A 57671-nucleotide genomic window follows, 5' to 3' on the forward strand; every position below is an offset into this window, starting at 1 on the left:
TGACATGCACGGACTACGTGCGCCGCGCACGTAGGTTTCACACTCCTCCCGTGGTCGCCTCGCGCTTCCGGCGGCGCCCTCGCTCCCGGGCTTCCTCGGCGGCACGTTTGGGCGATGAACCGCTCTCCTTCTGCTGCTTGGCTTGTGGCGCTGGCCGTGCTCACCGCGCTCGTCGCCTGTCGAGGGTCGGCTCCGACCCCGGCCGATCCCGCGGCCATTCCGACGCCGGGGGCGGTCGTGGCGGGCGTTCGGCCCCCCGCTCGTATTCATCCCCGTCCAACCGGCGCTCTTCTCGACTCCTGGCGGGCAGCCGAACGCGTGGGCCGACTACGACGACGACGGCGATCTCGATCTCTACGTCGGCTTCCGCGGCGGCGTGCGGGCGCGGCTGTATCGCAACGACGGCGGTGGCTTCGTCGATGTCGCCGCGTCGCTCGGCATCGACGACTCGCTGGAGGTGCGCGCTGCCGCGTGGGGGGACTACGATGCGGATGGACGGCTCGACCTCTACGTCGGCTTCACCCCGCAGGCCCCCGTGCCTAACAAGTTGTACCGGAATCCCGGAAACGGCGGGCGCTTCGTCGACGTGGCGGCGGCCGTCGGCGTGGCCGATCGTGGGACGACGCGCCAACCGTCGTTCATCGATTTCGACAACGACGGTGACGTCGACCTCAGCGTCGCCTTTCGCGATCGCCCCAACGCGCTCTATCGCAACGACGGGGGACGCTTCACCGACGTGGCGCCGGCCCTGGGGATCGCCGACCCGCGCAAGACGGTGGGGGTCGTCTGGTGGGACTGGGAGCAGGACGGCGACCTCGATGCCTTCGTCGCCAACCAGGACGGCGACGCCAACGCCCTCTATCGCAACGTGGGCGGCCGTTATGTCGACGTGGCCGATTCGTTAGGTGTCTCGGAGCGCGGCCGCCCCGCCGACCGTGGCGGCGTCGGCCCCACGCTCGGCGACTACGACAACGATGGCGACTTCGACCTCTTCGTGGCCAACTACGGCCCCGACGCGCTGTATCGGGATGACGGCGGACGCTTCACCAACGTCGCCGCGCCGATGGGGCTGGCCGGCGACTATCACTCTACCAGTGCGGCGTGGGGCGACGTGGACCACGACGGGCGGCTCGACCTCTTCGTGGTGTCGTACCTCGCGGGGGAGCGCGACACCCCGGATCACTTCTTCCGAAACGTCGGCGACCACTTCGTGAACGAGATGCCGGCGTCGATCGCCGCCGACAACGGCTCGCACGGAGTGGTGTGGGTCGACTTCGATCGCGACGGCGACCTCGACCTCGCCCTCACCAACAACCATGTGAAGGGGGCGCACCCGCTCTTCCGCAACGAACTGTCACCGGCGCTCGCCGCGCGCGCGTTGCAGGTGACGGTGCGCGACGCGCAGGGGCGGGCGACGCGCGCAGGGAGCGAGGTGCGCGTCTTTGCCGCCGGGACCCGTCGCCTCCTGGGGCTGCGGCTGCTCGACACCGGCGGCAGCTACGACGCCCAGGGGGTGACACCGGTGCACGTCGCCCTCCCTTCGCTGTCGCCGGTTGACGTCGAAGTCACCGTGCTGACCCGTGACGGGCGCGTGACGAGACGAGTGGCCGCGGTCGATCCTCGCGCGTATCGTGGCAGGGCGCTCGAAGTACGCGCGCCATGAACGCCACCACACGGGGGAACGATGACGATGCACGACACAAAGTGCCGCATGCCGCAGCCGTCGCGCGCGCGGCGCGCACGAGGGGCCGCCCTGGGCGGCACGTTGCTGCTCGCGGCGATGGCAGCCGCGGCGCCACTCGCGGCCCAGGCACCTAACGATGTGTCGCGACTGGCCTTCATGGCCGGCTGCTGGGAGCTGCGCACCCCCGCCCGCATCACCCACGAACAGTGGATGGCGCCGCTCGGTGGCCTGATGCTGGGGATGAGCCGGACGGTGGTGCGCGACGTGGCGCGCGAGTGGGAGGCGCTCCGCGTGGAGGTGAAGGACGGCGTGGCCACGTATCTCGCCCAGCCCGGCGGGCGCCCCGCCACCCCGTTCGCCGCCACGGCGCTCACCGACAGCTCGGTCACCTTCGCCAACCCGTCGCACGACTTCCCGCAACGGATCCTCTATCGCAAGGTCGGCGCCGACTCGCTCGTGGCACGCATCGAGGGCGACCAGGGAGGGCAGGTGCGCGGCATGAACTTCCCGATGAAACGCGTCGCCTGCGCCGGGGGGTGACCGGCGCGAGGCGGCCTCCCGAGGCTTGTCACCGTCGCACCGCCACGCTGTCCCGTCACCACCCGTCACATACGCCGCGCGTCCCGAGCTCAGACCTTCAGGTAGCTCCACTCCCGCGAGAACGGGATGCGCGACATGAGCACGGCCCGGTCCTTCAGCACGACGAGCCGGTCGCTCGGGTTGATCCCGATCCCGCTCTTCTCGTCATAGAGTCCCGGCTCGACCGAAAAGGTCATCCCTTCCTGCACCACGGTATCGTCGCCTAACGCAAGGAAGGGAGGCTGGTGCCCCACGAAGTTCTGCCCCTGCCCATGTCCGGGGCGGTGGTAGATGTAGTCCTGCATCCCCTGCTTGACCTGGTACTGGTGCACCTTGAACGCGATCTCCGAGCAGATGGCCCCGGGCTTGGTCTCCTCGGTGATGATCTGCACCGTGTCGCGCACCACGTTCCACATGCGGTCGTGTTGCGGCGTCGACGGCAGGAGGATGTAGTTGCGATATCCCTCGCCGCCGTAGCCGCCGAGCAGGATGTCGCAGTTCACGTAGAGCGGTTGCCCGCGCCGCACCGGGGCATGGAAGAACTGGTTGGGGTGCGGATAGGCCGTTGCCACTCCCGTGCGCACGTAGTTCCCCGTGACCTCCATCCCCACGGCGCTGTGCGGTTTCCCGTCACGCTGCACGTCGCGCATCATGAGGTTGATGCCATACGACGACAGCGCCTGGCCGATCTGGTAGTCCGTCGTGCTCGTCCCATGCTCCAGGATGTAGTCGCGGGCAAAGGCGTGCACCTGGTCGAAGTAGCGATACGCGCGCTGCGTGAGGGCGATCTCCTCCGGCGTCTTGATGATCTGCATGTCCAGGCAGAGGTCGCCGACGTCCACGTTGCGCGCCTTGGGCAACACCCGGTCGAACGTGCGCTGCGCCGACGGGGTGAGTTCGCGATCGAGCCCGATCACCCGCTCGCCCAATCCGCGCGCCGCGAGCTTGCCTAACACCCACTCCCACAGGTCGACGCGCTTGCCGCGCGCCAGCTCCCCGCGGTTGGGAAAGCCCCCCTCGGCGTGCGGGTAGCAGAAGTAGTAGTCGTTCTCGGTGCACCACCACGAGGTGATGAGGTCGCGGTCGATCGCCGGCGAGAACCAGTAGACGGTGTCTACCTCGTTGGTCGGCATCAGCGCCCACGTGGTGCGCTCGCCGCTCCCGCGAAAGCAGCCCGTGAAGTACACGAGGTTCACGTCGCTCTGCAGGAGGATCGCGTCGACGCCGCGCGCCCGCGCCCGTTCGCGCAGGCGCCGCGACTGCGCCTGGTACCAGGCCAGCGGCAGCCGATCGACGCCGACCGGGGCGGGGGTCGGGTGCAGCGGGTTCTCGACCAGGAGGCGCTCGGAGCCGCGTGGCTGTCCGTCACTAGGTTCGGCGGCGAGCTGCGAGGCGGCGGCGGAGACGGCGGCCAGGGAGGCGCCGATCTGCTGGACGAAGGTGCGACGCGTCGGCATGGGAGCGGAGAGAACGGGAGGCATCACCCAGCGACGGCCGGGGATAGGACGAGGAGTTGGGGTCCACGACGCGGGACCGCACGAAAGGCAGGGGATGCGGTGCGTTGACCTCCGGCGAATCTGTCGCCCGGACGCACCCGGCGACACCTCCCGGGGGTGCGGGGCGTAGGGGTGGGCGGTAGTTTGGGCGCGGCGGCTGCCGGACTCGTGCGCCGCGGTCTGCGCGCCCGGCTCGCGCCTGGGCCGTCCTCGCGCCGCTCGTCGCTCCCACCATCAGTCTCGCTTCGCATGATGCGTGTTCGAATGGCCGCCCGCCTGGCGTTGCGCCTCACGATGACGGTTGCCGCCATCGTGTCGGTGCGGTCCGCGCCGCTTGCCGCGCAGGATCGCGAGCTGCACTGGCGACGCATGCACGTCGAGGCGCACCTCGACCGCGACGGGCGCCTGCTGGTCAAGGAGACGCAAGTCATCGTCTTCACCGGCGACTGGAACGGCGGCGAACGCACCTTTGTCTGGTCCTCGCCGCAGCGCTTCGGCTTCGACCGCATGGTGCGCCTCGATTCGGCCACCGGGCAGGAGATCCCCATGAAGGCAGACGACCTCGAGGTCGTCGATGGCTATGGCTGGGGCGACTCGCGGCACCTGCGCTGGCGAAGCCGGCGTGCCGAGGATCCGCCGTTCAACGGCGATGAGCGGAGCTATCGCATCGAGTTCCGCTACACGAACATCCTGCTGCACGAGGGCGACGACTTCCGGCTCGATCACGACTTCGCCTTCACCGATCACGCCGGGGCAGTCGAGGCGTACACGCTGAAGCTCACCCTCGATCCGGTCTGGAAGGCCCCCGCCGACTTCACCGGAGAGTTTGGGCCGCTGCGCCTGGAGCCGTGGTACGGCTTCGTCGTCAACATCCCGTTGGTCTACGCCGGAGCCGGGCGCCCGGCCGCCGTGGTGTACGGGGCCGACCTCGCGCAGCGCGTCGGCGTCGCGAGCGGCTTCGTCGCCGCCATGCTGGCCCTCATCGCGGTCTTCTTTCGCCGGGAGGCCGGCGTGGGGCGTTTCGCGTCGCCGGTGTCCGACAGCGTCGTGACCGATGCGTGGCTCCACGAGACCGTCTTCCGCCACCGCCCCGAGGTGGTCGGAGCGGCCTGGGACGAGCGCACCGACGCCGCCGAGGTGACGGCGGTGCTCGCGCGGCTCGAGCAAGAGGGGAAGATCAAGAGTCGCGTGGAGTCGTCGAAGGTCTGGGTCTTCACCACCACGACGTTGCACCTGGAGCTCACCGTCGATCGCAGCAAGCTCCGCGACTATGAATGTGCGCTCATCGACGGGCTCTTCTTCGGCCATCGCACCAAGGTCACCTCCGACGAGATTCGCGAGCATTATCGTCGCACCGGCTTCAATCCATCGGGGAAGATCTCGTCGCCCCTCAAGAGCATCGTGGAGCGCCTGGTGCCCGACGATCCGGCGCTGCCAGCGCCATCGGCGATGCCGACCGTCCTGTTGGCGGTCGCCGGCATCGCCAGCTTCATCGCGAGCGCGCGCACCCGCGAGTACGACCTCGTCGTCGGCATCCCCGGCATCGTCGGCGCCATGATCCTCTTCCTCGGCGTCATGCTTCCGGCGGCGCGCGTCTGGCGCGATCGGGTCGAAGGGGCGGCAACGGCGACGCTCTGGTTCTTCGTCCCCTTGGCCCTCATGTCGGCGGCGCTGTTGGGCGTCGTGCTCACCGGCTTCCAACGCGTCGGGCTCCTCTCGCTCGTGGGGATGGCGCTCATCGCGCTGGCCATCACCCGTAGCGTGCTCTCGATGGCCGCCTGGCGCTATGGCCCTAAGCGCCTGCAGCTGCGTCGGGAGATGGCGGCCGCGCGGCGCTACTTCCAGGAGGAGCTCAAGCAGCCCGCCCCACGGCTCCAGGACGAGTGGCTTCCCTGGCTCATCGCCTTCGGCCTCGCCCGGCACATGGACAGGTGGTTCGCGTCGTTTGGCCGAGCCGGCGGCGCGACCGTCGGGCACCACTCGTCGGGAGCCTCCAGCTGGTCCTCGTCAGGCGGGGGGAGCGGTGTGAGCGCGTCCTCGTGGTCGGGGATGGGCGGGGGAGGGGGCTTCTCTGGTGGCGGCTCCAGCGGCATGTGGGTCGCCGCGGCGTCGTCGGTCGCCTCCGGTGTCTCCAAGCCGTCGTCGAGCTCGGGAGGCTCGAGTTCGAGCGGTGGCTCCAGTTCCGGTGGTGGCGGCGGCGGGGGATGGTAGTAGGGCAGGCGCCCCGCTGCGCCGCCGCGCTCCTTTTCGCCGTACTCTCCTTTCTCGCGGCGAGCGTCGTGCTTTCGTTCGGTTTCAACCTGCTCCTGAGGGCCGGCAACGCCGTGGCCGGCTACTGGGGAGTACTGTTCGCACTGGCCAGCGGGATCTACGTGATGATCGAACTGGCCGGCAAGCTGAGCGAACTCGCCAACCTGACCGGGGCGGGACGCCGGTAGGCGACGGAGCGCCCTCCCCGACTCCGTCAAACGTCCGAGTTGCCACGCGCGCTATATCGATAGTATTCGATATATCCCCTCGCCCCGTCCCATGCACATCCTGTTCGGATACCTCAGGCAGTACTGGAAGCTGGTCCTGCTGGCGCTGCTGCTGGCCGCCATCAACCAGGTCTTCTCGCTCCTCGATCCGCTCATCTTCCGCCACATCATCGATTCGTACGCCACCAAGTACGAGTCGTACACGCGCGCCCAGTTCTTCCGCGGCGTGTCGTTGTTGCTCCTGGCGGCGGTCGGCGTGGCCTTCGTTTCGCGCGTGGCCAAGAACTTCCAGGACTATTGCGTCAACGTCATCGTGCAGCGCCTGGGCGCGCAGATGTACTCCGACGGCATCCGCCACTCGCTCGGACTCCCGTACTCCACCTTCGAGGACCAGCGCAGCGGCGAGACGCTGGGCAAGCTGCAGAAGGCGCGCAGCGACACCGAGCGTTTCGTGACGGCGCTGGTGAACGTGGTCTTCACCACCATCGTCGGCGTCGTCTTCGTGATGGTGTACGCCTTCAAGGTGCACTGGAGCATCGCCCCGGCCTTCCTCATCACCGTCCCCCTGCTCGGCACGCTCAGCTCCATCCTCTCCAAGCGCATCAAGACCATCCAGAAGGTGATCGTCGCCGAGACGACGGCGCTGGCCGGCGCACGACCGAGTCGTTGCGCAACATCGAGTTGGTCAAGAGCCTCGGGCTCACCGAGCAGGAGGTGTCACGCCTCAACGGCGTCACGCAGAAGATCCTCAAGCTCGAGCTCAAGAAGGTGCGCTACCTGCGGTCGCTGAGCTTCATCCAGGGGACGTCGGTGAACTTCCTGCGCACCTGCATCCTCTTCCTCATGCTCTACCTGATCTTCGATCGCCAGATCACGGTGGGGCAGTTCTTCTCGCTGCTGATCTATTCGTTCTTCATCTTCGGGCCGCTGCAGGAGCTGGGGAACGTGATCAACATCTACCGCGAGACCGAGGCCTCGATGGCCAACTTCTCGGCGGTGATGGCCATGCCGCTCGACCCCAAGCCGGCCAACCCGGTGGAGATCGACCCGCTGCACGAACTCCGCTTCGAGCACGTCGCCTTCATGCACCAGTCGGCCACGACGCCGGCGCTGCAGGACATCGCCTTCAGCGTGAAGCGCGGCGAGACGATCGCCTTCGTGGGACCGTCGGGGTCCGGCAAGACGACGCTGGTCAAGCTCCTCGTCGGTCTCTATGCCCCGCGCGAGGGGCACATCCTCTACAACGGGCACGACTCCACGCGCATCGACCTCGATCGTTTTCGCGAGCGCATGGGGTTGGTCACGCAGGACACGCAGCTCTTCTCCGGCACGATCCGCGAGAACCTCCTCTTCGTGCGGCCGCAGGCGACCGACGAGGAATGCCTCGACGTGCTGCGCCGAGCCGCGGCGCAGAACCTCCTGGCGCGCGCCGACAAGGGGCTGGATACGCTGATTGGCGAGGGCGGGGTGAAGGTCTCCGGCGGCGAGAAGCAGCGTCTCTCCATCGCCCGCGCCCTCCTGCGCCACCCGCACCTCCTCGTCTTCGACGAAGCCACCTCGGCGCTCGACTCACTCACCGAGGAGGAGATCTCCCAGACCGTGCGCGAGGTGTCGGAGCGCGAGGACGCCGTCACGATCCTCATCGCCCACCGCCTGTCGACCGTGATGCACGCCGACCGCATCTACGTGCTCGAGCGCGGTCGCATCGTGGAGCAGGGGAAGCACGAGGCGTTGGTGGCCGAGCGTGGGCTGTACTACGCGATGTGGCGCCAGCAGGTCGGGGAGTTGCGCGCGGTGGGTGAGGTCAAGGTGCCCGTGGGGGCGGGGCGGTAAGGGGCGCGTTAGGTGGGGCGGTCGGTGGGGCGTCGAGCCCAGACAGCGCCGCCAGCCCCCCGCCGCCATCCGCATCGTCTTCCTTGGCCCCGCCATCACGAAGGGCGCGCAGCTTGGCCTGTTGATCGGCGGTCAGCAGGTTCTTCACGCGGATCACGAAGATCGCCTGCCGCTTCTTGACCTCGTTCTCGATCTTGAGCACCTGGTCGATGCGTGCCAGCGCGCGGGCCTCGTCGACGCGCGTGCTCTCCACGAGTCCTTGCAGCTCGAGGGCCGGCTCCGCCATGTCGACCTGCAGCGGGACGAGCGCCACCTGCGTCGACTTGAGCTCGTCGAGGATCGCCTTGCGCTGCTGCGCCGTGAGGCCGATGGCGCTGGCGTGCTTGAGGACGAGCTGCGGGTCGAAGAAGGCCTTGGCGAAGACTTCATCGGCCTTGGCCTGGGCGCGGGCGACGGGAGCCGCCAGGAGCAACGCCGGCAGCAAGGCCAGCGCATAGGTGTGTCGGGACATCTCAGTTCCTCCGGCGTGAGTCGTGCATCGGCCTGGTCAGCGGCTCGCCGGCAGGGGCCAGCGGGTACCAGTCGACCGAACCGATCGAGGGGATCGTCGGGATCTCGTCGGCGCTCACCGTGGTGGCGACGTCGAGGAAGTAGTCGGTGGGGACGCGCATCGTCCCCGCGACCAGTGCATACTGCGGTGCCGCATCGGCCACCTGCGGGCCCTGCGTCGTCTCCGGCACCAACGCAACCGGCGACACGGCGGGTCGCCGCCACATGGCAAGCGCGATCGCCACCACCGCCACCGCGGCCACCGCGCCTAACGCCATCGCCGGCTGCCGCCAGCGACGCGCCGACCGGGGCGCGCGCCCGGTCACCACGCGCGCAAAGGGCGGGATCGCCCTCCGCTCCTCCCGGGCACGGAGCGCGGCAAAGCGCTCGCGCAATTCCCGGTCGTCCTGCTCCGTCTCGCTCATGACAACTCCTCGTCCAGCAACAGGTGGCGCAGCCGCGCCTTCCCTCGTTCGTAGTGCGTGCGAGCCGTCCCCACCGGTAACCCCAGCACCTCGGCCGACTCCTGGATCGTCAGCCCCTGATAGAACACCAGGTGCAACACCTCCTGCTGCCGAGGCGACAACCGCGGAAGCGCCGCCTGCAACCCGGCCACCCGGTCATCGGCGTCGGCCTCCACCTCGTCCTCCCCCTTGCCGTCCACCGAGGCGTCCTGCCACCACCGCTCCAGCCGCGCCACGCGCAACCAACGCCAGCGCGCCTGCTCCTGCGCCGTGCGCCGCACCACGCCGAAGAACCACGTCGTGAACGACGACCGCCCCTCGAACCGCGCCTTCCCGTCCAGCACCTTGCAGTACGCGGTGTGCAGCACGTCCTCGGCCTCCCCCTGATCGCCCTGGCAGCACCGCACCGCCCAGGCAAAGGCCTGCCGGTGCGACTGGGCCAGCGCGTCTCGCAGATCGATCGAAGTCAGGGGAGCGCTCCGCGCAGGTGACGAACGAGGGTTCGATAGTGGGTGGATCGGCGGCGCCGTCCATAGGACAGCGCTGCAGGACAGCGCTGCAGGACAGCGCTGCAGGACAGCGCTGCAGGACAGCGCTGCAGCTGCCGAACGAGAGGTCCGCGCCGGACGGGACGCAAGGCGCGCGTCGTGCGCCGGCCACCGCCGGCGACCGAGGGGCGGGACCACCCAAGGGGAACGGCCGTGCCCGGCATGGCCTCGTCCTTCTCCCGGCCCTCCCCAGCGCCCCCCGCCGTGGCCCACACGCCACGGTGTTGCTCCCCCCCGACCCAGCCCCCAAGTTGGCGCCACCTCTCGCCCCGGCGTGCATGAGTCACTCCCCCGACGACCTCGACCTCCTGCGCGAACTGCGCAACGACGGCAAGCTCATCCCCTTCGTCGGCTCCGGACTCTCGCGCCCGCTCGGCCTCCCCAGCTGGTCCGAACTCATCGACCTCGTCGCCGAGCAGCTCGAGTACGACCCCGCCGTCTTCAAGGTCAACGGCAACGAGTTGCAGCTGGCCGAGTACTACGTGGCCGCCAAGGGGAGCATCGGCCCCCTGCGCAGCGTCATGGACAAGGCGTTCAATCCTCGCGACGAGGACATCGCCAGGTCGCGCGCCCACATCGCGCTGGTCGACATGCACCTCCCGCTCATCTACACGACCAACTACGACGAGATCATCGAGCGCGCCTTCGAGCTCCGGGGACAGCCCTGCCACGCCATTGCCAACATCGACGACATCGTGCGCGCCCCGCGCAACGTGACCCAGGTCGTCAAGTTCCACGGCACCTTCAGCGACGACGCCTCGCTCGTCCTCACCGAGTCGTCCTACTTCGAACGGTTGGAGTTCGAGTCGCCGCTCGACATCAAGCTGCGCGCCGACACCCTCGGCCACTCGCTCCTCTTCGTCGGCTACTCGCTCAACGACGTCAACATCCGTTACCTGCTGTACAAGCTCCACAAGCTGCGCCAGGCGGTGAAGCGCACCGGGCGCATCATGCCCTCGGCCTTCCTCACCACCTTCGGCACCGGCGAGATCCAGCGCACCCTGCTCGCGCAGTGGGGCGTCTCCATCATCGAGCTGGACCCGGTCGACAAGTCGCGCAGCGTCGACGAGTTCCTGGAGGCCCTCGTATGAAGCTCTACTTCGTGACCTCGAGCGAGAACAAGATCGACGAGGTGGCGGCCTACTTCGCCGGCAAGGGCGAGGCCGACAATGCACGCCTCACCTTCTGCCCCGTGCGCCACGACGTGCAGGAGATCATGCACCCCGAACTGGAGGCGGTCGTCCGCTCCAAGGCGCTCGAGGCCTACAAGTACCTCCGCCAGCCGTGCGTCGTCGAGCATGGGGGGCTCTTCTTCGAGGGGCTGCGCGAGCTCCCCGGGCCGTTAGGCAAGATCATCTGGAACGCGGTCGGCGAACGCATGTGCGCCTTCCTGCGCGAGGGCGACTCGCGGCAAGCCGTCGCCCGCGCCATCCTCGGCTACTGCGACGGCAAGCAGATCACCCTCTATCGCGGCGAGACCAGGGGCGAAGTGGCCCGCGTGGCGCGCGGCGACTACAACCGCCACAACTGGGACCCGATCTTCATCCCCGAAGGGAGCGACATGACCTACGGCGAGATGGGGGCCGAAGGAAAGCAGCTGACGTCGCCCATGCTGCGCGCCTGGGAGTCGTTCCTCACCACCGAGTTCCCCACCGGCGCCACCGCCACCTGGAAACGCGCATGACCGCCATCCGCCGCACCGCCCTGCTCGCCTGCGTCATCACGTTAGGCATCGCCGGCGCACGCCCGGCCGCCGCCCAGTCGGCCGCCGCACAGTCGTCGGCCGACAGCGCCGATGCCCGCGCGATCCGCGCCCAGCGCGAACGCTCAAACGCCGCCATCGCCCGGCACGACACCGCGGGCGTCGCCGCCATCTTCGCCCCGCACGTCGCCGTCCTGACCTCCAACTCGGTCTCCATGGTCGGGCGCGACGTCAACGCCGAGCGCTTCGCCGACCAGTTCCGCACCCGCCCCGACGTGGTCTACCGCCGCACCCCGAGCGAGGTGAAGGTCTTCGCCCGTGGCGCATGGCCAGCGAACAGGGACGCTGGGCCGGCTCCTGGACCGACGTCGACGGCAAGGTGTCGGTGGGCGGCCTCTACTTCGCCAAGTGGCGACAGATCGCCGGAACCTGGCTGGTCGAAAGCGAGACCTTCGTCCCCGAGTACTGCGAGGGTGGGAAGTACTGCCGAACGATCCCGTAGGGGGGAGCCCCTGTGGCACCCGAGCGGCACCCGCGCCCAGCCCCCCGCCCGTTCGGCCAGCCCTCCCCTCCTCCCGAGGCCAGCAAAAGCACGCAATCCCGCCCTCACAGGCGGGATTTTGCGTTGGCACGGCACTCGCCCCCTGTGCCAGGCGTTCGTAGGTCAGTTGACCTAAATCTCCCTCGGTTCTCGCAGGTATGTTGAAGCACATAGAACGTCAGGCCCGGCGTGCCCTCGCGCTCCCGACCGCGCCGCAGAGCGCGCGGCCCAGCGCGACCGCCGAGCACCCCATGCAAACTCCCGCGACCTCCGCACCCGATACGGAGCCCAGCGTGCAGAAGCCCAGAGTCGTCATCATCGGCGGTGGATTCGCCGGCATCGCCGCCGCCCGCGCCCTCAAGGGGAACGAGGTGGACGTGGTCGTCATCGACCGCACGAACCACCACCTCTTCCAGCCCCTGCTCTACCAGGTGGCCACCGCCACGTTGGCCCCGTCCGACATCGCCGTCCCCATCCGCTGGATCCTGCGCAAGTACGACAACGTGCGCGTCCTGATGGGTGAGGTGACCGGGATCGACATCGAGGCACGTCGCGTGACGCTCGACCACGGAACGCGCGCCGAATCGTACGACTACCTGGTCGTCGCTGCCGGCGCGCGCCACGCCTATTTCGGCCACGACGAGTGGGAGGCCAAGGCCCCCGGGCTCAAGTCGCTCGACGACGCCCTGGAGATTCGCCACCGCTTCCTGCAGGCCTTCGAGCAGGCCGAGAAGTGCGAGGACCCCGCCGAGCGTGAGGCGCTGCAGACGATCGTCATCATCGGCGGTGGCCCCACCGGGGTCGAACTCGCCGGGCTCATGGCGACGATCGCCCGCGACGTCATGCACGACGACTTCCGGTGCATCGACACGCGGCAGACGCGCGTGATCCTGCTCGAAGGGGGGAGCCGCATCCTCCCCGCCTTCCCCGAGAATCTCTCGGCCGAGGCGTTGCACGACGTGGCCGAGCTGGGGGTCGACATCCGCCTCAACTCGATCGTGACCCGCATCGAGGACGGCGCGGTGTATGTGGGCGAGGAGCGCATCGCGACGCGCTCCGTCTTCTGGGCCGCCGGCAACGCCGCCTCGCCGTTAGGCAGGCTGCTCGGGGCCCCGCTCGACAAGGTGGGGCGCGTCGAGGTCGAACCCGACCTCTCCATCCCGGGCCACCCCGAGGTCTTCGTCACCGGCGACCTCGCCGCCTTCACGCGCCCCGACGGCCGCCTCGTCCCGGGCGTTGCACCTGCGGCCAACCAGATGGGGGGCTTCGCGGCGAAGAACATCCTCCGTTCCGTGCGCCACCAGGCGCGGGCGCCGTTCCGCTACTTCAACAAGGGCGACCTGGCCACCATCGGCCGCCACCGCGCGGTCGCCGACTTCGGCGCCATCGACTTCACCGGCGTCCCGGCGTGGCTGCTCTGGCTCTTCGTCCACATCATGTACCTCGTCGGCTTCCGCAACCGCGTGACGGTGCTGATCCAGTGGGCGTGGGCGTACTTCGCCTACCAGCGCGGCTCGCGCCTCATCACCGGCGGTGCCTTCCGCGGCAGGCGCGGGGCAGGGGGGGAGAAGGAGCGGTCGGTGAAGGCCGCGTAGCGGGCGGAGTCCTGGTGTAACTTGATCGCTCGTCGCTCCACCTCGATCCTGCGCCCTGCCCATGGCCAAGCTCTCGCCCTACCGCGCCCTCTCCCCCGAGAAGCGCCTCGCACTCGTCACCCACAAGATCGCCTCGAGTCGTGAGGCACGGGCGCTGTATGTCCAGCGCCTGATCGCGCGCAAGGCCGGGGGCTTCCGCGCCGTCACGATCCAGTCGTGGCCCGTGGAGCAGTTGGCGCGCGAAGTCGTGCGCTCGCGCGCCGAGTCGGGCGAGGACGAGCTCGACCTGTTGCACCTGCTGTACGTGCAGCTCGAGCCGGCCATCCAGATCACCTTCCTCGATGCCGCCGGCGTCGCGCACGAGAACGGGAACATCGCCGACGAACTCGAGGTGCCGTACAGCGACGCCGCAGGGGTCGAACGCGGCGTGGCCGCGGTGCGCGCGACGCACGGCGACGACGGGCTCCACTACCTGCGCACCCTGGCGCGTTACAGCCGCCCGGCCTGGCCGGGGATCGAGACGCTGGTCGACGAGGGGTAGTCGGGAGGCGGGGGACGGGAGACGGGAGACGGGAGTGCATCGCGGCGCCGATTGGCGCCGCGATGCGTTACGGAGGGTGTTTGCGGTGGTTTCCTCCGTGCTGCACTTTGGCCGGCAGCGTTCCTTCCAGCATCTCTCCGACTCGCCGCCGTCTCCATGCGTACTCGTGCCATCGCCCTCGTCACCGCGCTGCTCCTCCCTGGCGCCGTGTCGGCCCAGTGGACCAACCGCTACCCGAAGAACGCGGGCTACGGCCACCAGGTCTACCTCGAGGGCTACGAACTCCCCATCATGGCCGCCGGCGCGCTCGACTTCGCCGAGTCGCCGAGTGGGGAGAAGGTGCTGGCGTCGCGCGGATGGCTCTGGCGCCTCGACGCCGCGAGCGGTCGCGCCACGCGCCTGACGAGTGGCGCCGGCGTCGATTCGCGCCCTGCGTGGTCCCCCGATGGCCGGTCGCTCGTCTTCGTGCGCGACGACTCGCGCACCCTGGCGGTGATCCTGCGCGACATGACGAGCGGTCGCGAGACAGAAGTCGACAAGGGGATGGCGATGGACCCCGTCTTCACCTCCGACGGGGCCGCCATCATCTACACCAATCTCACCGCGGGCGGCGACCTCGATCTCTATCGCTACGACATCGCCAGTGCGGCCAGGACGCGCCTGACGACGGACGGTGGCATCGAGCTGCGCCCACAGGTTGCCCCTGACGGCAAGCGCCTCGTCTACACCGCCAAGACGCGTGGTGGCGACCTGGTGCGGCTGCGCACGCTGGGTGACGGCAAGGAGAGCGTGCTGCTCAGCGGGAACATCGTCTCGCAGGCGCGCCCAGCGCTCTCCCCCGACGGGACACTCCTCGCCTACAACTGGCCCTCCACCGACGGATGGGAGTTGCGCCTGCTCTCCACCGAGCGCCCCGGAGTCTCCATCCTCCTCGTCGCGCGCCCCGGTAGCCGCCCCATCGCCCCCGCGTGGAGCGCCGACGGCCGATGGATCTACTACTCCGAGGGCGACGCGCGGCAGGTCCCGCAGCTGTATCGCGTCCCCGCCATCGGCGGGCGTCCCGAGCCGGTCGCCGTGCGCGCCTGGGACTTCGGCGCCCCGATGGGGAAGCTCGTGATCGAGACGCGCTGCCCGGGGTGCGATGCCAATCCCGCCAGCCGCAATGCCGCCCGCCTCGCCGTCACCGACGGCGCCGGCCACCCCCTCATCCCCAACGAGGGGATGTCGCGCTTCGACGGGCAGAACGGGCGCGTCTTCTTCTACACCCCGGGGACGATCACCCTCGACGTCCCCGCTGGCCCGGTCAGCGTGCGCGCCGTGAAGGGGCTCGCATCGCGCGAAGCCGCGACCACCGTCACCGTGCGGGCCGGCGAGGTGGCCACCGCGACGCTCGAACTCACCCCGCTCTGGAACGCCCGCGCCGCCGGCTACTACTCGGCCGACCACCACTTCCACCTCAACTACGGCGGGCAGCTCGCGCTGCAACCCGGCGACCTCCTCCCGCTCATGGCCGGCGAGGACCTCGACGTGGCCACGCCGATGATCGCCAACCTGCACAACCGTTACGAGGACCAGCCGCTCTTTGACTGGCGATCGTTAGGTAGCACGCCGCTCATCCACTGGGCCCAGGAGGTCCGCTCCCACTTCCTCGGCCACGTCGGCCTGCTCGGCACCACCCAGCTGTTCTGGCCGTGGACCTGGGGGCCGGGTTACGAGGTCTACGGGCGCGACGACCGCACCAACGCCGAGCCCATCGCGTTCGGGCGCGCGCAGGGCGGGGCGGGGTACTACGTCCACCCCGTCAGCGGCACGCGCAACCCGTTCAGCGAGAGCGGGATGAACGGCCTCCCCGTCGAACTCGTCGCCGACGGCGTCCACGGCAACATCGACCTCCTCGAGATCGTCTGCCTCTGGAGCAATTCCATCGGGACCACGGAGCTGTGGTATCGCCTGCTCAACGCCGGCTTCCCCGTGGCGCCGAGTGGCGGGACCGATGTGATGACCGACTTCCATCGCACGATGGCCATCGGCACCACGCGCGTGTACGTGCGCCCCGACGTCCCCTTCAACTGGACCAGCTACTTCGCCGCCCTCAAGGCCGGGCGCTCGTTCGTCACCAACGGCCCCATGGTGCAGCTGACGGTCGATGGCATGCACCCCGGCGACGTGGTGGCGGGCGGTCGCGAACTCCCCTTCACGCTCAGCGTCGCCTCGGCCGTCCCGGTCGATAGCGTGGCGATCGTGGTGAACGGGAAGACCGTGTGGAGCGGTGCGGCCCCCGATGCGTCGGGGAAGGCACGCTACACGGGCAAGGTGCGCCTCCCTGCCGGTGGCTGGGTTGCCGCGCGCGTCGTGGGCCCCAACACCGCGGCCTGGCCGGCGATGGCCGAGTACACCTTTGCCCACACGGCGCCGCTGTGGATCGGGAAGAAGGGGAGCACTGAACCCATAGCCCGCAGGGGCGCCGCCGCCGACCTGCTGCGCGCGTTAGGGGTGAACGAGACGCGCCTCGTGGCCGGCTACTCGGGGGCCGAGATCCCCAGGCTCAAGGCGTACTTCGCCGAGGCACGGGCCACGCTGGAAGCGCTGGCGCGCTAGTCGCGCCAGCAGGGCACGGACGGCGCGCTCGTCGCGTCACCCCAGCGACAGGCGCTCCATGTCGGCCCGGGAAAAGACGCGCGTCTCCTCGTAGAACTCGACCACCCCCGACTCCAGGTCGTGCATGGCGCCGATCACCCCGATCTGCTCCTCCTCGATCATCTTCTCGAGGATGTAGGAGCGGTCGACGATGGAGCGGACCGAGCGCACTACGTTGATGTGCGCGACGTTCTCCACGAAGGCCTTGTTCTTCGAGTTGCGCTGGTCGATGTCCTTCACCGTGCGCTCCTGGTACACCGCCGGCTGCAACTTGGCGAGGAGCTCGGTGAGGTTCCCCATCTCCACGTGGTCGCACGCCCCCTTCACCGCGCCGCAGCTGGTGTGCCCCAGCACCACGATCAACTTGCTCCCCGACACCTTGCAGGCGAACTCCATGCTGCCGAGGATGTCGGTGTTGACGATGTTGCCGGCGATGCGGACCGAGAAGATGTCGCCCAACCCCTGGTCGAAGATCAGCTCCGCCGACGTGCGGCTGTCGATGCAGGAGAGGATCGTGGCAAAGGGCCACTGACCGTCGCGGGTGAGGTTGGCCTGCTGCAGCAGGTCGCGGTTGGCCTTCAGGTTGTTGACGAAGCGCTGGTTTCCCTCGCGCAGGAACTCGAGGGCCATCTGCGGCGTCGTGCCGGCCTGGGTCTGCTGGGTATGGACCTTCATGTCGTCGGACGGCCTGGTTCTCGAGGAGGGGGGCGGACTCCCGAATTGTAATGCGTCCGCCTGTGGAGGGGCGGTGCCTCACACCCCGCCACGGCGGCTGCTGCACTCCTTCCCCCAGAACCGCCCCATTCGCCTTCCCGTTCCCACCCGTCGCCGGGCCCCCCTCGCCTCGGCGACGGTCACGTCGGCGGCATGCGCGCCGGCGACGCGTCGTCCGGCTACATCGGCTCGAAGCGCGCCTGGAAGAAGCGCAGGTACTTCGGCTCGTAGACCATCCGCAGCCCCCGCGCCTTCTCCCGCGCATCGAAGATCGTCTTCACGCTCTCGGCCACCACGTCCATGTGCGCCTGGGTATACACCCGGCGCGGGATCGTCAGGCGCGTGAGTTCCAGCTTGGGATAGTGGTGGTCCCCCGTCTTCGGGTCGCGCCCGGCGCTGGCAATCCCGCGCTCCATCGAACGGATCCCCGAGTCGAGATACAGCTCGGCCGCCAGCACCTGTGCCGGGAACTCCACCTGCTTCAGGTGCGGATAGAAGCGGCGGGCGTCGAGGAAGACCGCGTGCCCCCCCACCGGCTGCACGATGGGGATCTCCCAGTCGGTGAGCAGCTCGCCGAGGTAACGCACCTGCCCGATGCGCGAGCGCATGTAGTCGTCCTGCACGCTCTCCTCGATCCCGATCGCCATCGCTTCCATGTCGCGCCCCGCGAGGCCGCCGTAGGTGTGCAGCCCCTCGTACAGCACCACCAGGTTGCGCAGCTCCTCGAACAGGCCGAAGTCGTTCACCGCCAGCCACCCGCCGATGTTGACCAGCGAGTCCTTCTTCGCGCTCATCCACGCCCCGTCGGTGTAGCCGCAGAACTCGCGCAGGATCGCCGCCACGCTCTTGTTCGCGTAGCCCTCCTCGCGCTCCTGGATGAAGAAGGCGTTCTCGACCATGCGTGTGGCGTCGAGGAAGAGCCTGATCCCGTGCTGGTCGCACAGCGCGCGCAGCGCCTTGATGTTGGCCATGCTCACCGGCTGCCCGCCGGCCATGTTCACCGTGCCGGCAACCGAGATGTAGGCAATGTTGCCCGCCCCCTCGCGCGCGATGACGGTGGCCACCTTCTCCAGGTCGACGTTCCCCTTGAACGGGTGCAGCGACGACGGGTCGTGCGCCTCGTCGATGATCACGTCGGTGAAGATCCCGCCGGCCAGCTCCTGGTGCGCCCGCGTGGTCGTGAAGTACATGTTGCCCGGCACCCACTGCCCCGGCTTGATCGCCACCTTGCTGATCAGGTGCTCGGCGCCGCGCCCCTGGTGGGTGGGTACGATGTACTGATAGCCATAGAACCGCTGGATCGCCGCTTCGAGATGGTAGTAGTTGCGGCTGCCGGCGTAGGCCTCGTCGCCCATCATCATCCCCGCCCACTGGCGGTCCGACATCGCGCTCGTCCCGCTGTCGGTGAGGAGGTCGATGTAGACGTCGTCGCTCTTGAGCAGGAAGGTGTTGTAGCCAGCAGCGGCCAGTGCCTGCGTGCGCTGCGCCTGCGACGTCATCGTCAGCGGCTCCACCATCTTGATCTTCCACGGTTCGGCCCAGGAGCGGCGGCCGAACTGCTGGCCCATGGTACGCGGAGTCGGGTGGTCTGGAGGTGTCATGGCGGGAAGTCGGTGGGACCGGGCGGAGAGGAGGAGGACGGGCAACCAAAAGGGCGCCGGCGCCTAACGCGCCCGCGCCCCCACAAGATCGGCGAAAACCTGTTGCGCTCTGTCAGCTATTGCCTCACGCGTCGTCCGCACACCGGTCGAGAAGGTCAGACCAGTGCACTCGCGCACCCAGACTAAACGCTCCTAGCGCATGAAGAGGAGCGAGACCGCCACCAGCGCCACCACCACGGCGGCGATCGCCACCCAGAGCGTCGACGTCGAGGGGGCCGGGGTGGGCGAGGAGGCAGGGGGCGAGGGCTCCACCGGGAGCTGCACCGTCGCCCCCTTCCCCGGCGTCGCCGGCGCCACCGGGGTATTCGCCCGCGCCGAGCGCTCCAGGATCGCCTTGGCGTCCTCGGTCCCCATCTGCTGCCACATGCGCTCGCGCGACGCCGCCTTGCGCGCCGCGATCAGCTCGTCGATGAAGGCCGTCGCCGTCTCGAACCGATCCTCCGGCGCCTTGGCCATCGCCCGGGCCAGGACCACGTCCAGCGTCGACGCCACCTCGGCGCGCAACGCGTGCACGCTGGGCACCGCCTCCGTGAAGTGCGCCGCCACCACCAGGCGCGTCGACTTCCCCACGAACGGCGGGCGCCCGGCCAGCATCTCGAACAGGACGCACCCTAACGAGTAGATGTCCGAGCGCCCGTCCACCTGGCCGGCGCTCGCCTGCTCGGGGCTCATGTACGCCACCGTCCCCACCGCGATCCCCGCGCGGGTGAGCGAGTTCCCCTTGGAACTCGAGTTCACCATCTTCGCGATCCCGAAGTCGGCCACCACCGACGTCCCCGCCGTGAGCAGGATGTTCTCCGGCTTGATGTCGCGGTGCACCACGTTGCGCTTGTGCGCGTAGTCCAGCGCCACCGCCACGTCGCGGGCAATCTGGATCGCTTCGTCCACGGGGAGCGTCCCTTCGCGCGCGAGGCGATCGCGCAGCGACTCTCCTTCCACCGCCGGCATCACGTAGTACAGCAGCTCCTCGGCCTCACCCGAGTCGAGCAACGGGACGATGTGCGGGTGGTTGAGCGTGGCGACGAAGGCGATCTCGCGCACGAAGCGCTCGTGCCCCATCGCTTCGGCCACCTCGGGACGAAAGACCTTCACCGCCACGCGGCGCTGGTACTTGAGGTCCTTCGCCAGGTAGACGGTCGCCGTCCCCCCGGTCCCCAGCTCGCGCTCGACCTCGTAGCGACTCCCCAGCGCCTCGGCGAAACGTTCGATGCGGCTCGTCATGACTCAGCGACGCACCGAGGTCGATTCCAGCAGCGCCTCGCGCACCGCGCGCGCCTTCCCCGCGCGCTCGAGCGCCGCCCACATCCGCGCGACCGTGTCGGCATCCACCAGCCCGGCCGGCGACCCGGCGGCGGGCCCCGACAGCTGCTCCGCCGCCCGGAAGGCATCCACCGCGGCAACTGCTTCGGTCGTGTAGGTGTTGGCGTCGGCGTCACGGGTGAGCGTCGGTTCGCCCGCGCGGTAGTGCCCCAGCGCGTGCAGCATCACCTTGAGCTGCCAGACGTCGTTCCCGCCGAACTGCTGCAGCGTGCGGTAGCCCAGCGTCTGCGAGATCCCGTCATAGATGCGCCGCATCTCGGCCACCGGCTCCGGGTGCTCGCAGACGGAGATGTTGGCCGTCTGCCCGTCGGCGCGGCGCGAGCGCCCGGGGCGCGCGTCGGCGACGATGACCGCGGCCGACTGCTGGCGCCCCTTCCGCGCGTCGCCCCCCTTGGCGTGTCCGGCGGCGATCGCCTCGATCAGGCGGTCGGCCAGGTGCCGTGCGCTCCCTTCGCTCGCCTCGAATGCCCGCGCCACCGCCTCCACGACCTCCGGCCCCACGAGCAGGTTCCCCTGCGTCACGTAGTTAGGGCCCGCGCGATGGCCGGCCCACGAGGAGGTCTTGCTCCCGGTGTGCTGCGCGCTGCGTCCGTCGCGGGCAATCACCCCCACCTGACGGCTCGTGCTCCCCGTGTCGGCCGCCAGGAGACGGGTGAGCGCCTCCTGCGGCGAGGCTCCCTTGCCCAGGGCGTCGAGCAGCTCGGCGCCGTACTCGGTGCGGGTGTTGGCCTGCGTGGCCACCGCGCCCACGCCGGCGCGCACCCACGGGACCCCATTTCCCACGCAGGCCACGCGCGTCGTCACGGCGACCCCCAATTCCCCGGTGCGCGGATCGACCGCGGCGATGGAAAACGTGTGGAAGACCAGCGAGTCGCGCCACTCGGCGGGGAGCTGGGCTCGGGCGGTGGACGGCGCGCACACCGCGACCGCTGCCCCCCAAGCCGCTCCCCGCATCCACCGCATCGTGCGCGCTCCCTGCATGGCCTTCCGTCCCGTGGTCGTGGAGGGTGTGGATCACCGGCGCCGAGCCCTCCATCCCTCGGCACCTGCCTAACGTACATCGTCGCGCCTGCCGGCGCCGCTCACTCGTCGTCTTCCCCGTTCCAGCCGCGCGGGCGCACGTCGGTCCCCAACCCCCCCATGATCGCCACTCCAGTGATCCGCACAACCGGGGAGTCCGGACGCGCGACCCCGGGATTGTCGTCGAACCCCCCCATGATGGCGATTCCTTCGGTCTCCAGCCGCACGCCGGGGGGGACGCGCACGTGCACCCCGCCCATGATGGCGAGGACCTTGATCTCTGTCACGGGGGAAGTAAAGACCGCGTCGCGCAGGTCGATCTCCATCCCCCCCATGATGGCCCAGAGCTGCATGCGGTCGGGGACGATCCACCGTCCCTTGCGCGAGACCCCTCCCATGATCGCCACCAGCGTCCGCCCCCCCACCGAGACCCCAGCCTCCGGGCGTACGCTCGACGAGCGGTTGGGATCGAGCGACGGCAGGTCGCTGGTGATCGCCGTCAGCTCGTACCACTGCGTGGCCCGCAGCGCCGCCTGCACGCGGAACTCGTACTCCTCGATGGTGAGGTGGTCGAGCGCGTAGTGGTCCCCGAGCCGGTGCACCACCTCATCGCGCTCCCGATCGCCGACGTACGCCGGTATCGCGCGAGGATCCAAAGGGGCTGGCGAACGAGAGTCCATGCGTGCCTCGTCACATCGGGGATGTGCCACGTCGAACGAACGACTGATGCCGTCGCGACCGACGGCTGACCGACTATCGCGCATGGTCTTCGCTGGTCGGCGAGGACCTCGCGTGAAAAGCCGGACACGGGGGTTCACGGGGGATACACGGGGGTTCACGGAGGGGACTCATCGCACGCGATCGACGGCGTGCCGTCCTCAGTCCCCCGTGAACCTCCGTGTATCCCCCGTGAACCTCCGTGACTTGCTTGTGCTAACCGGAGGCCGAAACCCGCGACCTGCTTGTGCGAACCGGAGGCCGAAGCCCGTGACCGCAGACGGTCTTACGCCGCCGCCGCTGCCCGAGGTTTCACGTACTGGTCCAGCCCCAGCCCCAGGAAGATCGTGAGGAAGACCGCTACCGCCGACGTATAGAACGGAATCCCCACGCCCAGCCGGTCGAAGGCGAAGCCGGCCCACAGCGGAACGGCAATGCGCGCCACCCCGCCAAAGGTCTGCTGCAGCCCCATGTACAGCCCGCGCTCCGACTGGTTGATCACCCGCGAGAGCAGCGCCGTGACGCACGGGAAGGTGAAGGCCGTCCCCAGCGGGATGAGCGCCACCGCGATGGCCAGGAAGACGATGTTGGACGACAGCGGCATCCCCAGGATGCCTAACGCCAGCAGCGTCACCCCCCAGCGCGACAGCCGCGCTTCGCCCAGCCGGTCCACCGCGCGCCCCAGCAGCAGCACCCGCGTGAAGACCGAGATGGCGCCGACGTACATGAAGAAGTAGCCGATGTTCCCCTCGTCCACCTGGAAGCGCGCCGCCAGGAACAACGGGAGCATCGCCGTCACCCCCTGGAACGAGCCCATGGCGATCGCGTAGATCCAGATCAGCCGCGACGCCGGTTCGCCGGAGTGCGAGAGCACCCGCCAGACCGCCTCGCCCGACGTCTTGCGCTTGGGGGCCCCCGCCGGGTGCTCGTGCACCTCGCGCGACTCCTTCAGGTAGTGGTGCACGAACCACATGTTCACCAGGCACAGCACCGCCGCCACGATCCCCGGCGCCGCGCGCCCCAGCGCCCAGGTCGACTCCCCCGGCACCAGGTCGGCCTTCCCTAACGAGATCGCCGCCGAGCCGAGTACCGGGCCTAACGCGACTCCAAGGTTGGTGGCCGCCGAGAGCCAGCCGAGCGAGCGGGCGCGATCCTCGGGGCCCACCGCGTCGGCCACGTAGGCCTGGATCACTCCCACCGTCCCGCCCCCCGCCCCCTGCAGGATGCGCGACAGAAAGAGGACCAGCAACGACGTGGCGAAGCCGAAGACCAGGTAGGCGAGCGCCGAGGCGCCTAACGCGATGAGCAGGGCGGGGCGCCGCCCGTGCTTGTCGCTGAAGCGCCCCCACGCCGGCGCGCTCAACAGCTGCGCCACCGTGAACGACGCCACCAAGACGGCCTGGATCATCCCGATCCCCAGGTGCACCGGCCCGAGCTGCAGCCCGTTCGCCGCCAGCTCCTTGGCATAGAACGGGATGATCGGGATGATCATCAACAGCCCGATCATGTCGATGAAGGCCGTCGCCATCAGGGCGAACAGCTTGGGCGGGATCTTCCTCACTTCCTGCGCGAGGATGAAGAGGAGGCCGGCCGCGATGGCCCCCCCCACGATGCGCACCGCCGGGTGCTGCAGCGACTGCCCGATCTCGAGTTGGACCAAGCGCTACTCGCTCACCTTGCCCAGCGCGGACGGCGGCGTTGCCCGCCCGACCACGCCGGCCACGGCCACGATGGTGAGGATGTAGGGGATCATTTCCACGAATTGCGATGGGATCAACTGGAGCCCCTGCAACTGGATCTGCAGCGTCTCGGCGGCCGCGAACAACAGGCAGGCCACCGCGACCCGCTTGGGCTCCCACTTGCCGAAGATAACCGCCGCGAGGGCAATGAAGCCGCGCCCCGCCGTCATGGAGTCGGTGAACTGGTGCTGTTCCAGCGCCAGGTATGCCCCCCCCATCGACGCCAGCGCTCCGGCCCCGAGCACCGCAATCCACCGCACCCGGTTCACCCCCACGCCGAGCGAGGCTGCCGCCTCCGGCTTTTCTCCCACCGCCCGCAGGCGAAGCCCGAAGGGAGTCCGATAGAGCAGCCACCAGACGAAGACCAGCGAGAGCACGCCCAGCGGCACCAACGGGTTGGCGAGCGAGGCGAGCACGCCCGTCCCCTGTCCCCCCGGTCCCGTCTGGACGAAATCGAAGCCCGCCACGCGCGGCGAGTTCGACGACGAATCGAAGGCCAGCCGCAGGAAGAACCGTGTGATCCCCACCGCCAGCAGGTTGATCGCGATCCCCACCACCACCTGGTCGGCGCGATAGCGAATGCAGGCCACCGCGTGCAGCAGCGCGGCCAGCACCCCGCCCGCCACGCCGCACAGCAGCCCCACCCACGGCGACCCCGTGTAGTGCGTCCCGATCACCGCCGTGAAGGCGCCCGTGAGCATCCACCCCTCGAGCGTGAGGGCGATGACCCCCGACCGCTCCGACAGCACCCCTCCCGCTGCTGCAAACAGGTAGGGGATGGCGATGCGCAGCGTCTGCACCAGGAAGGCGAGCACGATCACTTGCCACCTCCCCGCACGCTCTTGAGCAGGCGCTGCACCTCAGGGACCGACGTCGCCACCGCGATGATGACCACCGCCGTCAGCACGTCGACCATCTGCTTGGGGACCACCGCGTTCACCGCCAGCCCGCCCTGCGACAGCGTGGCAAAGAGCAGCGCCGCGATCACCACCCCGAAGGGATGGTTGCGCCCCACCAGCGCCACCGCGATCCCCAGGAAGCCAGCGCCGGCCGCGAATCCTTCTTCGTAGTACTGCTTGTACCCGAGCACGTAGTTGGTCCCGCCCAGCCCCGCCATCGCCCCCGCCAGCAGCATCGCCCGCAGCCAGACGCGCCCCACCTTCACCCCGCCATACTCGGCGGCCTCCGGCTGCAGCCCCACCGCGCGCAGGTCGTACCCCGCGCGCGTGCGGAACAGGTACCACGCCGCATACCCGGCCGCCGCCAGCGCGACAATGAGGACGAAATTCGCCGCCGACCCGGCAAAGGCATCGACCACGCTCGACAGCCGCGGCACCGCCCCCGCGTGGATCTCCGGCGTGTGCAGCGATTCGGCAACGTTCAGTTTGGTCGCGATCAGCCAGTTGAGCAGGGCGAGGGTGATGAAGTTCACCATGATCGTGACGATCACCTCGCTCGCCCCGAACCGCGCCTTGAGCACGCCCGGGACCGACGCCACGCTGGCCCCGCCGATCGCCGCACCCGCCAGGCACAACGGAACCGCGAGCACCGCCGGCGTCCCCGCCGGCAGCAGCAACCCCACCACCGCCGCGCAGAACCCGCCCATCGCGAGCTGCCCCTCGGCCCCGATGTTGAACAGCCCGGCCCGCAGTGCGAGCGCCACCGACAGCCCCGTGAAGGTGAGCGTGGTGGCCTTGTAGATCACCTGCCCCAGCCCGTACGCGTTCCCCCACGTCCCTTCTATAAGAAGGACGAAGACATCCGCCGGCGACTGCCCGAAGGAGAGGATGAGGATGTCGCCCACCACCGCGGCGATGAGCAGCGCCGTGAACGGCGGCAGCAGTGCCGAGATGAGGCGGGAGACGGACGCGGGGAGCCTGGAGGTGCGATCGGCTCCGGGGCGGGGAATCGACTCGTTGAGTTGACTCATCGAGCGCCTCCTGCCCTGTGCTCGCCTGTTCGCGTCGCCCCCGTCATGTACTCGCCCACCAGCTCCGGCGTCGCCTCGGCCCGCGACAGCGTGGCGACGATCTTCCCTTCGTACATCACCGCCACCCGATCCGCGAGCGACAGTACTTCTATGAGGTCCGCCGAGACCAGCAGCACACCCTTGCCCGACGCGCGGGCCGCGCGCAGCTGCTCGTGGATGAACTCGATCGCCCCCACGTCCACGCCGCGCGTGGGCTGCGAGGCCAGCAGCACCGAGTACTCGCGCCCGCGCATCTCGCGCGCGATGACGATCTTCTGCTGGTTGCCGCCGGAGAGCGAACGCGCCGGGAGCGCGGCCGACGGGGGGCGGATGTCGAACTCGCGGATCTGCCCCTGCGCGTTCGATTGCACCTGCTCCCCCTGCAGCACGCCGGCGCCTGACGAGAAGCGATGCTGCAGCCCGAGGATCAGGTTGTCGCCGATCGAGTAGTCGAGCACCAGCCCGCGCCGGTGCCGGTCCTCGGGAATGTGCGACAGCCCCAGCTCCGCGCGCTCGCGAACCGACAGCTCCCCCACGTCCTTCCCGTCGATCGTGATCGACCCTGACTCCGCCCTGCGCAATCCGGCAATGGCCTCGATCAACTCCGTCTGCCCATTCCCCTCGACGCCGGCAATCCCGAAGATCTCCCCCGCCTTGACCTCGAAGGAGATGTCATCCACCTCGTTAGGCTTGCGGGACGAGGAGACCACAAGCCGCGAAACAGAAAGCGCCGCAGGCGAAAGCGAAGGCGAAGCCGAGCCCGAGCCGAGTCCCGGCGCCGGAATGCCCGTTATCTCGTCTTCTCGTCTTCCCGTCTTCTCGTCTTCCAACACCACAGTCGCGAGTCTCACATCGCGCCCCACCATCATTTTCGCGATCCCCGCCGGCGTGGTCTCCGCCGTAGCTACCTCCCCCACCGTCGCCCCAGCCCGCATAACGGTGATAGAAGACGACGCTTCCATCACCTCATCGAGCTTGTGCGTGATGAGGACCACCGTTCCGCCCTCACTCGTCAGGCGCCTGAGCACCCGCCACAGCTCCGTGATCTCCGGCGGCGACAGCACCGCCGTGGGTTCGTCGAGGATGAGGATCTTGGCGCCGCGGTAGAGCACCTTGAGGATCTCCACCCGCTGCGCCTCGCCCACGCTCAGGTCCGAGACCAGCCGGGCGGGATCGACCTTGAGCCCCGTGCGCTCGCAGAGGTCGCGCACCGCCGACTCGGCGGCCGCGCGGTCCAGCTGCAACCCCTTGGTCAGTTCCTGCCCCAGGACCAGGTTCTCGGCCACCGTGAGCGTGGGGACGAGCATGAAGTGCTGGTGCACCATGCCCACGCCGGCGGCGATTGCTTCGCGCGTCGACCATCCGGTGACGTCCTTCCCGTTCACCTCCACGCGTCCGCCGTCGGGCGGGTACATCCCGGCCAGGATGCGCATGAGCGTGGACTTTCCGGCGCCGTTCTCGCCGACGAGGGCGTGGATTTCGCCGCGCTTGACCGTGAGCGTGGCGTCGCGGTTGGCGCGGACTTCACCGAAGCGCTTCGAGACGCCGATGGCGCGCAGCGCCACTCCCGTCTCCCGTCTCCCGTCTCCCGTCTCCGGGTTCATCGGACGGACTCCGCCCGCCGTGAGTGGGCGGTCGAGTTGGCGGTCGGGAGCGCGTGTCGTGGCATAAGGGCGGGAAAGGTCGTGGGGGGCGTTGGAGGGGGGAAGGGGGGCGCCCGTCCGGGGCTACTCTCCCTTCAGCTCCCGGGCCGTCGCATCCACCCACCGTACCAGCCGTCCCCGACGCTCAGCGTCCACCGGAAGCAGCCGGAGGCGCGCGATCAGCTTGCGCGGCGTGACCATTCGCTCGGCGAGCAGCACTCGCACAAACGCTCGGTCCTTCTCCCTGAATGCGGCCAGCTTCGAGGCGGCCAGGTCATGCCCCTCCAGGCAACGTCCGGTCTTCTGCCGCGTGTTCGCATTCCGCACCTCCACCGTCCGCCCGTCCCAGCCGCGCGTAAGCACCGCTGCTTCGGTGATGGGGACGCCGTGCACGTAGAACCCGTGCAACCGATGGAAGGGCGAGTCCTCCCCGATAGCGTTAAGCGCCTCGACAAGGTCGGAGCGATGCACCGGCGTCATGTCCGCTTCCGCCGACATTCGGAGTGCCGCTGGTGCGTCGGGAAACTGTCCGAGGATCGCCTGCGAGCCGAACACGTACACCGCCTCGTCGTTGGCGATGTCGCAAGCCGCACGAATCGCGTGCTCCAGCTCCGAACGTCTCATCGATGCCGCGTCGACGACCCGCCGTCAGCAACATTGCGCCGTGGGCGACGAGCGGCGGACGCTTCGCTCGTCTCCCCCCTCGCCGCCTCCGCCAACCCCTCCCGCTCCTCCGCCGACAACACCGCCAGAAACGGCATCGTCTGACGCAGCCGCGTTGCCCGCTCTCCCGCATCCACCAGAAATCGCCGCAGGTTCGGCAGCGACCGCGTTCGCAGGATGCGCTCCCACTCGCGCAGCTCGTGCTGTTCTCCCGCCGATGCGAGCGCCAGGCGCGAGGTGACGTACGCGCGCGCCTGCTCGACGAGCGACGGATCCGTCTTCAGGCGTTCCGCGATCGCCCTCGCCACTGCCAGCGCCCGCGCGTCCAACTCCGCGTGCGTCATCCGACGCTCGGCCACGGCGCGCGCCCGGGTTCCGGGGCGCGACTCGCTGCCACGCACGATGGCCAACGGAGGCGCCCCCAGCAGCGGGATCACATTCGCGAGCGATTGCAGCTCTCCCGGTGACGCCGCCGACAGGTCGGCCAACGTGCGCCCGCGCACCTCGAGATTGAGATCCTGTTCCAGGACGACGTCGTCGAGCGCGTCCTGCAGCGCCAGCGCGACGGAGTCGAGGTCGCGCGCCGTCCCCAGGACGCCGATCACCAGCGCGTCCTCGCGTCGATCTCTCCCGTCTACGACCGGGCCTTCCAGCCAGATCGCCGCCGGCGGCGGCACCAGCCCGCGCGTCGCGTTGCGCAGTCGTTCGACGATACGGTCGTAGCGCGCCCGTTCGGCGACAAACAGCGCGTCAATCGCGCTCGCCAGCGGGTGCGCCCGACGGAGCGTCACCGGGCGTCGCGACCCCGCTCCCACGAACTCGACGATCCCCGTCTCCTCCAGCGTCGCCAGCGCCCGCGCCACCCCCGACAGGTGCAGCCCCGTCGCCTCCGCCAGCCGGCTCGGCGACATCGGCGCCGCCGTCGCCGCGAGCGCGCGCAGCAGCCGCACGTTGGCTTCGGTGCCGAGGATGTCGTTGAGTGGCGCGCGGAGCGCGCTCTGGCGGTTGAGGATCGGGCGCATGGGGAAAGTAGACTATAAGCGTGTTTCTCGATTATAGTCGACTTTCTCGCTTATTCGCAACACTCTCGTCCCAGCGAAAGCTGGGACCCATTTGAGCTGCGTTGCACGCTCCCCCCACCAAACCCGCCGCCCCCCTCCCACTACTTGGTAGACGGCACCACGATCTTCCCCTCAATGATCTCCTGCCGCAGCCCCTCCACCCGCGAGCGCACCGAGTCCGGGATGAGCGCCTTGTTGTTGGCGTCATAGATGTAGTTCACCCCTTTCTCGCGCAGCCCGAGCTGGAAGATCCCTCCCTTGAACGTCCCGCTCTTCACCTGCTCGATCGTCTCGAACACCGCCTGGTCCACCCCCTTCACCATCGAGGTGAGGATGAACCCCGGCGCCTCGCTGTACTGATCGGCGTCGACCCCGATCGCCAGCTTCCCGCGCCGCCGCACGGCTTCGAAGACGCCGAGCCCCGTGGAGCCCGAGGCGTGGAAGATCACGTTCACGCCGGACTGGATCTGCGAGAGCGCCAGCTCCTGCCCGCGCCCCGGGTTGCGGAAGGCTTCGGGGGTAACGCCGGCGTACTGGGCGATCACTTCGCAGTCCGGGCAGACCGCCTTGACCCCCGCCTTGTAGCCCATCTCGAACTTGTGGATGAGGGGGAAGTCCATCCCGCCCACGAAGCCGACCTTCTTGGAGTTCCCCACCAGCGCCGCCAGGGCGCCGACCAGGAACGACCCTTCCTCCTCGCGGAACTTGAGCGCCGCGAGATTGGCCGGCGGCTGCACCGGATTGCCGGCCGAGTCGATCGCGACCGCGTAGTCGACCCCCGCGAAGCGCGTGTTCGGGTACTCCTTCGCCAGCTGCGTGAGGTCGTCGGAGAAGATGAAGCCGACGCCGATCACCAGGTCCATCCCCTCGGCGGCCAGCAGGCGCAGGCCGGCTTCGCGGTCCGAGCCTTCCCCCGGTTCAATGAAGCGCACGCGGGCCCCCAGCTCCTTCTGGGCCCGGGCGGCGCCGAGGTAGGCGCCATCATTGAAGGACTTGTCGCCCCGGCCGCCCAGGTCGAAGACGATGCCGACGTCGAGTCCCTCGCCGGTCGGCCGCTCTTCGGCGCCGGAGGGGCGGACGAAGAGGAGGGCGATGTGGGTGGCGAGGAGGGCGGCGAGGACGAGGACGAGCTTTCGCATGAGGGGCGGAAAGGTCGTCGGGGGGGTGGGTGGGGGGGAAGGGGGGGCGAGGCGGGGGTGGAGAGGCGAGGGGCTCGCACGGGCGCCTGCGCCGGACATGCTTGGCGGAACCGGAATACCCGGTGATCCCGGCGGGGGTAACGCACTCTCCCACCACTCGGCCCTAACTGCGAAGGGTCGATGTGTGTTGGGGATGCAACACCGTGGCTTTGCTCGGCGCCGCAGCGTTATCGTGCGAATTCGATGTGACCGCGTCCTTCATCGCCGGCTTGGCTGGCGATCGAGGACTTCTGAATGCGCGTTCGGCTGCTCGACACTCAGCTGCGACTCCCTTACACCCCTCTACCGCTACGGTCGTTAAGTGGCACGCTCCTATCGCGCGTCTATCAATCTCGACTTCACGAAGCAAGATACGGGGGCGTATCAAGCGCTGATCCGTGCACTCATCCAAGCTGGTTGGGTCTATGTCGAGACCAGCGCCCTTTGTCGTCGAGACGGACGACATCGGTAAGGTCTGGCGCGGAGTCGAGCTCGTCGCGAAGGGATCACAGAACGCGGGCGAGCTTTCAGCGTTCACATTCCATATTCAGAGCTCGAAGGATTTCGCCGGAGTGCCGTACAAGGGAGCCGCGACCCGTGCAAATGCTCTCACCGACATTCTGCAGCGACCGTTTCCCGTCCCTAAGTAGCCTGCCCCTGCAGCCGACACGCGCTGCAGCAGACGGCCGATCAGTATTCACGCTTCCAGATGCTTGACTGCTTTATCTGCGGCGCCTCGTCGCTGAGGCGCGGATGTGGAAGCACCTCAACGCTCGTCACGCCATCGCACATCCTCGGCGCGGCTGTCCGCACGAGCGCAGAAGGAGAAGAAGTCCTCCGGCAAGAAGAGGCGTAGCAGAAGCGTGGACCGACTCGGGCGGGGGGCCCGGGCACTGGAAGGCGCAGATGATTCCGTCGAACGTCGACGATGCTCCCGCCTGCGTCGAACCCGCCGTGCTGCCGCTCCCCAAGTGGCCGCATAACCGATCGCCGAGCTACAGTTGGTGGCGGTTCCGCCGTCGCTCGACTTTGCTCTGCGGAAGTGAAGCTCTGAAGTCTCGATCTCTCGCGCATCTTTGCGCACGCACATAAGCGGATGCTCAGGCCCCCAACCGGCACTCGCAAGCCTGTCGGCGAGTGGCCCCGATCCGCGCCGGAGTCGGCGGACGCGCTAGTCTGTGCAACTGTCAGACCCCCACCTTTCGTTGCGCTTACTCGCCTCGCCCGCAACTACCCCGATTGCCCGTCATGAACCACTCCGAAATCGTCAGTTTTCTCTTCGGTGTCGCCAACCTCATTCGCGACACCTTCAAGCGTGGCAAGTATCAGGACGTGATCCTGCCCCTCACCGTGCTGCGGCGACTGGACTGTGTGTTGGCGGACAAGAAGGAGAAGGTGCTCGCCAAGCAGGCCGAGCTTCGCGCCAGGAAGCTCGAGGATCTCGACGCCCAGCTCCGCAGGGCCTCGGGGTTCGCCTTCTACAACACCTCACGCTACGACTTCGACAAGCTGCTGGGTGACGCGCCGCACCTCGCGGCCAACCTGCGCAACTACATCGCCGGCTTCAGCCCCAACATGCGCGAGGTCATCGAGCGCTTCGACTTCGACAACACCATCTCAAAGCTCGATGAGGCAGGACTGCTCTTCCAGGTTCTGGAGCGCTTCAGGTCGGTGGACTTGCACCCCGATCGTGTGGACAACGCGACGATGGGGACGATCTTCGAGGAGCTGCTCCGCAAATTCAACGAAGCGCTGAACGAGAATCCCGGCGAGCACTTCACGCCGCGCGACGTGATTCACCTGATGGTGGACCTGATGCTCGCTGGCGACGAATCACGCATCCGGGGCAAGGGCGTCGTCCGCACGGTGTACGACCCCTGCTGCGGCTCGGGCGGCATGCTGATGATCACCAAGGATCACATCCGCACGGGGATCATCCAGAACGGGCGGCTCGTACAATCGCCTATTAACCCCGACGCCGAGCTGCACCTGTTCGGGCAGGAAGTGAACCCCGAAACGTGGGCGGTCTCCAAGTCGGACCTTTATATGAAGGATCCGACCGGGCGCGACGCCGATCGCATCGCCTACGGCAGTACGCTTTCCAATGACAAGCACGGCGGCGTTGGCTTCGACTACCTGATCGCCAACCCGCCCTACGGCAAGGACTGGAAGGGCGACGCAGACGCGGTGAAGGCCGAGCACGAACGCGGGGCGGTCGGCCGATTTGGCCCGGGGCTGCCGCGCATCAGCGACGGCCAGCTGCTCTTCCTGCTTCACATGCTGGCGCACACGAAGGACGCCGCCGAAGGGGGCTCGCGCATCGCGATCATCATGAACGGCTCACCGCTGTTCACCGGCGATGCGGGGAGCGGGGAGAGCGAGATCCGGCGCTTCATTCTCGAGAATGACCTCCTCGACTCACTTATCGCTCTTCCGGAACAGCTCTTCTACAACACCGGTATCGCGACCTACATCTGGGTGGTGACCAACCGCAAATCACCAGCGCATCGTGGCACGGTCCAGCTTGTGGACGCCTCCGCCTTCTGGGTCCCGATGCGCAAGAGCCTGGGCGACAAGCGGCGCGAGATCCCGATCGACAATGCGCGGGAGATTCTCGCGCTCGTGAAGAACCGACGCGACGGCGAAACACGCCGCGTGGAGAGGGACGGAGCGACGGAGGACGTGGTGGTGAGCCGCGTCTTTCCCACCTCACACTTCGGCTTTCGCAAGATCACGGTCGAGCGGCCACTCAAGCTCAACTTCCAGGCGAGCCCGGAGCGGCTGGCGCGGCTCGAGCAGGAACGAGGCTTTGTGGCGCTCGCCCAGTCGAAGAAGAAGGGGGCGGCGGGCGCGAAGGAGCAGGCCGAAGGTCGCGCGCTTCAGACCGAGCTTCGCGCGATGCTCGCCACGCTCCCCACGAGGCTCGTAAAGGACCGGGACGAGTTCGGGAAGCCCCTTGACGCGGCCGCGAAGAAGTCCGGGGTGAAGCTCGCCGCCCCGGTGCGCAAGGCGATTCTCTCCGCCCTCTCGGAGCGGGACGAGAAGGCCAGCATCTGCCGCGACGCCGACGGGGCGCCTGAGCCCGATCCGGAACTGCGCGACACCGAGAGCGTGTCGCTCGCGGTGGGGAAGGACCCGGTGGATACCGAGGGTGTCCCCGCCAGCGTGCGCGAGTTCTTCGCTCGCGAGGTGCTCCCCCACGTGCCGGACGCGTGGATCGACACCGCCAGACGCGACCACAAGGACGACCTCGTTGGCCTCGTGGGCTACGAAATCAACTTCAACCGGTACTTCTATCGGTATACGCCGCCGCGTCCGCTGGAGGAGATCGAGCAGGACATCCGGGATATCGAGGGCGACATCGTTCGGATTCTGTCGGAGGTTACTGGCAGGTCCGTCGCTTAACGGATGTCGGCAGTTACGCTCAAGTGACGACGTCTGACGAATTCGCAAACGTACGCACTTGCCTGCAACTGCCGACGTTTGCTAACTTCCGCCATGCCGTCTACCCTCACCTTTGAAGATCTCCACCGGGCCGGCGTTGGAGCGTATTTCCGCCCCAGAGACGTTGAGCCGCTCGGAGTCACGTACTACCAGCTCCGTCAGATGGTGACCGACGGCCAGGTCGAGGCGGTGGGGCACGGGCTGTATCGCCTGGCCGAACCCGACCTGACCGAGATGGAAACGATCGCGATGGTGGCCTCGGCGATTCCGCAGGGCATCGTCTGCCTCCTGTCGGCGCTCCGCGTCCACGACATCGGCACGCAGTCGCCGTGGCAGGTCTGGATGGCGATCGACCGAAAAGCCCGAAAACCTACTCGCCTGCCATCGTCAGTCCGCATTGTACGCTTTTCGGGGGTGATGCTCACCTACGGCGTGGACACCATGTCGATGCTCGGTGCCCCCGTGCGCATCACCTCACCCGCCCGCACGGTCGTGGACTGCTTTCGCTATCGCAACAAGGTCGGACTCGATGTTGCCATGGAGGCACTGCGCGAGGCCGTGCGGACACGCAAGGCGGCAGTGAGCGAGATAGATCGCGCCGCAGAGGTGTGCCGTGTTCGCACGGTGATCGCGCCGTACCTCGCCGCGCTCTCAGTATGACGACGCCGGAACGTGGCAGTAGCGCAGCGTCCATTCGGCATCGCCTGCGCAACGAACTGCGCGCGCGTGGGGAGGATGTGTCGCTGGGGCTGCAGCGGTATGCGTCCGAGCGGTTCCTGTATCGGCTTGGACGTTCCGTGCATCGAGAGCGGTTCGTGCTCAAGGGGGCCACGCTGTTCGCCATCTGGGGGACGACGTACCGCCCGACACGCGATCTGGACTTCACTGCCTACGGAGACTCTGCGGAGAACGCCGTGATCGCTGCGCTTCGAGAGGTGTGCGCCACGCCAGACGACGTGGACGCCCTGCAGTTCGACGTCGATTCGATCACGACGGAGCCGATTCGCGATGGATCGGAGTACCCCGGCACTCGCATCCGAATCAACGCGACGCTCGGCACGTCGCGCATCCCGATCCAACTCGACCTGGGCTTCGGCAACGCCATCGTCCCCGGACCGGAGGAAGTCGAGTACCGCTCGCTGCTCGGCGACCCGCCCCCGCGGATTCTGGCGTACCCGCAGGAGTCGGTGGTCGCCGAGAAGCTGCACGCGATGGTAACGCTCGGCGAGCGGAACAGCCGCTTCAAGGACTTCTACGACATGCACACAATGGCGAGCGCATTTCGCTTCGAACGCTCTACGCTCCTCGCGGCTGTCCGCGCCACGTTCGTACGGCGTGCAACGCCCTTTTCAGACGAGGTACCGGTGGCACTGCGGGACAACTTCTACGCTGATGCCGCGCGCGCGGAGCAGTGGCGGGCCTACGTGACGCGCAGTGGGATGACCGGCGTGTCGCAGGACTTCACGAGCGTCGGAGAGCGCGTCATCGGCTTTCTTCAGCCGTTGTGGGAGAACCTGATCACGGGAACCGACCCGCTTGGCGACTGGTCGCCTGGCGAGGGCTGGCGATGAGAGCGCGTGCCTACAAGCCATATTCGGCCTACAGGGACTCCGAGGTGGAGTGGCTTGGGGAGATTCCGGCGGGGTGGGAGGTGAAGCGGTTGCGCTTCGTGAGCGATTCAAACCCTGTGCCAAGCGAGGTTCGCAGCCTGCCCGGTGATTCCGAGGTTTCGTTCGTGCCGATGGAGGCTGTCGGTAAGAATGGTGGACTCGCATTGGAGACGACGAAACTGCTCGCCGACGTGAAGGCAGGCTACAGCTACTTTCGCGACGGAGACGTGGTAATCGCGAAGATCACGCCGTGCTTCGAGAACGGAAAAGGTGCGCTTGCCGAAGGATTGACGAACGGCATCGCGTTCGGGACGACCGAGCTTCACGTACTACGCGCGCGCCATACCGCCGATCGGCGGTTCGCGTTCTACGTGACGCTGAGCGACGCATTTCGAAGACTCGGCGAAGCCGACATGTACGGCGCGGGAGGCCAGAAGCGTATTTCCGAATCATTCGTGCGCAACTTCCCGATCGCTCTCCCCTCACTCCCCGAACAACGCGCCATCGCGACGTTCCTCGACCGCGAGACCGCGCGCATCGATGCGCTGGTGGCCAAGAAGGAGCGGCTGATCACACTGCTCCAGGAACGGCGCACCGCGCTTATCACCCGTGCGGTCACCAAGGGCCTCGACCCCACCGCGGCGATGAAGGACTCCGGAGTGGAGTGGTTGGGGGAGATTCCGGCGCATTGGGAGGTGCGGCCACTACGCACGACCATCGCGAGTTGTCTGAACGGCGTATGGGGCGACGATCCTGATGGTGTCAGTGATGTCGTTTGCGTCCGTGTTGCGGATTTTGATCGAGTGCGACTCGGAGTAGACATTACTGAGCCCACTGTGCGAGCGATCGAACCGCGCGTCGTAGCCGAGAGGGGCCTCCGTTCGGGTGACCTCTTGCTGGAGAAGTCCGGTGGTGGTGAAAACCAGCCAGTCGGCGCCGTCGTGCTTTACACCCATCCAGTACCAGCGGTCTGCTCGAACTTTGTGGCGCGAGTCGTTGTCTCCGCTACAAGTGATCCGAAGTATCTAGTCTACCTGCACAAGGCGCTGTACTCGATGCGCATCAACACGAAGCATATCAAGCAAAGTACGGGCATTCAGAACCTGGACAGTAGAAGCTACTTCGGCGAAACGGGAGGAATTCCGTTGCTTGCCGAGCAGAAGGAGATCGCGGGTTACCTCGCCGCGGAGACTGCTCGCATCGACGCCCTCAGCGCCCGCATCCGCGCCGCCATCACCCGAGTCCAAGAACTCCGCACCGCCCTCATAGCCGCCGCGGTAACCGGCAAGATCGACGTTCGTGACCACGAGTCGTCCGGCGGACGCCAAACATGAGTCACGCCACGAACAAGTCCTGGGGCGACCCGTCACGCCACTACGCATCGCATGGCACGGTCGAAGACAAGCAAAGTGCTGCCGAAAAGTCGATAGAGGCTGTGGAGAAGAGGTGGGCGCACTTACTCGAAGCCGCCATGCCCGGCGCACGACAACAAGTTGAGCAGGCATTTCGCCAGTGGAACTCGGTACTTCGGGATCAGGTGCGGAGCGAGACGGCCCTTCGACTCTCGGTCGGAAACGAGTCCCAGTCTGTCCCGGTGCGGGTGTCGGACGGCCTACCACGTCCGTTCGCTGAAACGTTGTTGACGTTTCCGAACTACGAGTGGCTCATTCTCAACCGTCCGGACATCGAAGCCACGGCCCGTGGCGCCCTTCTGATCGCGCAAAACCACGAATCGGCCGCGGCGATGGTGCGCGAGCAGGGTGTCGTTGCGTCAGGAGAGGGGCTCGGCGACACCGCCACGACAGCCAGATTGTTGCTGGCGGAGCTCGACCGACTCGAAGCCATCAAGCGGATTGCTGACTGTCGGGAGGACGTGATGGGCGCGTACTTCTTTCGCGTGCCCGAGATTCGTCTCTTCTGGGTGCCGATCGGCATCGTTGCTCGACTACTGGGCGTGCCCATCGAGGCACTCACCGTCGTAGTGCTGACGCACGAACTCGCGCACGCATACAGCCATCTCGGCCGAGATATCGATAGCGAATCGTGGCGTACCTCCAGCTTCGCGAGCGCCGACATGCACATCGTCGAAGGCATCGCTCAGTTCTACACGCAGGTGATCTGCGAGGCCCTCCAGTCACGATTCCTGCTGCGCGGATCGCGTTCGAAGCACTCATCAAGAACCAGTCCGGACCCTACACCGCTTACCGAGAGTGGGTCACGGAGAGCGAGCGGGGGGAGAGGTCGTTCGCGTCGCCATGATCGAGTGCCGCTCGCGTGACATTGTCAGCACCGAGGAGTTTGTGGACGCCATTGATCGCTATCGGCAACAGGTCAAGGGACGTCCAGGATACGCACGGACAGACGGGTCCGCGCCGCGCTCGCAACAGAACTCAGGCACACCTTAGCAATGCCCGACATCTCCGAGCGCTCGTTCGAGGATTCCATCGAGTGCGGCTTGCTCGCGCACGGCCCCGATGCCTGCGCCGGGCCTGCGCCCGTGGTCCGCGAGACCGCGCCGCCGTACGGCGAGACGCCGCCGGGCGGCTATCGCAGACGTTCTCAGGACGACTACGATCGCGTCCTCTGCCTGCTTCCGCGCGATGTCGTGGACTTCGTGGTCGCCACGCAGCCCAAGGAGTGGGAGAAGCTCAAGCAGCACCACGGCGCCGCCGTCAAGGAACAGTTCCTCAAGCGGCTTGCCGCCGAACTCGAGCGGCGCGGCGCGCTCGATGTGCTGCGCAATGGCCTCAAGGACTCGGGGTGCAAGTTCCGCCTCGCGTACTTTCGCCCGGCCAGTGCACTGAACGAAGAGACGCGTCGCCTGCACGCCGCAAATCTGTTCTCCATCGTGCGGCAAGTGCGCTACGGACTCTCGCATGAGAAGAGTCTCGACCTCGTGCTCTTCCTGAACGGAATCCCCATCTTCACGGCCGAGCTCAAGAACCCGCTCTCCGGCCAGACCGTGCAGGAGGCCATTCGTCAGTACCAGCGCGACCGCGACCCGCGTGACCCGCTGCTGGGCTATGGCCGCTGCCTGGCGCACTTCGCCGTGGACCCGGAGTTGGCCTATGTGACGACGCAGCTCGTCGGGCCCAGAACACGCTTCCTCCCCTTCAATCAGGGGAAGTTCGGCGGCGCCGGCAATCCCCCCGTGCCGCCTACACGAAGTGGCTACGCAACGGCGTACCTGTGGGAGGAGACCTGGGCCCGCGACAGCGTGCTCGATCTCATCCGGCAGTTCGTGCACGAGATCGAGGAGGAAGACGACAAGGGGCGCAAGACGGGGAAACGTTTTCTCGTATTCCCGCGCTACCAACAGCTCGATTGCGTGCGCCGCCTCGTGACCGACGCGCGCTCGCGCGGCCCCGGGCAGCGCTATCTCATCCAGCACTCGGCGGGGAGCGGTAAGAGCTTCACCATCGGGTGGCTCGCGCATCAACTCGCCACGCTGCACAACGCGAAGGACGAAAGGGTGTTCGACTCCATCGTGGTCATCACCGACCGCCGCGTGCTCGACCGGCAGCTGCAAACCACGATGCGTCAGCTCGAACAGACGCTCGGCGTGGTGGAGAACATCGACACCACCTCGCGCAAGCTCAAGGAAGCGCTCGAGTCGGGGAAGACAATCATCGTCACCACGCTACAGAAGTTTCCCGTGATCGCGAAGGAGATCGGCGAGCTGTCGGGGAAGCGATTCGCGGTCATCGTGGACGAGGCTCACTCGTCGCAGTCGGGTGAGAGCACCAAGAGTCTCAAAGGCGTGCTGAGCGCGGGCTCGCTGGAGTCGGCCGAGGGCGAGGAGTCGGGAGAAGCCACACCAGAAGAGGAACTCGAGAACACCATCCTCGCCGAGATCGCGGCGCGCGGGCCGGTTCCGAATCTGTCGATGTTTGCATTCACTGCGACGCCAAAGCCCAAGACGCTCGAGCTCTTCGGGACCAAACGCCCCGAAGGGACGTTCGCGCCGTTCCACCTATACAGCATGCGGCAGGCGATCGAGGAGGGGTTCATCCTCGACGTGCTGGCCAACTACAGCACCTACACCGCCTACTGGCGGCTGCTCAAGAAGGTGGAGGATGACCCACGCTACGAGAGGGGGAAGGCCGAATACCTGCTCAAGTCTTTCGTCGAGCTGCATCCGCACGCGATCGCCGAGAAGGTGCGGATCTGCGTGGAGCACTTTGCGGCGAACACACAGACTGCGATTGGTGGCAGGGCGAAGGCGATGATCGTCACGCGGTCACGTCTGCACGCGGTTCGCTACAGGCTGGCTGTGGACAAGTATCTCGCGGAGCGCGGGTACCCTTTCAAGGCGCTGGTGGCGTTCTCCGGGTCGGTGCAGGATCGTGGCAAGACGTACACAGAGTCCGGAATGAACGGCTTGCCCGAGACGCAGACGGCCAAGACGTTCGAATCCGCCGAGTATCGCTTCCTGATCGTGGCCAACAAGTTCCAGACCGGGTTCGACCAGCCGCTGTTGCACACTATGTACGTGGACAAGAAGCTCGGCGGGGTGAACGCGGTGCAGACGCTGTCGCGGCTCAACCGGACGCACCCAGAGAAGAGCGGCACGTCGGTGCTCGACTTCGCGAACGAGGCGGCGGAGATCAAGGGTGCGTTCGAACCGTATTTCGAGACCACGTTGCTGTCGGAGGCGACGGATCCCAACCTGCTGTACGAACTGCAAACGCGGCTTGCGACGTTTCCGGTGTACACCGAGGCAGACGTGACAGGACGTTCGCGGCGGCGTACTTCAACCCGAAGACGACGCAGGACAAGCTGTATGTCCCGCTGGCTCATCCGGTCGAACGCTGCCTTGCGCTTGGCGCGGATGAGCGCCACGAGTTCCGGGGGCAACTCACGGACTTCGTCAGGCTCTACGCCTTCCTGGCGCAGGTGCTCCGTTCGCGGACGGGACCTCGAGAAGCTCTACGTTTTCGCGCGTTACCTGCGACGCTTGCTGCCCGCAGAACGGGAGGAGCTGCCGGTTGAGGTTCAGCAGAACATCGACATGGAGTCGTACCGGATTCAGCAGACCGGCAGCGGAAAGATCGCGCTGGACCGGAAACCCGGCGTGCTGGATCCCTCGGCGACCAAGGGGGCGCACGGCACGACGCCTGATGAGATGGAGACGCTGTCGCGCATCATCGCCGAGCTGAACGAGCGGTTCGGACTTAACCTTGGGCCGGAGCACAAGGTCACCATCACGCAGATGATGGAGCGGCTGGACGACGACCCGGCGCTCGACGCGGCAGCTCGGGTCAACACACGCGAGAACGTGCGGCTCACGTTCGACCAGAAGGTGGAGCAGGTGATCCAGGACATCGTGGACTCGAACTTCGAGCTCTACAAGCGCATCACCGACGATCGTGCTTTTGGCGACGTGCTCAAGAACGTGCTTTTCGACCAATACCTGCGCGCGCATCGGAACGCCGAAGAGCTGATCAAGCGCGGCGAGTCGAAAACGCTGGAGTTCAAGTCCACCCTGCGATGGAACCTCAAAGAGGACAAGCAAGACGACAAGGTGGTGACGCATTCGGTGCTCAAGACAGTCGCAGCCTTCCTGAACACGGAGGGCGGTGACCTGCTGATTGGTGTGGCGGATGATGGGGCGATCGTCGGGATCGAACGCGATCAGTTGGACAACGACGACAAGTTCATGCGGCACCTGGCGCAGGTGGTGCGCAATGGGCTTGGGGACCGTGCCGGGACGCATCGACCCGAAGATGCAGGTTGTGAACGGAAGGTCCGTTTGCGTGGTGAGCTGTCAGCGGAGCCCGGAGCCTGTCTACCTCAAGTGGAAGGGCGTAGAGTCTTCACCAGACGGTGACTTGTTTGTACGCAGCGGGCCGGGAACGGTGAAGCTCCCGGCGGATAGTGCGCGGGAGTACGTGAAGACGCGGTTCGGGACTACTGGGTAGCCTGCAGATGCGGCGCTGAGATGTAATTCGAGGCTTACTGCTGACGAGCGATTCATGGGCGCTCGCCTCGCTCGCAGTCTCCTTCGAGCGCTCGCAGCGGAAGCCAGCGTTCTGCGCGCCCACGCTTAAGGAGGATCCGTTTCGTCCGCGTCAACTTGGCGGCAGGTCTCTTTGGATGCGTTGCTGCGGCATCGGCTTCTCCCCGGGGGACCGTGTTCTTCCACAAAGGCGAGTTGCACGGCGACGACGGCGCCGATTTCGACAACCGGATCGCGCGGCAACCTACCCAACCCACCAACCCCACCCCCCGCTCCGCCTCCCGTATCGCATTCCGATGATCACTCGCCCCCGCTAACTCCGTATTCGCAAACGCAATCCTCCCAAACGCACGATCGCGCAACACATCCCGCGGTGCCGGCTTCCCATCCACGCCAAAGTAGAACCCCGGCTGCGGACTCACGTACGCGTGCCCCCAGCGGTTCAGGATGATCCCCGCCACATCGCGCCGCGGATCGAACCCGCCACGCGCAAACATGTCGCCCAGCGGCGCGCGGAAGGCGCGCTCGTACTGCGCGAACGACGTCCCGAACAGCTGCGCGCGCCCCTGCTTCCCCTGCTCGGCGATCGGGAGCCCTGGCTGCGAATAGAGCACCTTGATGGTCAGCACGGTCGGCGCGTCGGGGTCGATGCCGCGGCCGTCGCCGGCAATGGTCGCCATGCGTCGCACGGAGAGATAGTTGCCGAGCCCCTCGAACCAGCGGCAGCCGGCCATCCCCATCTTGTGCAGAAAGCGCCAGTTGCGCACGGCGACGTTGGCCATCAGCGCCGGCGAGCGATAGAACTGCGCGAAGGCCGCACAAAGCCGGCGTTGCCGTCGGGGAACATCTGGTCGCCCAGTTCAGCATTGCCGTCGCCCGGGAACTCGGTCTCGATGGAATAGGCGCAGTACGCCGACAACGCATCGGGCCCCAGTCCGTACCCCCCTCCCTCCACCGGCGACAGAAAGGTCCGCACCGTCTCGCGACTGATGCGATGCCGCGCCATCAGGTGCTCCTCGAGCGTGATGGTGTCGAGCTGCCTTGAGATGGCATCGCCCTCCACCTGTGGTCGCGGCCCATCGTCAGGCACGGTGCGCCAGCGCATGAGATCGGCCTTCACCCCCTCGCTCAACGGCGCCCCGTCGAGCTGTCGACCCCATGGATCGAGCACCCACACCCCCGGGCGCTGCCCGAACTGCGAGCCGAAGTAGAAGCCGTAGTCCTTGGGATCAGCGTACGGACTCTGGTGCAGCGGCATTTCGCGCTTGGGGCTCTGCCAGCGCTGGTACTCCATCACCGAACGATCCATCCCGATGAGGTCGTACACCTTGTCGATGTAGCCCCCCTTGAGCGGCACCAGGAAGATCGCCGACGCCCTGGTGCGGCGAATGCCATGTGCCGCATTCATCACGTCGTACGTGTTGCCGTTGGAGTGGCGGTACTGCCCCACGCCGCCATAACCATTCCAGTCGTCGGCGGGCGACGTTGCGCCGTCCACGCGGCCGCTCAGCCGATCGCAGGTCAGCAGCGACGCGCCGAGCACCTGCGCCGGCGCAAGAGAATCCCATCGGCTGGGTCACCGTGCGGGTCCCCCTGCAGTCGCGTGCTGTGAACCAGTACGTCGCGCGTGGCCGGGACGGTGGCAATGCCCGGGGGCCCGCGCGGCGCGGTCCAACCAGACGGTCACATCAGTCCCCAGTTGCAGGCGTCCCTTGCTCAGCAGCAGGGCGATCTTCCAGAAGGAGAAGTTGCTGACGACGAGACGGCGCGCCACGCCGAGGGGCGGCCGGTATACTCGGGGATGGGCTCGCGAACACCGGAGCGCTATGCCGCGCGGATTCAGGAACGCGCTGACGTGACGTAGCGCTCGACGCCGTCGAGCACCCGCTGCAGCCCGAAGTCGAACGACTCGTCCATGGTGCGCGGCCGGACCTCGGACGGCGCCGCGATGATCGCGGCGAACGTCGGGAACCGAGGGTCGCCGATCGCGCGTCCCAGGTCGGCGCCCACCGCCGCTGCCCACTCCTGCTCGGAGATGCCGCGCGCCCGCGCGCGAGCGAGCGAGATCGAGGTGTCCGATGCGCCTCGCGTGTAGCCGTCCACCACGCTGATCATCTGCCCGACGTCGGCGGGGCTCAGCCCCGCCCCATACAGCGGCTCGGCGAGCGCCTCGAGCCAGGCGAGCCAGTTGGGTCCGTGCGGTGCCGCGACGAACGGCAGCTCCGCCAGCCACGGTCGCGAGCAGAGCATCGCCCGTTTGGCGTGCGCCCACCGCGCGACGTCGGCGCGCCAGTCGCCGCGTGGCTCCGCCGGTCGCGGCGGCAATCCCAACCCCGCGTCGACGATGGCGTCGTACAGCGCCTCCTTGCTGGGGAAATAGCGGTAGATCGCCATCGTCGTGAAGCCCAGCCGTGCGGACACGGCCTGCATCGTCACCGCGCCGAGCCCCTCCGCGTCTGCGATGTCCATCGCCGCCAACACGACCTCCTGAGGGGAGAACGCCGCCTTCGGCCCACGCGTGGAGCGGTACCGATCCTCCCAGAGCAGTTGGCTGCGCATCCGCAACGCGGGGTCCGCACTCACCGAGGCCTGCATGACGTCCTGGTGTGTCAGCGCGCCCTTCGCGCGCGTACCCGACCGGCCCTTGGCCGAGCCCGTGGCGCGAGACCCGCTTGTCCCCTTCTTGCGACCCGGCATGACACCCCCGGCGAAACGTGCTGGTTGACAAAGTTGAAACTGTATACTATACACTTGTATCTGTGTACGTAATACACTAATGCATGCGCACGCCATCCGACAGCCCTGTCGTCCCCCACGCTCCACGAGGAACGCACCATGACCCGCTCGACCGCCGTCTCCCACGCCGCGCGCACCACTGCCGGCACCCTCGCCCTCCTCCTGTCCGCCACGACCGCCGCAACGGCCCAGGACACCGCGCCGCATTCCCGCGCCTGGGAATTCCGCGTCTCCAGCGGCGCACTCGTGGCCACGGGCGACCAGCGCCAGCAGCTGAAGGACGCACAACTCACCGCCGCCCAGCTGTCGTGGGTCGTGAACCCGCGCCTGGCGATCACCGGCAGCTTCTCCTGGGCGCGGAGCCGCGACCTCGCCACGACCGTCACGCCAAAGCTCGACGTCTTCACCAGTGACATCGGCGCGGAGGTGCGCTCCTCCAAGTGGTTTGCCGGTGGCCCGGTCTCGCTCAGCGCGTTCGCCGGGCTCGGCGGCGGCATGCGAAGCTACAACTATAGAAGTCTCGACGTGCCGGCCACGAACAACTTCGCCGGTTACGGCAGCGTCGGCGGAGAGATCGGGCTGGGGCGCGTCGCGCTGCGACTCGAAGCGCGCGACTACGCTGCGGGCTTCAAGCCACTCGTCGGTGCCGGCCGGTCCGCCGTGCGCGGTGACGTCGTCCTCATGGGCGCGCTGAGCTTCAACAAGCGCCGCGCACCGCAGGAATAGCCGGATGAGCCGTGCCGACTACCCTTGGCCTAACGAATCCCACCGTGTACGCAGACCGCCTGACCATGAAGACGAACAAATCGGATTGGCTGATTCCCTCCGCCCTCATCGCGCTCAGCCTCGTGCCGGCCCTGGCCGGCACGGCACGGCTGGCGCAGCTCGCCGGCGGGGCAGACATCACGCCGGAGAACGCACGATTCTTCGAGGCGCCGCTCCCTGTGGTGCTGCACATCCCGGCGGCCATCGTATTCGCCATCCTCGGCGCATTGCAGTTCTCACCGGGATTGCGGCGCCGTCATCGCGGATGGCATCGGGCGACGGGCCGGATCCTCGTTCCGGCCGCACTCCTCGTGGCGGTGACGGGACTGTGGATGACGCTCTCGTATCCCTGGCCGGAGGGTGACGGACAGCTGGTCTACGCCGAGCGACTCGTCTTCGGCAGCGCGATGCTGCTGTCGGTCGTGTTAGGCGTGGACGCCATCAGGCGCCGGTCGTTCGCCGAGCACGGTGACTGGATGCTCCGCGCGTACGCGATCGGGATGGGCGCGGGGACCCAGGTGCTCACGCACATTCCCTGGTTTGTCCTCGTCGACCTCAAGCCTGCCGGGATTCCGCGCGCCGTAATGATGGGACTCGGCTGGGCGATCAACATTGCCGTGGCGGAGTGGGTCATCCGGCGGCCGACGCATCGTGCGAAGCCCGTGTTCGCCACCGTCTCACGCGCCACCGGCTGACTCAGCCACCCCTTTGCCGTCGTCGGCTCCTTTGCCTGCACCGAAGCTCGAAGGTACACCTCCAATCGACCCCGCTCTCGTTCAGGAGCGGCGACCTCTCGCGAACCGCGGCGACGGAATCGAGAACATGGGATTGGTCAGGAACGACGTCTTCGACCGTGCTGTGGGGGGAGGCCTCGTCGCGTGGTACATGCGAATGCGCAACAAGACGGGCGTCGCACGAATGGTTGCGTACAGATGGACTGACATGAACGGGCAAGATCAAAGGGGTTCGATACAGATCCGCGGGGGCGAGGTCGCGAACCCCCGGCTCGACCTCACGCAAGCGCGCCCTATCGCTTCAGTGCGAAACCTTCGTGTAACTAGGTGACAGTAGGAAGAAGCAGGGTTCCTCGGACACCAAATCGGGGTGTCCTGCCGGAGCGTAGGTGGCGAATGGCCGGCGGCGATTCAGCAACCGGTTCAAGGTCGGGGCGTTGCGGTTGGTGATCGAGCGCAGAGTCTCGCTGGCGCGAGACGGCATAGGTGATGGGTCGAGCATCCCCCCGTCCGTTCCCAAACGCCCCTCGACCACGCATGTTCCGCCCATGTCCGACATCGACGCCTCCGACCTTCAGCCCCGCCTGGCCCAGGCCCTGGCGGGACAGTACGCCCTCCTGCGCCCGCTGGGGCAGGGCGGGATGGGGACGGTCTTCCTGGCCCGCGACCTCACGCTCGATCGCGAGGTCGCCATCAAGGTCATCTCGCCCGAGCTCGCCGCGAGCCCCGAGCTCAAGCAACGCTTCCTGCAGGAAGCGCGCACGGTCGCCAAGCTGCGTCATCCCAACATCGTCGCCGTCTACTCGGCCGGCGAGGGGAACGGGCTGCTCTACTTCGTGATGGAATTCGTCCCCGGCGAGAGCCTGCGCGACCGGCTCACGCGCGAGGTGTCGATCGCGTCGGATCCCGCCTGCTCCATCCTCCACGACCTGGCCCTGGCGCTGGACTACGCGCACCAGGCCGGCGTGGTGCACCGCGACGTGAAGCCGGAGAACATCCTGCTCGACCGCGAGTCGGGGCGGGCGATGCTCACCGACTTCGGCGTCGCGGTCGCCCTTGCGGCTGCCGGCGACAGTCGGCTCACCAACGTGGGAATGGTCCTGGGCTCGCCCCGCTACATGAGCCCGGAGCAGGCGTCGGGCGAACGCGCCCTGGACGGCCGCAGCGACCTGTACTCGTTAGGGCTGGTGGGATACGAGATGCTGGCCGGCGCGCCGGCGCTCGACGCACCGTCGGCGGCATCGATGCTGGTCAAGCAGCTCACCGAACTCCCCCCGCCGCTGATCCAGAAGGCACCGGGGACCGCGCCGGAAGTTGCCGCGGCCATCGACCGCGTCTTGCTCAAGGAGCCGGCCGCGCGCTTCGCGAGAGGGGGCGCCTTTGCCGCCGCACTGGTCGGCGAATCGTTCGACAACGCGACGCCGAGTGGACAGGTCGCGCGCGCGACGCGCTCACGCAGCACGAGCGCCGGCACGGCGAACGAGAGGGTTGCGGGCTCGCGACGTGCGGTCCTCATCGGTGCCGCCCTTGCCGTCGTGGCCGCGGTGGGCGCCGGTGCGATGTTCGTGCGAAACCGCGACACGGGCGGCAACACGCGCGCCTACTTCGTCGCCCCCTTCGAGGTGCAGACGGGCGAACGCTCGCTCGACTGGCTGCACGAGGGGAGCGTGAACATGCTTTCTATGGCGTTAGCCCAGTGGGCGGATCTGAGTGTGGTCGACTACGAACGCTCGCTCGACCTGCTGCGCAACGCGGGGCTCGACGACGAGCGACGCATCGCGCTCGAAGACGCGCGCGCGGTGGCTCGCAAGGCGGGCGCCGGCGTGATCATCATGGGGCAGGTCACCACCACCCCCGATTCGCTCCGCGTCATCGCCCGCACGTACAACGTCGCCTCGGGCAAGCAGCTCGATCAGGCCGAGAGCGCCGTGGCGGCCAGCGCCGATCCGCGGGTTGCCTTTCAGTCGATCGCCAACGAGCTGCTCGACCTGATCGGCGGGACGAAGGTCACGATGGAGCTGACGCGCGCCACCACGTCGTCGGTCGATGCGTATCGCGCGTATCTGGCCGGCGTGCAGGCGCTCAACGGGTGGCGGCTGGGCGAGGCCGATTCGCTGCTCAAGAGCGCAACCACGATCGATTCCACCTTCGCGCTGGCGTACTACAAGCGCGCCCTAACGCTGGGGTGGATCAACGCGCTGGATCGCAGCGAGCACGTGTCGACGTCGCAGAAGGCGGTCGACTACAAGAGCCGCCTGCCGCAACGGTTGCAGGAGATCGTCGTCGCCAACAACGACCTGGCCAAGGCGTTCATGGCCAACGGCCCGGAAGCCGGTGCGCTCTTCCGCGCGGCGCGCGCTCGGCTCGCCCCGCTCGTGCAACGCGATTCGCTCGACGCCGAGGCCTGGTATGGACTGGCCGACGCCCAGTTCCACGAGGCGACGCAGACCGGGATCAACAACGTCGATTCCATCGTCGGGCTGCTCAACCAGTCGCAGCGCGGCTTCAAGCGTGCCATCGCCATCGACTCGACCAACCACCTGGCGTACCAGCACCTGGTGGGCATCTACTCCATGGCGGCCGCGGGCAACGGATTCGTCATCCTCGATGGCGATACGCTGCGCAGCATGGGCTCGCCGGAGGCGATGCGTGCGATCGCGCCGGCCAGGATGGTGGAGCTGCGAAACGCGGCCAAGGCCCGCAATCGCGATGCAGCTGCCGGGTGGCTGGCCGCCGATCCGGATGCCCACCAGGCCTGGCGCTCGCTGAGCGATGCGTACAGCCAGATGGGGATGTGGGACTCGGCGGTCGCGGTCCTCGAGCGCTCGATCGAGCGGCCGACGACGGCGTCTCCGGTCACGCCGTATCGCATCGCGCTCTTCCGCCAGATTGCCGACGATTCCCTGGCGCTCCCCGCCCTGCGCGCCGCGCTGCAGCGCTATCCCGCGGAGTCGCTCAAGGCGCGCGGTGAGTCCGATCGGCTCCCGATGGTGATGTCGGGCTTCTCGGTTGCCGGGGCCAACGGGGCGCTCGGGCTGCTGGACACGCTGGTGCGCGTCTCGACCGACGTGGATTCCATCATGTTCGGGACCACGGCGCCGACCAAGTGGATCGCCGCGACGTACGCGGTGACCATGCGCCTGGGTGCGGGGCTCCCCGCCTCCCCGGCCGATAGGCGCCTGCTGGACCGCAGCCTCGCGGGGATGGACCAGATGACGAGTCGTTATGCGGGGCAGGTGCGCGCGCAGTCGATCGTCCTGCCGTACATGGCCTTCCTGTCCACCGGCGATACCTCCTTCGCCGCGATGGCCCGGCGCTGGGCGACGCCGCCTAACGCGCCGCCCGCCGCCAACGTGCTCCCGGAGCTGACCGCCCTCATCGCCGTCAAGTCGGGCGACACCGCGGGTGCCGCGCGTTTGATGCGCGACTTCCCCAGCGCCGATTCCCTCAAGAACCCCAACGTCCCCATCGGCATGGCCGGGTTGCGCATCTTTGCGCGGGCGCAGCTGGCGGCCGACCTCGGCGACCTGAAACGTGCCGCTGGCACGTACGAGGCCATCGACCCGCGGCGATTCCAGGGCGTCGGCATGGTGGAGCCGGGCTTCGCGACCTATACGCGCAGCTTTTTGGAACGCGGCAAGGTGTACGAGGCGCTCGGCGAACGGCAGAAGGCGATCGCTGCCTACGACGAGTTTGTCAGGCGGTGGGCCAAGGCCGACGCAGCGCTGCAGCCGCAGGTGGCGGAGGCCCGGGCCGCCGCCGCCCGCCTGCGGGATGCGCCGGCGTCGGTGCCGGTGGGGGTGAAGCCTGGGCGGGAGTGAGGGGGCTGCCTTCCGGCTCGGAACGCGCGACGCCGACCGACCTGAGCGCCAGTCGGCTTGACGGTGACACTTTAGTGTAATAGTCTCAATCGTCGCCGCTCACCCCGCACCAGAGCCGAGGGTCCCCATGGCCATTCTTGTCAGCAAGACACGCGCGCAAGGCGCCTCCGTGGTCACGACCCTCCCCGCCGAGGTGGCTCGGCGGCTCTCCGTGACGGCTGGTCAGGAACTCGAGTGGATCGAGGACGGCATGGGGGGATTCCGCGTGGTGCCGCACACCCCTGAAACGGCCGAAGCGCTCGCGGTGCACGAGAAGATCATGGCCGAGTACGACGCGGTCTTCCGCGCGCTCGCCAAGTAGATCCCCTGCGGATGAAGGGGGAACCGCGCTGGCTCACGGAACCCACACTGCTCGCCATTCACGCGCAGCAGATCGAGCGCTTCGGTGGTGCGCACGGCGTGCTCGATCAGAACGTGGTGCTCTCCGCCCTGGCCCGTCCGCGGCAGCGATGGAGCTACGATGCATCGGCCGACCTCGCGGATCTTGCGGCGGCGTACCTCGTCGGCTTTGCGCGCTCGCAGGGATTCAACGACGGCAACAAGCGCACGGGCCTGGCCTGCGCCTTGGTGTTCCTGGCCGTCAACGACGCCATGCTGCACGTGGACGGTGCTGAGCTCTATTCCATCACCATGAAAGTCTCGACCGGTCAGGCGGGCGACCCCGAAGTTGCCGCTTTTCTGCGCGCTCGACTGCCCTGAGCGACGCGCGTGCAAGGGGTGCTCACGGGCGTTCAAGGATCAAGGGGAAAGAGTTCTTGATCCACCCGAGTTTCAAGGACTCTGACCTCTTGATCGCTGCGGAAAGACCCATGCCAGGTGCACCGGGCGCTCACCTGCCCCCTGCGCGCCCTTGGCGGCGCGACCCATCGCGTTAACCACGGGCGTCGCACACAGGGACGCCTGGAGTGCGGGCGGCGTACGCGATGATCCCGCGATCGCACGTCAGCAGCGACGCGCCGAGCATCTGCGCCTGCGCGAGCAGTATCCGATCCGCCGGGTCACCGTGCGGGTCCCCTGGCAGGCGCGTGCTGTGAACCAGCACGTCGCGCGTGACCGGGACGGCGACAATGCCGGGAGCCCGCGCGGCGCGGTCCAACCAGACCGTCACATCGGTCCCCAGTTGCAGTCGTCCCTTGCTCACGAGCGTGGCGATCTCCCAGAAGGAAAAGTCGCTGACGAACAGACGTCGCGATGTCGCCGCGCGGTCGATGAGCGTTCGCGCCGCGGCATCCAGCGATCCCGGCGTTCCATCCAGCGTCCATAGCCAGACGTGTGTGTCGAGCAGGAGTGGCGAGTCACGGTCGGGCGATGAGACGGCGCGCCACGCCGAGGGACGGCCGGTATACTCGGGGATGGGCTCGCGCACACCTGCGCGCTGGCGCTGTTTTGCGGGCGCGGCCGGACGCCGCGCACGGCTGACGGTCTTCATGCTATCGCTTGCGAAGCCGTGCGAGCGGTTCGGTCGGCGATGTGACCCATGTCGGATCATCGGGCGACACGATGTCGCCGTGACGCACCACCGACCCCGCGAGGAATCCCCAAGGCGAGTCACTCGTCTCCCCAACCGCCGAAAGCCGCACCACCGGTCGGCCGTGCTTCGTCACGATCAGCTCCACGCCGGTGCGGGCGACCTCGTCCATCAGTTCGAGGCAGGTTGCCTTGAATTCACTGGCCGAGATCTGTGGAGGTTCGGGTTGGCGCGGCATAGACGCTCCTCGTGAGAAGTGGTCATCGGAAAATGACCATGGTCATAACAGCCAGCTCGCGACTACATGCGCCTCAACAATCTGTTTCCGCCGACGGCGCTGCCGAGGCCGGGGCGAAGCGGGAACTGCTGGGGGAACTGATGGGGTCAGAGCTGTGCTCTGACCCCAGCTCTGACCCCAGCTCTGACCCCAGACCGGTGACTGCTTGGGATCGCGAATCCCGTGGCGGAAGCACATCGCAGGGGCCGCACGCCATCGCCGTTCCCCTCGCGCCGCCGCCGTGCGCCTCCTGCTGGCGCGTGGCGCGAGCGTCAATCTCACGAACAACACCGGCTTCACCCCCGTGCATCACGCCATCGAGGCTGGCGCCGTTGAATCGTTGGCCGTCCTGCTCGACGCACGGGCCGACCTGACGATTGCGGCCAAGGGGGTCACGCCGATGCAGACGGCGCGACGACTCAACAACGCAAGCATCCTGTCGTTGCTGCAGGGAGCGGGCGGGGGGCCGTGAGCGGAAGGCGACTCTGACGACGTGATGGCCTCGTCCGGCGTAGGCCCGATTTCGCACCGCGGGCGTTGCGGAACGCAGAACGTTGAGTAAAAATACTCAATGTCATGAGTAATTCGTCTTCCTCGTATCGCCGCCCGCAGGGCTCGGTCCTGGCCAGCCGGCTGGCCGAGCCGCGGCGCTTCATTCAGGTCGTGGCGGGGCCGCGGCAGGTGGGGAAGTCCACCCTCGTCGAGCAGGTCGCCGCTGAGCTCGCGCCGGCGGTTCGCTACGCCAGCGCGGACGAGCCGACGCTACGGGGGACGGAATGGATCGCCCAGCAGTGGGAGGCTGCTCGGATTGCCGCGCGCGACGGGGGCAAGCAGGGGGCGGTGCTCGCGCTCGATGAGATCCAGAAGATCCCGGGATGGTCGGAAACCGTCAAACGGCTGTGGGACGAGGACACGCGGCAGCGGCGCCCCCTCAAGGTCGTCCTGCTCGGCTCGGCGCCGTTGCTCATCGCGCAGGGGATGACCGAGAGCCTCGCGGGCCGATTCGAACTCTTGCACCTGCCGCACTGGTCCTTCGCGGAGATGCGTGACGCATTCGGCTTCGGACTCGATGAATACCTCTACTTCGGTGGCTATCCGGGAGCGGCGGCGCTCATTCACGAGCCCGAGCGCTGGCGCCGCTACATCGCCGACAGCCTGATCGAGACCTCCGTCTCGCGCGACGTCCTGTTGCTGACGCGTGTGGACAAGCCCGCCTTGCTGCGGCGGCTGTTCGAGCTCGCCTGCCGGTACTCCGGGCAGATCCTGTCGTACACGAAGATGCTCGGCCAGCTGCAAGAGGCGGGGAACACCACCACGCTGGCGCACTACCTCGACCTGCTGGCGGGGGCAGGGCTCGTGTGCGGGTTGCAGAAGTACGCGGGCGATGCGGCCCGCAGTCGCGGCTCGAGCCCCAAGCTGCAGGTGCTCAACACCGCGCTGATGACAACCGTGACCGGACTGTCATTCGACGAGGCACGTGCCGACCGTGAGTTCATGGGGCGACTCACCGAGTCGGCGGTCGGTGCGCACCTGGCCAATGCGGCGGCGGCGCGCGAGTGCGAACTCTTCTACTGGCGCGAGCGCAACCGCGAGGTCGACTTCGTGGTGACAGCGGGGCGTCGCGTTGTCGCCATCGAGGTGAAGAGCGGACGGTCGCGCGAGATGCCGGTGGGGCTGGCGGCATTCACCGAGGCGTTTGGTTCCCGGCGCACACTGCTCGTCGGTGGGGACGGCATCGGCATCGAGGAGTTCCTCGCGCGCCCGGCGATGGAGTGGATCACGGCCTAGGCGCCGTGTGAGACTCGCGAACGAATTCGCGCCTGTCTCCGGGCTGTCCGGCGCACCCTCCCAAGAGAGGCGTGACGTGCGAGCGTCTGACCTGCATCCCGCCATCGCCATCCGATGGTAGGTTATGGACGCGATCTCCCCGCCCGTCCCACTCGCGCCCGACGAGGACCTCCATGCGCAGGTACGCCCTGACCGTCGCCGTCTCGCTCCTCACCCCCTGGCTGGCGGCCCACGCCCAGGGCGCATCGCCAGCGTCCGCGTACCACCGCGACTACGGCTACATCCCGCTGAGTGACGGCACCCGCATCGCCTACGTCGCCTATCGCCCCACGCGGGACGGCAAGTACCCCACGGTCATGCAGTACGACCCCTACGTCGCCGCCGGCTCGGGTCCCAACCCCACCTGGCTCGACAAGGGCTACGCCTACATCGGCGTGAGCGTGCGCGGGACCGGCTGCTCGCAGGGGACCTTCTCCTTCCTCAACGGCGAGTCGCACGGCGCGGATGGCGCCGAGATCGTGAACTGGATCGCGCGGCAACCATGGAGCAACGGGGCGGTCGGGCTCTGGGGATCGTCGTATCCGGCGCACACGGCGTACTTCGTCGCGGCCAAGCGCCCCGCGGCGCTCAAGGCGATGGTCACCTCGAGCATCACCGCCAACGTCTACGAAGACGCGCTCTATCCCGGCGGGATGTTCAACATCGGCTTCACCTCGCGCTGGTTCACGCTGTACCAGCCGGCGCTCTCCACGGCCGGCATGGATGCGCGCATCGGCTGGGGCGACACGGAGTGCGAGCCTAACGCCAAGGCGCACCCGCCGGTCGACTACGTCCGACAGGTGCAGCAGCACCCCCTCGACGACGCCTTCTGGAAGCTGCGCGCCACCGAGACGTACGTCGATCGCGTCAACGTCCCCACCATCGTCGGCATGGGGTGGCAGGACTTCCAGACGCAGATCACCGGCGGCATCACGCTCTTTGCCAAGCTCAAGACGCCCAAGCGGCTCTACGTCCTCCCCGGCGGACACGGCGTCGTGCTGGGACAGAAGGTCTTCCAGGACGACCAGATCCGCTGGTTCGACCGCTGGCTCAAGGGGAGCGACAACGGCGTGGAGAAGGAACAGCCGGTGACGGTCTTCTGGGAAGTCGCGCGCAAGGGCGGGACGGCGTTAGGCGGCGGGCAGTCGACCCCAAACTGGATCACGACGCACAGCGCCTGGCCGGTCCCCGAGGCGAAGATGCAGCCCTTCTACCTCACGGGCGACGCGCAGCTCGTCGCGGACAAGCCGTCGTCCGCCGAGCAGACGGCTCCGCGCACGTACACCTATCCCACCGGCACGGAGCTCATCGGCAGCAACGCGCAGTTCTCCCTCCCGGTGGAACCCGAAGGCGTCCTCGTCTACCGCAGCGCCCCGATGACCGCCGACCTCACGATACTCGGCGCCCCGCAGATCACCTTCCACGTGAGCCTGCAGCACGACGACGCCGACTTCGTGGTCGACCTGCACGACCTCTACCCCAACGGCGACGTGCAGTACCTGCAGCGCGGGCTGCTGCGCGCCTCGATGCGCGCCATCGATCCCGCACGCTCGCGCCCCGACGCGATCCGCCACACGTTCAGCCGGCGCGCACCGCTGGTGCCCGGAAAGGTCTACGAGATCACGCTGTCGCTTCCGCCCATTGGCGCCGTGATCCGCGAGGGACACCGCCTCGAGGTGACGATCATGGCGCCGTCGCCGATCGCGCAGCCGGACTGGGGCTTCCAACCCTCGGGCCAGCCGGGGCGCAACACGGTCTATCACTCGGCGACGCAGCCGTCGGTACTCACGATCCCGGTGATCCCGGGCGCCAAGGCGCAGGGGCCGGCGCCGGTGTGCGGGTCGCTCGACTTTCAACCGTGTCGCGCGGCCAACACGATCGATGCGCTGATGTTCATCGTGCGGCCGAAGATCGTGCCGTGAGCCGTCCGATCACGATGTCGCGGGCCTCGTGCGTTTTCCTGCTCGCCGCCGGTGCACTCATCGCTCCGGCCCGTACCGGCGCACAAGCCCCCGCGTGGACGCCGCCACGGGAGCACCTGACGATGTCGCTCTGGCCCGGCGTCGCCCCCGGTGCACCCCCAAACGCGCCGCCGGAGCGGGACATGACGACGGCAACAGATAACCTGATTGCCGGGCGTCCGCTCATTCGACTCGGCAACGTCTCCACGCCAACGCTCACGGTCTACAGGCCGACAGGTGCAAACAGCGGTGCCGCGGTCGTCGTCTTCCCTGGCGGAGGGTACCAGATCCTCGCCATCGACCTCGAAGGAACCGAGGTGTGTGACTGGCTGAACGGGATCGGCGTGACCTGCGTGCTGGTGAAGTATCGCGTCCCCAACTCCGGTCCCTTCCCGGCATCGCCGGCGGCGCTGCAGGATGCGCAGCGCGCGATGGGGCTGGTGCGCCAGCACGCCAGTGAGTGGGGCATCGATCCCGCGCGCGTGGGTGTGCTCGGCTTCTCCGCTGGCGGGCACCTCTCGGCGGCTCTCAGCACGCACTTCGACACGCGTCTCTACGCCCCCGTGGATGCGGCCGATGACATGAGCTGCCGCCCCGACTTCGCCGTGGTGGTGTACCCGGGCTATCTCGCGCTGCCCGACCAGCAGATGGCACCCAATGCGGAGATCACCCCCACGAAGCAGACGCCCCCAACCTTCATCGTGCAGTCACAGGACGATCCCGTGCACGTGGAGAACGCCACCAACTACTTCCTGCAGCTCAAGCGGGCCGGCGTCGCGACGGAGCTGCACATCTATGCCGAGGGGGGGCACGGCTACGGATTGCGCCGCACCGCCCTGCCGGTGACGCGCTGGCCGGACGCGGTGCAGGGGTGGCTGCAGACGATCCGCGTGCTGGGGGAGCGGTAGGGTCAGAGTTGGGGTCAGAGCTGGGGTCTGGTCAGGGGGCAGTGGGGCAGCCTGGCACGGCAAGCTGGGGTCAGGTTGTGCTCTGACCCCAAGACCCAAGCCGATCGAAGCGTCTTCGCCAGATCTCCGGGGAATGCGACGCGGGCTGACGCATCGCGTCGCAGTGCGACGTGGCGCTATGGTATTGGCCCGTAGCTGAACTCTCGCGCCGGCCCACCAAGAGGAGCGACCCGCATGTTTCCGGTGAAGGAAGTACTCGCTGCCTCCGTCACACTTGTCGTCGCCTGGATCGGCTATCGGCAGTGGATTCGCGGGCGCCGCTCCGGATCCTTCCTGCAGGACCGCGAGGTCGCCTACAAAGCCGTATGGACCGCGCTGGAGGACGCCCATCTACTCGTGCGCGCATTCCGCCCGTCCGCCGAGCTCACCAGCGCCGTGCAAAACGCGAACGCGCTGGTGATACGGCACGCGCTGCATCTTCGCCCACCCGACCGGCCGATTGTCGAGACCTACGTCCGAGCGCTGCGTGAACTCGCCGACGCCGTTGCAACCGCCGACTGGAGTGCGGTGGAGGAAGCGGAGTTCCATCTCACGCTGGAGAGCGCTCCGCTGCCAACGACGATGATGGCGCCCTATCGCAGGTTTACGGATGCGCGGGCAGACGTCATGCACGCCTTTCGAGAGGCACTGGGCTCCACGGCGATTCAGTGAACCGTCGCCCCGGCCCGGCGCAGCTCAGACGGAGTACGACAAGCGGCGCGACCTCGGGCGGCCGCGCGCCTAACGCGTGCCCCCGCTGGCGCTTCACTCCGCGCGCAACGCCTCCGTCGCATCCACTCGTGACGCGCGCCACGCCGGGACGCCGTTGGCAATCGCCGCCACCGCCGCCAGGACGGCGAACGCCGCGCCGAAGCTCGCGGGATCGAACGGGCCCACGAACAACACCGCCGACAAGGCGCGACTCGCCATCGCCGCCAGCACCAGCCCGATCGCCCCACCGATCGCGACCAGCAGCATCCCCTGTCCCATGACCATCCCGATGACCTGCCGCGTTTCCGCGCCTAACGCCCTGCGGATCCCGATCTCCTTTACGCGCCGGCTCACCGAGTAGCCGATCACGCCATAGAGGCCGATCGCCGCCACCAGGAGCGCCAGCCCGCCAAAGCTCCCGATGATCACGGCCCCGGCACGGACGGGGAAGAGGCGCACGTTGGCCAGGTCGCGCAACGTCCCCGCATCCATGAAGGCCAGGTCGGGATCGATGGCGTGGAACTCCGCCACCATCCTGGGGACCTCCGCGCCGGCCGCGCCGCGCGTGCGCACGAGGTAGTTGGCAAAGCCGTCGTAGCCGCCGGACGGGAAGTGGATGTACGGCGTGGCCCCCTCCCCCGGGGTGTTCACCTTGTAGTCGGCGACCACGCCGATCACCTGCCACGGCTCGCCTCCCCACGCTCGACGAAATTCGCGCCCGACCGCGTCCTTGCCGGGCCAGTAGCGATCGGCCATCGACTTGGTGATGACGGCCACGTGACGTTGCTCGCGGACATCTCCCTCTTCGAGCCAGCGCCCCGCCACGAGACGCAATCCCAGTGTGGACGCGTAATGCTCATCCACCTGCGTGCCGTCGATGTCGTACGGTCGGTCGCTCGCCGACGACTGGTGCCCGTCGATGAAGATGGCGTGCCCGTTGTTGTTGAGCGACAGCGGGACGCGCGTCGCCATCGTGACCGCTTCCACCTGCGGCATCGCCAGCAGACGCTCACGCCCCTT

Annotated in this window: 47 protein-coding genes and 2 pseudogenes (1 of these 49 running past the window's edge); 27 read left to right on the forward strand and 22 right to left on the reverse strand. The window is 67.8% G+C overall.

Annotated features, from left to right (window positions below):
* Positions 1 to 142: 142 nt before the first annotated feature.
* Entirely contained in the window at positions 143 to 1663 is a 1521-nt protein-coding gene (locus IPN47_12505; protein MBK9408845.1) for a VCBS repeat-containing protein, read from the forward strand.
* 117 nt (positions 1664 to 1780) lie between these two features.
* Positions 1781 to 2224, forward strand: a complete 444-nt coding sequence (locus tag IPN47_12510) for a hypothetical protein (GenBank protein ID MBK9408846.1) — start codon at positions 1781 to 1783, stop codon at positions 2222 to 2224.
* Between the two features lie 89 nt (positions 2225 to 2313).
* On the opposite strand, the gene IPN47_12515 is transcribed toward IPN47_12510, so the two are convergent.
* Entirely contained in the window at positions 2314 to 3720 is a 1407-nt protein-coding gene (locus IPN47_12515) for an aminopeptidase P family protein (protein MBK9408847.1), read from the reverse strand.
* 288 nt (positions 3721 to 4008) lie between these two features.
* Here IPN47_12515 and IPN47_12520 point away from each other — a divergent pair, with 288 nt between their 5' ends.
* The 3 genes and pseudogenes from IPN47_12520 (at position 4009) to IPN47_12530 (ending at position 8069) form a co-directional block, all read left to right on the forward strand.
* The gene (locus IPN47_12520) at positions 4009 to 5970 is read left to right on the forward strand and encodes a DUF2207 domain-containing protein (GenBank protein ID MBK9408848.1); all 1962 of its coding nucleotides are present in this window, start codon (positions 4009 to 4011) and stop codon (positions 5968 to 5970) included.
* Positions 5971 to 6038: 68 nt separating this feature from the next.
* Positions 6039 to 6197 carry a hypothetical protein gene (locus IPN47_12525; protein MBK9408849.1) on the forward strand — a complete coding sequence of 53 codons (159 nt, stop codon included), beginning with the start codon at positions 6039 to 6041 and terminating at the stop codon, positions 6195 to 6197.
* Between the two features lie 91 nt (positions 6198 to 6288).
* Positions 6289 to 8069: pseudogene (locus IPN47_12530) on the forward strand (ABC transporter ATP-binding protein).
* Here the strand turns inward: IPN47_12530 and IPN47_12535 are convergent.
* Genes IPN47_12535 through IPN47_12545 form a run of 3 tightly spaced genes read right to left on the reverse strand, consistent with a single transcriptional unit; the run spans position 8041 to position 9768 of the window.
* Positions 8041 to 8580 (reverse strand): hypothetical protein, encoded by a 540-nt coding sequence (locus tag IPN47_12535; protein MBK9408850.1) that lies wholly within the window; start codon positions 8578 to 8580, stop codon positions 8041 to 8043. The pseudogene IPN47_12530 and the gene IPN47_12535 overlap by 29 nt on opposite strands.
* A gap of 1 nt (position 8581) precedes the next feature.
* The gene (locus IPN47_12540; GenBank protein ID MBK9408851.1) at positions 8582 to 9043 is read right to left on the reverse strand and encodes a hypothetical protein; all 462 of its coding nucleotides are present in this window, start codon (positions 9041 to 9043) and stop codon (positions 8582 to 8584) included.
* A complete protein-coding gene (locus IPN47_12545) occupies positions 9040 to 9768 on the reverse strand; it encodes a sigma-70 family RNA polymerase sigma factor (protein MBK9408852.1) in 729 nt (242 codons plus the stop codon). Before IPN47_12545 ends, IPN47_12540 begins: the two co-directional genes overlap by 4 nt.
* Positions 9769 to 9908: 140 nt before the next feature.
* On the opposite strand from IPN47_12545, the gene IPN47_12550 reads away from it, so the two are divergent.
* From IPN47_12550 to IPN47_12575, 6 genes are all read left to right on the forward strand, one after another.
* The gene (locus IPN47_12550; GenBank protein MBK9408853.1) at positions 9909 to 10721 is read left to right on the forward strand and encodes an SIR2 family protein; all 813 of its coding nucleotides are present in this window, start codon (positions 9909 to 9911) and stop codon (positions 10719 to 10721) included.
* Complete coding sequence (locus IPN47_12555) at positions 10718 to 11314, forward strand: hypothetical protein (GenBank protein ID MBK9408854.1); 597 nt, start codon at positions 10718 to 10720, stop codon at positions 11312 to 11314. The genes IPN47_12550 and IPN47_12555 overlap by 4 nt, the downstream gene beginning before the upstream one ends.
* A gap of 343 nt (positions 11315 to 11657) precedes the next feature.
* Complete coding sequence (locus tag IPN47_12560) at positions 11658 to 11834, forward strand: hypothetical protein (GenBank protein ID MBK9408855.1); 177 nt, start codon at positions 11658 to 11660, stop codon at positions 11832 to 11834.
* Positions 11835 to 12124: 290 nt separating this feature from the next.
* On the forward strand, positions 12125 to 13468 hold the full coding sequence (locus IPN47_12565) for an NAD(P)/FAD-dependent oxidoreductase (protein MBK9408856.1): 1344 nt from the start codon (positions 12125 to 12127) through the stop codon (positions 13466 to 13468).
* Positions 13469 to 13529: 61 nt separating this feature from the next.
* Positions 13530 to 14009, forward strand: a complete 480-nt coding sequence (locus IPN47_12570) for a hypothetical protein (GenBank protein MBK9408857.1) — start codon at positions 13530 to 13532, stop codon at positions 14007 to 14009.
* Between the two features lie 156 nt (positions 14010 to 14165).
* Positions 14166 to 16607, forward strand: a complete 2442-nt coding sequence (locus IPN47_12575) for a CehA/McbA family metallohydrolase (GenBank protein ID MBK9408858.1) — start codon at positions 14166 to 14168, stop codon at positions 16605 to 16607.
* Between the two features lie 36 nt (positions 16608 to 16643).
* Here the strand turns inward: IPN47_12575 and IPN47_12580 are convergent, their stop codons facing one another.
* The 12 genes from IPN47_12580 to IPN47_12635 form a co-directional block, all read right to left on the reverse strand.
* Positions 16644 to 17321 (reverse strand): carbonic anhydrase, encoded by a 678-nt coding sequence (locus tag IPN47_12580; GenBank protein MBK9408859.1) that lies wholly within the window; start codon positions 17319 to 17321, stop codon positions 16644 to 16646.
* Between the two features lie 218 nt (positions 17322 to 17539).
* Positions 17540 to 18961 carry a tyrosine phenol-lyase gene (locus IPN47_12585; GenBank protein MBK9408860.1) on the reverse strand — a complete coding sequence of 474 codons (1422 nt, stop codon included), beginning with the start codon at positions 18959 to 18961 and terminating at the stop codon, positions 17540 to 17542.
* Between the two features lie 192 nt (positions 18962 to 19153).
* The gene (locus IPN47_12590; protein ID MBK9408861.1) at positions 19154 to 20242 is read right to left on the reverse strand and encodes a serine/threonine protein kinase; all 1089 of its coding nucleotides are present in this window, start codon (positions 20240 to 20242) and stop codon (positions 19154 to 19156) included.
* Positions 20243 to 20245: 3 nt separating this feature from the next.
* Complete coding sequence (locus IPN47_12595) at positions 20246 to 21295, reverse strand: DUF1028 domain-containing protein (protein ID MBK9408862.1); 1050 nt, start codon at positions 21293 to 21295, stop codon at positions 20246 to 20248.
* Positions 21296 to 21423: 128 nt separating this feature from the next.
* Positions 21424 to 22041 carry a DUF1707 and DUF2154 domain-containing protein gene (locus IPN47_12600; protein MBK9408863.1) on the reverse strand — a complete coding sequence of 206 codons (618 nt, stop codon included), beginning with the start codon at positions 22039 to 22041 and terminating at the stop codon, positions 21424 to 21426.
* Between the two features lie 323 nt (positions 22042 to 22364).
* On the reverse strand, positions 22365 to 23738 hold the full coding sequence (locus IPN47_12605) for an MFS transporter (GenBank protein MBK9408864.1): 1374 nt from the start codon (positions 23736 to 23738) through the stop codon (positions 22365 to 22367).
* Positions 23739 to 23741: 3 nt separating this feature from the next.
* Positions 23742 to 24638, reverse strand: coding sequence for an ABC transporter permease (locus IPN47_12610; protein ID MBK9408865.1), 897 nt, complete (start codon positions 24636 to 24638; stop codon positions 23742 to 23744).
* A complete protein-coding gene (locus IPN47_12615) occupies positions 24635 to 25747 on the reverse strand; it encodes an ABC transporter permease (GenBank protein ID MBK9408866.1) in 1113 nt (370 codons plus the stop codon). The genes IPN47_12610 and IPN47_12615 overlap by 4 nt, the downstream gene beginning before the upstream one ends.
* Complete coding sequence (locus tag IPN47_12620; protein ID MBK9408867.1) at positions 25744 to 27390, reverse strand: ABC transporter ATP-binding protein; 1647 nt, start codon at positions 27388 to 27390, stop codon at positions 25744 to 25746. Before IPN47_12620 ends, IPN47_12615 begins: the two co-directional genes overlap by 4 nt.
* Before the next feature lie 123 nt (positions 27391 to 27513).
* Positions 27514 to 28053, reverse strand: coding sequence for a hypothetical protein (locus IPN47_12625; GenBank protein MBK9408868.1), 540 nt, complete (start codon positions 28051 to 28053; stop codon positions 27514 to 27516).
* Positions 28050 to 29114 (reverse strand): helix-turn-helix domain-containing protein, encoded by a 1065-nt coding sequence (locus IPN47_12630; GenBank protein MBK9408869.1) that lies wholly within the window; start codon positions 29112 to 29114, stop codon positions 28050 to 28052. The genes IPN47_12625 and IPN47_12630 overlap by 4 nt, the downstream gene beginning before the upstream one ends.
* Positions 29115 to 29254: 140 nt before the next feature.
* The gene (locus tag IPN47_12635; GenBank protein ID MBK9408870.1) at positions 29255 to 30292 is read right to left on the reverse strand and encodes a BMP family ABC transporter substrate-binding protein; all 1038 of its coding nucleotides are present in this window, start codon (positions 30290 to 30292) and stop codon (positions 29255 to 29257) included.
* A 1287-nt stretch (positions 30293 to 31579) separates the two neighbouring features.
* On the opposite strand from IPN47_12635, the gene IPN47_12640 reads away from it, so the two are divergent.
* The 6 genes and pseudogenes from IPN47_12640 (at position 31580) to IPN47_12665 (ending at position 40804) form a co-directional block, all read left to right on the forward strand.
* Positions 31580 to 33736 (forward strand): SAM-dependent DNA methyltransferase, encoded by a 2157-nt coding sequence (locus tag IPN47_12640; protein ID MBK9408871.1) that lies wholly within the window; start codon positions 31580 to 31582, stop codon positions 33734 to 33736.
* Positions 33737 to 33829: 93 nt separating this feature from the next.
* Entirely contained in the window at positions 33830 to 34435 is a 606-nt protein-coding gene (locus IPN47_12645) for a transcriptional regulator (GenBank protein MBK9408872.1), read from the forward strand.
* On the forward strand, positions 34432 to 35346 hold the full coding sequence (locus IPN47_12650) for a nucleotidyl transferase AbiEii/AbiGii toxin family protein (GenBank protein ID MBK9408873.1): 915 nt from the start codon (positions 34432 to 34434) through the stop codon (positions 35344 to 35346). The genes IPN47_12645 and IPN47_12650 overlap by 4 nt, the downstream gene beginning before the upstream one ends.
* 98 nt (positions 35347 to 35444) lie before the next feature.
* Positions 35445 to 36719 (forward strand): restriction endonuclease subunit S, encoded by a 1275-nt coding sequence (locus tag IPN47_12655; GenBank protein ID MBK9408874.1) that lies wholly within the window; start codon positions 35445 to 35447, stop codon positions 36717 to 36719.
* Positions 36716 to 37663, forward strand: coding sequence for a hypothetical protein (locus IPN47_12660; GenBank protein ID MBK9408875.1), 948 nt, complete (start codon positions 36716 to 36718; stop codon positions 37661 to 37663). The genes IPN47_12655 and IPN47_12660 overlap by 4 nt, the downstream gene beginning before the upstream one ends.
* A 129-nt stretch (positions 37664 to 37792) precedes the next feature.
* Positions 37793 to 40804: pseudogene (locus tag IPN47_12665) on the forward strand (type I restriction endonuclease subunit R).
* A gap of 554 nt (positions 40805 to 41358) precedes the next feature.
* Here the strand turns inward: IPN47_12665 and IPN47_12670 are convergent.
* From IPN47_12670 to IPN47_12680, 3 genes are all read right to left on the reverse strand, one after another.
* Positions 41359 to 42126 carry a hypothetical protein gene (locus IPN47_12670; GenBank protein MBK9408876.1) on the reverse strand — a complete coding sequence of 256 codons (768 nt, stop codon included), beginning with the start codon at positions 42124 to 42126 and terminating at the stop codon, positions 41359 to 41361.
* Entirely contained in the window at positions 42126 to 42842 is a 717-nt protein-coding gene (locus IPN47_12675) for a hypothetical protein (GenBank protein MBK9408877.1), read from the reverse strand. The genes IPN47_12670 and IPN47_12675 overlap by 1 nt, the downstream gene beginning before the upstream one ends.
* Positions 42843 to 43183: 341 nt before the next feature.
* On the reverse strand, positions 43184 to 43939 hold the full coding sequence (locus IPN47_12680; GenBank protein MBK9408878.1) for a TetR/AcrR family transcriptional regulator C-terminal domain-containing protein: 756 nt from the start codon (positions 43937 to 43939) through the stop codon (positions 43184 to 43186).
* 240 nt (positions 43940 to 44179) lie between these two features.
* Between IPN47_12680 and IPN47_12685 the strand changes: the two genes are divergently transcribed.
* From IPN47_12685 to IPN47_12705, 5 genes are all read left to right on the forward strand, one after another.
* Positions 44180 to 44806, forward strand: coding sequence for a hypothetical protein (locus IPN47_12685; GenBank protein ID MBK9408879.1), 627 nt, complete (start codon positions 44180 to 44182; stop codon positions 44804 to 44806).
* A 65-nt stretch (positions 44807 to 44871) separates the two neighbouring features.
* Positions 44872 to 45540: a DUF2306 domain-containing protein gene (locus IPN47_12690; GenBank protein ID MBK9408880.1), complete on the forward strand. Its 669-nt coding sequence runs from the start codon at positions 44872 to 44874 to the stop codon at positions 45538 to 45540.
* A gap of 587 nt (positions 45541 to 46127) precedes the next feature.
* A complete protein-coding gene (locus IPN47_12695) occupies positions 46128 to 49400 on the forward strand; it encodes a protein kinase (protein ID MBK9408881.1) in 3273 nt (1090 codons plus the stop codon).
* Between the two features lie 127 nt (positions 49401 to 49527).
* Entirely contained in the window at positions 49528 to 49761 is a 234-nt protein-coding gene (locus IPN47_12700) for a hypothetical protein (GenBank protein MBK9408882.1), read from the forward strand.
* Positions 49762 to 49772: 11 nt separating this feature from the next.
* On the forward strand, positions 49773 to 50159 hold the full coding sequence (locus tag IPN47_12705) for a type II toxin-antitoxin system death-on-curing family toxin (GenBank protein ID MBK9408883.1): 387 nt from the start codon (positions 49773 to 49775) through the stop codon (positions 50157 to 50159).
* 172 nt (positions 50160 to 50331) lie between these two features.
* On the opposite strand, the gene IPN47_12710 is transcribed toward IPN47_12705, so the two are convergent.
* Positions 50332 to 50889: a type II toxin-antitoxin system VapC family toxin gene (locus IPN47_12710; protein MBK9408884.1), complete on the reverse strand. Its 558-nt coding sequence runs from the start codon at positions 50887 to 50889 to the stop codon at positions 50332 to 50334.
* A gap of 1 nt (position 50890) precedes the next feature.
* Positions 50891 to 51166: a type II toxin-antitoxin system Phd/YefM family antitoxin gene (locus IPN47_12715; protein MBK9408885.1), complete on the reverse strand. Its 276-nt coding sequence runs from the start codon at positions 51164 to 51166 to the stop codon at positions 50891 to 50893.
* Positions 51167 to 51446: 280 nt separating this feature from the next.
* Here IPN47_12715 and IPN47_12720 point away from each other — a divergent pair, with 280 nt between their 5' ends.
* The 5 genes from IPN47_12720 to IPN47_12740 all read left to right on the forward strand — a co-directional run bounded on the left by IPN47_12720 (position 51447) and on the right by IPN47_12740 (position 56612).
* On the forward strand, positions 51447 to 51677 hold the full coding sequence (locus IPN47_12720) for an ankyrin repeat domain-containing protein (protein ID MBK9408886.1): 231 nt from the start codon (positions 51447 to 51449) through the stop codon (positions 51675 to 51677).
* 104 nt (positions 51678 to 51781) lie between these two features.
* A complete protein-coding gene (locus IPN47_12725; GenBank protein MBK9408887.1) occupies positions 51782 to 52993 on the forward strand; it encodes an ATP-binding protein in 1212 nt (403 codons plus the stop codon).
* A 173-nt stretch (positions 52994 to 53166) separates the two neighbouring features.
* Entirely contained in the window at positions 53167 to 54954 is a 1788-nt protein-coding gene (locus IPN47_12730) for a CocE/NonD family hydrolase (GenBank protein MBK9408888.1), read from the forward strand.
* Between the two features lie 14 nt (positions 54955 to 54968).
* A complete protein-coding gene (locus tag IPN47_12735; protein MBK9408889.1) occupies positions 54969 to 55901 on the forward strand; it encodes an alpha/beta hydrolase in 933 nt (310 codons plus the stop codon).
* Between the two features lie 234 nt (positions 55902 to 56135).
* The gene (locus IPN47_12740; GenBank protein ID MBK9408890.1) at positions 56136 to 56612 is read left to right on the forward strand and encodes a hypothetical protein; all 477 of its coding nucleotides are present in this window, start codon (positions 56136 to 56138) and stop codon (positions 56610 to 56612) included.
* 93 nt (positions 56613 to 56705) lie between these two features.
* Here the strand turns inward: IPN47_12740 and IPN47_12745 are convergent, their stop codons facing one another.
* Positions 56706 to 57671: the 3' portion of an ABC transporter permease gene (locus tag IPN47_12745; GenBank protein ID MBK9408891.1), read on the reverse strand. The gene runs 1509 nt beyond the window's last position; the window shows 966 of its 2475 coding nt (coding positions 1510–2475); the start codon falls outside the window, past its right edge; its stop codon occupies positions 56706 to 56708.

The organism is Gemmatimonadota bacterium, from assembly GCA_016719105.1.
In the GTDB taxonomy this organism is placed as follows: Bacteria; Gemmatimonadota; Gemmatimonadetes; order Gemmatimonadales; family Gemmatimonadaceae; genus SCN-70-22.

What these genes read in the sequence shown, in the direction of transcription:
- IPN47_12515 (MBK9408847.1), bottom strand. Translation starts at nt 3,720, where the DNA reads ATGCCGACGCGTCGCACCTTCGTCCAGCAGATCGGCGCCTCCCTGGCC.
- IPN47_12670 (MBK9408876.1), bottom strand. Translation starts at nt 42,126, where the DNA reads ATGGCCAACGTCGCCGTGCGCAACTGGCGCTTTCTGCACAAGATGGGG.
- IPN47_12735 (MBK9408889.1), top strand. Translation starts at nt 54,969, where the DNA reads ATGTCGCGGGCCTCGTGCGTTTTCCTGCTCGCCGCCGGTGCACTCATC.
- IPN47_12660 (MBK9408875.1), top strand. Translation starts at nt 36,716, where the DNA reads ATGAGTCACGCCACGAACAAGTCCTGGGGCGACCCGTCACGCCACTAC.
- IPN47_12705 (MBK9408883.1), top strand. Translation starts at nt 49,773, where the DNA reads ATGAAGGGGGAACCGCGCTGGCTCACGGAACCCACACTGCTCGCCATT.
- IPN47_12595 (MBK9408862.1), bottom strand. Translation starts at nt 21,295, where the DNA reads ATGCGGGGAGCGGCTTGGGGGGCAGCGGTCGCGGTGTGCGCGCCGTCC.
- IPN47_12620 (MBK9408867.1), bottom strand. Translation starts at nt 27,390, where the DNA reads ATGAACCCGGAGACGGGAGACGGGAGACGGGAGACGGGAGTGGCGCTG.
- IPN47_12650 (MBK9408873.1), top strand. Translation starts at nt 34,432, where the DNA reads ATGACGACGCCGGAACGTGGCAGTAGCGCAGCGTCCATTCGGCATCGC.
- IPN47_12540 (MBK9408851.1), bottom strand. Translation starts at nt 9,043, where the DNA reads ATGAGCGAGACGGAGCAGGACGACCGGGAATTGCGCGAGCGCTTTGCC.
- IPN47_12740 (MBK9408890.1), top strand. Translation starts at nt 56,136, where the DNA reads ATGTTTCCGGTGAAGGAAGTACTCGCTGCCTCCGTCACACTTGTCGTC.
- IPN47_12550 (MBK9408853.1), top strand. Translation starts at nt 9,909, where the DNA reads ATGAGTCACTCCCCCGACGACCTCGACCTCCTGCGCGAACTGCGCAAC.
- IPN47_12695 (MBK9408881.1), top strand. Translation starts at nt 46,128, where the DNA reads ATGTCCGACATCGACGCCTCCGACCTTCAGCCCCGCCTGGCCCAGGCC.
- IPN47_12710 (MBK9408884.1), bottom strand. Translation starts at nt 50,889, where the DNA reads ATGAAGACCGTCAGCCGTGCGCGGCGTCCGGCCGCGCCCGCAAAACAG.
- IPN47_12725 (MBK9408887.1), top strand. Translation starts at nt 51,782, where the DNA reads ATGAGTAATTCGTCTTCCTCGTATCGCCGCCCGCAGGGCTCGGTCCTG.
- IPN47_12560 (MBK9408855.1), top strand. Translation starts at nt 11,658, where the DNA reads ATGGCCAGCGAACAGGGACGCTGGGCCGGCTCCTGGACCGACGTCGAC.
- IPN47_12685 (MBK9408879.1), top strand. Translation starts at nt 44,180, where the DNA reads ATGACCCGCTCGACCGCCGTCTCCCACGCCGCGCGCACCACTGCCGGC.
- IPN47_12535 (MBK9408850.1), bottom strand. Translation starts at nt 8,580, where the DNA reads ATGTCCCGACACACCTATGCGCTGGCCTTGCTGCCGGCGTTGCTCCTG.
- IPN47_12645 (MBK9408872.1), top strand. Translation starts at nt 33,830, where the DNA reads ATGCCGTCTACCCTCACCTTTGAAGATCTCCACCGGGCCGGCGTTGGA.
- IPN47_12565 (MBK9408856.1), top strand. Translation starts at nt 12,125, where the DNA reads ATGCAAACTCCCGCGACCTCCGCACCCGATACGGAGCCCAGCGTGCAG.
- IPN47_12615 (MBK9408866.1), bottom strand. Translation starts at nt 25,747, where the DNA reads ATGAGTCAACTCAACGAGTCGATTCCCCGCCCCGGAGCCGATCGCACC.
- IPN47_12575 (MBK9408858.1), top strand. Translation starts at nt 14,166, where the DNA reads ATGCGTACTCGTGCCATCGCCCTCGTCACCGCGCTGCTCCTCCCTGGC.
- IPN47_12625 (MBK9408868.1), bottom strand. Translation starts at nt 28,053, where the DNA reads ATGAGACGTTCGGAGCTGGAGCACGCGATTCGTGCGGCTTGCGACATC.
- IPN47_12680 (MBK9408878.1), bottom strand. Translation starts at nt 43,939, where the DNA reads ATGCAGGCCTCGGTGAGTGCGGACCCCGCGTTGCGGATGCGCAGCCAA.
- IPN47_12570 (MBK9408857.1), top strand. Translation starts at nt 13,530, where the DNA reads ATGGCCAAGCTCTCGCCCTACCGCGCCCTCTCCCCCGAGAAGCGCCTC.
- IPN47_12600 (MBK9408863.1), bottom strand. Translation starts at nt 22,041, where the DNA reads ATGGACTCTCGTTCGCCAGCCCCTTTGGATCCTCGCGCGATACCGGCG.
- IPN47_12640 (MBK9408871.1), top strand. Translation starts at nt 31,580, where the DNA reads ATGAACCACTCCGAAATCGTCAGTTTTCTCTTCGGTGTCGCCAACCTC.
- IPN47_12700 (MBK9408882.1), top strand. Translation starts at nt 49,528, where the DNA reads ATGGCCATTCTTGTCAGCAAGACACGCGCGCAAGGCGCCTCCGTGGTC.
- IPN47_12520 (MBK9408848.1), top strand. Translation starts at nt 4,009, where the DNA reads ATGATGCGTGTTCGAATGGCCGCCCGCCTGGCGTTGCGCCTCACGATG.
- IPN47_12690 (MBK9408880.1), top strand. Translation starts at nt 44,872, where the DNA reads ATGAAGACGAACAAATCGGATTGGCTGATTCCCTCCGCCCTCATCGCG.
- IPN47_12630 (MBK9408869.1), bottom strand. Translation starts at nt 29,114, where the DNA reads ATGCGCCCGATCCTCAACCGCCAGAGCGCGCTCCGCGCGCCACTCAAC.
- IPN47_12730 (MBK9408888.1), top strand. Translation starts at nt 53,167, where the DNA reads ATGCGCAGGTACGCCCTGACCGTCGCCGTCTCGCTCCTCACCCCCTGG.
- IPN47_12590 (MBK9408861.1), bottom strand. Translation starts at nt 20,242, where the DNA reads ATGACGAGCCGCATCGAACGTTTCGCCGAGGCGCTGGGGAGTCGCTAC.
- IPN47_12585 (MBK9408860.1), bottom strand. Translation starts at nt 18,961, where the DNA reads ATGACACCTCCAGACCACCCGACTCCGCGTACCATGGGCCAGCAGTTC.
- IPN47_12580 (MBK9408859.1), bottom strand. Translation starts at nt 17,321, where the DNA reads ATGAAGGTCCATACCCAGCAGACCCAGGCCGGCACGACGCCGCAGATG.
- IPN47_12555 (MBK9408854.1), top strand. Translation starts at nt 10,718, where the DNA reads ATGAAGCTCTACTTCGTGACCTCGAGCGAGAACAAGATCGACGAGGTG.
- IPN47_12510 (MBK9408846.1), top strand. Translation starts at nt 1,781, where the DNA reads ATGGCAGCCGCGGCGCCACTCGCGGCCCAGGCACCTAACGATGTGTCG.
- IPN47_12635 (MBK9408870.1), bottom strand. Translation starts at nt 30,292, where the DNA reads ATGCGAAAGCTCGTCCTCGTCCTCGCCGCCCTCCTCGCCACCCACATC.
- IPN47_12715 (MBK9408885.1), bottom strand. Translation starts at nt 51,166, where the DNA reads ATGCCGCGCCAACCCGAACCTCCACAGATCTCGGCCAGTGAATTCAAG.